General features: G+C 69.4%; 52 protein-coding genes, 1 pseudogene and 1 riboswitch (1 of these 54 running past the window's edge). Of the genes and pseudogenes, 26 read left to right on the plus strand and 27 right to left on the minus strand.

Going from position 1 to position 54850, the window contains the following annotated elements:
- From ACGFML_RS18160 to ACGFML_RS18170, 3 genes are all read right to left on the minus strand, one after another.
- Nucleotides 1-366, minus strand: partial view of a protein kinase family protein gene (locus ACGFML_RS18160; RefSeq protein ID WP_393544795.1) — the 5' portion only. It extends 1356 nt beyond the left edge of the window; 366 of the gene's 1722 nt are visible here — the first part of the coding sequence; the start codon lies at nt 364-366; the stop codon falls past the left edge of the window.
- A 107-nt stretch (nt 367-473) separates the two neighbouring features.
- Nucleotides 474-2702, minus strand: a complete 2229-nt coding sequence (murJ, locus tag ACGFML_RS18165) for a murein biosynthesis integral membrane protein MurJ (RefSeq protein ID WP_393544796.1) — start codon at nt 2700-2702, stop codon at nt 474-476.
- A 45-nt stretch (nt 2703-2747) separates the two neighbouring features.
- Entirely contained in the window at nt 2748-5036 is a 2289-nt protein-coding gene (locus ACGFML_RS18170) for a DUF6049 family protein (protein WP_393544798.1), read from the minus strand.
- 243 nt (nt 5037-5279) lie between these two features.
- Between ACGFML_RS18170 and ACGFML_RS18175 the strand changes: the two genes are divergently transcribed.
- The gene (locus tag ACGFML_RS18175) at nt 5280-6755 is read left to right on the plus strand and encodes a CCA tRNA nucleotidyltransferase (protein WP_393544799.1); all 1476 of its coding nucleotides are present in this window, start codon (nt 5280-5282) and stop codon (nt 6753-6755) included.
- Nucleotides 6756-6969: 214 nt separating this feature from the next.
- Here ACGFML_RS18175 and ACGFML_RS18180 read toward each other — a convergent pair whose 3' ends face one another.
- From ACGFML_RS18180 to ACGFML_RS18190, 3 genes are all read right to left on the minus strand, one after another.
- Nucleotides 6970-8250 carry an MFS transporter gene (locus ACGFML_RS18180; RefSeq protein WP_393544801.1) on the minus strand — a complete coding sequence of 427 codons (1281 nt, stop codon included), beginning with the start codon at nt 8248-8250 and terminating at the stop codon, nt 6970-6972.
- 78 nt (nt 8251-8328) lie between these two features.
- Entirely contained in the window at nt 8329-9411 is a 1083-nt protein-coding gene (locus ACGFML_RS18185) for an inositol-3-phosphate synthase (RefSeq protein ID WP_393544802.1), read from the minus strand.
- 46 nt (nt 9412-9457) lie between these two features.
- Nucleotides 9458-10132 (minus strand): PadR family transcriptional regulator, encoded by a 675-nt coding sequence (locus ACGFML_RS18190; RefSeq protein WP_393544804.1) that lies wholly within the window; start codon nt 10130-10132, stop codon nt 9458-9460.
- A 361-nt stretch (nt 10133-10493) separates the two neighbouring features.
- Here ACGFML_RS18190 and ACGFML_RS18195 point away from each other — a divergent pair, with 361 nt between their 5' ends.
- Nucleotides 10494-13163 (plus strand): transglycosylase domain-containing protein, encoded by a 2670-nt coding sequence (locus ACGFML_RS18195; protein ID WP_393544806.1) that lies wholly within the window; start codon nt 10494-10496, stop codon nt 13161-13163.
- Between the two features lie 131 nt (nt 13164-13294).
- Entirely contained in the window at nt 13295-14785 is a 1491-nt protein-coding gene (locus tag ACGFML_RS18200; protein WP_393544808.1) for a glycosyltransferase family 87 protein, read from the plus strand.
- Between the two features lie 120 nt (nt 14786-14905).
- Here ACGFML_RS18200 and ACGFML_RS18205 read toward each other — a convergent pair whose 3' ends face one another.
- The 3 genes from ACGFML_RS18205 to ACGFML_RS18215 all read right to left on the minus strand — a co-directional run bounded on the left by ACGFML_RS18205 (nt 14906) and on the right by ACGFML_RS18215 (nt 17584).
- A complete protein-coding gene (locus tag ACGFML_RS18205; protein ID WP_393544809.1) occupies nt 14906-15937 on the minus strand; it encodes an alanine racemase in 1032 nt (343 codons plus the stop codon).
- A gap of 78 nt (nt 15938-16015) precedes the next feature.
- Nucleotides 16016-17137 (minus strand): lipid II:glycine glycyltransferase FemX, encoded by a 1122-nt coding sequence (locus ACGFML_RS18210; protein ID WP_393544811.1) that lies wholly within the window; start codon nt 17135-17137, stop codon nt 16016-16018.
- Between the two features lie 129 nt (nt 17138-17266).
- The gene (locus tag ACGFML_RS18215; RefSeq protein WP_393544813.1) at nt 17267-17584 is read right to left on the minus strand and encodes a hypothetical protein; all 318 of its coding nucleotides are present in this window, start codon (nt 17582-17584) and stop codon (nt 17267-17269) included.
- Nucleotides 17585-17814: 230 nt separating this feature from the next.
- On the opposite strand from ACGFML_RS18215, the gene rpsF reads away from it, so the two are divergent.
- From rpsF to rplI, 4 genes are all read left to right on the plus strand, one after another.
- A complete protein-coding gene (gene rpsF / locus ACGFML_RS18220; RefSeq protein ID WP_003978891.1) occupies nt 17815-18105 on the plus strand; it encodes a 30S ribosomal protein S6 in 291 nt (96 codons plus the stop codon).
- 82 nt (nt 18106-18187) lie between these two features.
- Entirely contained in the window at nt 18188-18787 is a 600-nt protein-coding gene (locus ACGFML_RS18225; protein ID WP_393544815.1) for a single-stranded DNA-binding protein, read from the plus strand.
- Between the two features lie 109 nt (nt 18788-18896).
- Nucleotides 18897-19133 (plus strand): 30S ribosomal protein S18, encoded by a 237-nt coding sequence (rpsR, locus tag ACGFML_RS18230; RefSeq protein WP_003978893.1) that lies wholly within the window; start codon nt 18897-18899, stop codon nt 19131-19133.
- Between the two features lie 18 nt (nt 19134-19151).
- On the plus strand, nt 19152-19598 hold the full coding sequence (gene rplI / locus ACGFML_RS18235; RefSeq protein WP_393544817.1) for a 50S ribosomal protein L9: 447 nt from the start codon (nt 19152-19154) through the stop codon (nt 19596-19598).
- A gap of 89 nt (nt 19599-19687) precedes the next feature.
- Here rplI and ACGFML_RS18240 read toward each other — a convergent pair whose 3' ends face one another.
- The gene (locus ACGFML_RS18240) at nt 19688-20554 is read right to left on the minus strand and encodes a trypsin-like serine peptidase (RefSeq protein WP_393544819.1); all 867 of its coding nucleotides are present in this window, start codon (nt 20552-20554) and stop codon (nt 19688-19690) included.
- A 38-nt stretch (nt 20555-20592) separates the two neighbouring features.
- Nucleotides 20593-21930: an MATE family efflux transporter gene (locus ACGFML_RS18245; RefSeq protein ID WP_393544820.1), complete on the minus strand. Its 1338-nt coding sequence runs from the start codon at nt 21928-21930 to the stop codon at nt 20593-20595.
- A 464-nt stretch (nt 21931-22394) separates the two neighbouring features.
- On the opposite strand from ACGFML_RS18245, the gene dnaB reads away from it, so the two are divergent.
- Nucleotides 22395-23867: a replicative DNA helicase gene (gene dnaB, locus ACGFML_RS18250; protein ID WP_393545568.1), complete on the plus strand. Its 1473-nt coding sequence runs from the start codon at nt 22395-22397 to the stop codon at nt 23865-23867.
- A gap of 21 nt (nt 23868-23888) precedes the next feature.
- Here dnaB and ACGFML_RS18255 read toward each other — a convergent pair whose 3' ends face one another.
- On the minus strand, nt 23889-23999 hold the full coding sequence (locus ACGFML_RS18255) for an oxidoreductase (protein WP_393544822.1): 111 nt from the start codon (nt 23997-23999) through the stop codon (nt 23889-23891).
- Between the two features lie 33 nt (nt 24000-24032).
- Between ACGFML_RS18255 and ACGFML_RS18260 the strand changes: the two genes are divergently transcribed.
- On the plus strand, nt 24033-24320 hold the full coding sequence (locus ACGFML_RS18260; protein WP_393544824.1) for a hypothetical protein: 288 nt from the start codon (nt 24033-24035) through the stop codon (nt 24318-24320).
- 289 nt (nt 24321-24609) lie between these two features.
- Here ACGFML_RS18260 and ACGFML_RS18265 read toward each other — a convergent pair whose 3' ends face one another.
- Entirely contained in the window at nt 24610-25335 is a 726-nt protein-coding gene (locus ACGFML_RS18265) for a dienelactone hydrolase family protein (RefSeq protein ID WP_393544825.1), read from the minus strand.
- 204 nt (nt 25336-25539) lie between these two features.
- On the opposite strand from ACGFML_RS18265, the gene ACGFML_RS18270 reads away from it, so the two are divergent.
- Together ACGFML_RS18270 and ACGFML_RS18275 are read left to right on the plus strand one after the other, a co-directional pair.
- On the plus strand, nt 25540-26118 hold the full coding sequence (locus tag ACGFML_RS18270) for a TetR/AcrR family transcriptional regulator (RefSeq protein WP_393544827.1): 579 nt from the start codon (nt 25540-25542) through the stop codon (nt 26116-26118).
- A gap of 78 nt (nt 26119-26196) precedes the next feature.
- Nucleotides 26197-26979: an oxidoreductase gene (locus ACGFML_RS18275; RefSeq protein WP_393544829.1), complete on the plus strand. Its 783-nt coding sequence runs from the start codon at nt 26197-26199 to the stop codon at nt 26977-26979.
- A gap of 106 nt (nt 26980-27085) precedes the next feature.
- On the opposite strand, the gene ACGFML_RS18280 is transcribed toward ACGFML_RS18275, so the two are convergent.
- Complete coding sequence (locus tag ACGFML_RS18280) at nt 27086-28078, minus strand: SDR family NAD(P)-dependent oxidoreductase (protein ID WP_393544831.1); 993 nt, start codon at nt 28076-28078, stop codon at nt 27086-27088.
- Between the two features lie 52 nt (nt 28079-28130).
- On the opposite strand from ACGFML_RS18280, the gene ACGFML_RS18285 reads away from it, so the two are divergent.
- On the plus strand, nt 28131-28574 hold the full coding sequence (locus ACGFML_RS18285) for a MerR family transcriptional regulator (RefSeq protein WP_393544832.1): 444 nt from the start codon (nt 28131-28133) through the stop codon (nt 28572-28574).
- A 20-nt stretch (nt 28575-28594) separates the two neighbouring features.
- On the opposite strand, the pseudogene ACGFML_RS18290 reads toward ACGFML_RS18285, so the two are convergent.
- The 3 genes and pseudogenes from ACGFML_RS18290 to ACGFML_RS18300 form a co-directional block, all read right to left on the minus strand.
- A pseudogene (locus ACGFML_RS18290) lies at nt 28595-29394 on the minus strand (transposase).
- An 89-nt stretch (nt 29395-29483) separates the two neighbouring features.
- Complete coding sequence (locus ACGFML_RS18295) at nt 29484-30302, minus strand: ABC transporter permease (RefSeq protein WP_393544834.1); 819 nt, start codon at nt 30300-30302, stop codon at nt 29484-29486.
- Nucleotides 30299-31306 carry an ATP-binding cassette domain-containing protein gene (locus tag ACGFML_RS18300; RefSeq protein WP_393544836.1) on the minus strand — a complete coding sequence of 336 codons (1008 nt, stop codon included), beginning with the start codon at nt 31304-31306 and terminating at the stop codon, nt 30299-30301. Before ACGFML_RS18300 ends, ACGFML_RS18295 begins: the two co-directional genes overlap by 4 nt.
- Nucleotides 31307-31949: 643 nt before the next feature.
- Here ACGFML_RS18300 and ACGFML_RS18305 point away from each other — a divergent pair.
- The 4 genes from ACGFML_RS18305 to ACGFML_RS18320 all read left to right on the plus strand — a co-directional run bounded on the left by ACGFML_RS18305 (nt 31950) and on the right by ACGFML_RS18320 (nt 36862).
- The gene (locus ACGFML_RS18305) at nt 31950-32678 is read left to right on the plus strand and encodes a response regulator (protein WP_393544837.1); all 729 of its coding nucleotides are present in this window, start codon (nt 31950-31952) and stop codon (nt 32676-32678) included.
- Nucleotides 32679-33156: 478 nt separating this feature from the next.
- Complete coding sequence (locus ACGFML_RS18310) at nt 33157-34539, plus strand: serine hydrolase domain-containing protein (RefSeq protein WP_393545570.1); 1383 nt, start codon at nt 33157-33159, stop codon at nt 34537-34539.
- Nucleotides 34540-34666: 127 nt separating this feature from the next.
- Nucleotides 34667-35818 (plus strand): pyridoxal-phosphate-dependent aminotransferase family protein, encoded by a 1152-nt coding sequence (locus tag ACGFML_RS18315; RefSeq protein ID WP_393544838.1) that lies wholly within the window; start codon nt 34667-34669, stop codon nt 35816-35818.
- Between the two features lie 291 nt (nt 35819-36109).
- Nucleotides 36110-36862 (plus strand): TetR/AcrR family transcriptional regulator, encoded by a 753-nt coding sequence (locus ACGFML_RS18320; RefSeq protein ID WP_393544839.1) that lies wholly within the window; start codon nt 36110-36112, stop codon nt 36860-36862.
- Nucleotides 36863-36880: 18 nt separating this feature from the next.
- On the opposite strand, the gene ACGFML_RS18325 is transcribed toward ACGFML_RS18320, so the two are convergent.
- Both ACGFML_RS18325 and ACGFML_RS18330 read right to left on the minus strand, forming a co-directional pair.
- Nucleotides 36881-37333, minus strand: coding sequence for a GNAT family N-acetyltransferase (locus ACGFML_RS18325; protein WP_393544840.1), 453 nt, complete (start codon nt 37331-37333; stop codon nt 36881-36883).
- Between the two features lie 49 nt (nt 37334-37382).
- Nucleotides 37383-37871 carry a MarR family winged helix-turn-helix transcriptional regulator gene (locus ACGFML_RS18330; RefSeq protein WP_393544842.1) on the minus strand — a complete coding sequence of 163 codons (489 nt, stop codon included), beginning with the start codon at nt 37869-37871 and terminating at the stop codon, nt 37383-37385.
- 133 nt (nt 37872-38004) lie between these two features.
- Here ACGFML_RS18330 and ACGFML_RS18335 point away from each other — a divergent pair, with 133 nt between their 5' ends.
- Nucleotides 38005-39225, plus strand: coding sequence for an MFS transporter (locus ACGFML_RS18335; protein ID WP_393544844.1), 1221 nt, complete (start codon nt 38005-38007; stop codon nt 39223-39225).
- Nucleotides 39226-39274: 49 nt separating this feature from the next.
- A complete protein-coding gene (locus tag ACGFML_RS18340) occupies nt 39275-39706 on the plus strand; it encodes a heme-binding protein (RefSeq protein WP_393544846.1) in 432 nt (143 codons plus the stop codon).
- On the opposite strand, the gene ACGFML_RS18345 is transcribed toward ACGFML_RS18340, so the two are convergent.
- Complete coding sequence (locus ACGFML_RS18345; protein ID WP_393544847.1) at nt 39699-40253, minus strand: DUF2269 domain-containing protein; 555 nt, start codon at nt 40251-40253, stop codon at nt 39699-39701. The two genes, ACGFML_RS18340 and ACGFML_RS18345, sit on opposite strands and share 8 nt — an antisense overlap.
- Nucleotides 40254-40414: 161 nt before the next feature.
- On the opposite strand from ACGFML_RS18345, the gene ACGFML_RS18350 reads away from it, so the two are divergent.
- The 3 genes from ACGFML_RS18350 (at nt 40415) to ACGFML_RS18360 (ending at nt 43996) form a co-directional block, all read left to right on the plus strand.
- Complete coding sequence (locus ACGFML_RS18350) at nt 40415-41050, plus strand: HAD family hydrolase (protein ID WP_393544849.1); 636 nt, start codon at nt 40415-40417, stop codon at nt 41048-41050.
- A gap of 440 nt (nt 41051-41490) precedes the next feature.
- Nucleotides 41491-43116 carry a globin domain-containing protein gene (locus ACGFML_RS18355; RefSeq protein WP_393544851.1) on the plus strand — a complete coding sequence of 542 codons (1626 nt, stop codon included), beginning with the start codon at nt 41491-41493 and terminating at the stop codon, nt 43114-43116.
- Nucleotides 43117-43165: 49 nt separating this feature from the next.
- The gene (locus ACGFML_RS18360; protein WP_393545572.1) at nt 43166-43996 is read left to right on the plus strand and encodes a pyridoxamine 5'-phosphate oxidase family protein; all 831 of its coding nucleotides are present in this window, start codon (nt 43166-43168) and stop codon (nt 43994-43996) included.
- 37 nt (nt 43997-44033) lie between these two features.
- On the opposite strand, the gene ACGFML_RS18365 is transcribed toward ACGFML_RS18360, so the two are convergent.
- From ACGFML_RS18365 to ACGFML_RS18385, 5 genes are all read right to left on the minus strand, one after another.
- The gene (locus ACGFML_RS18365; protein ID WP_393544853.1) at nt 44034-44513 is read right to left on the minus strand and encodes an NUDIX domain-containing protein; all 480 of its coding nucleotides are present in this window, start codon (nt 44511-44513) and stop codon (nt 44034-44036) included.
- An 85-nt stretch (nt 44514-44598) separates the two neighbouring features.
- Nucleotides 44599-45495, minus strand: a complete 897-nt coding sequence (locus ACGFML_RS18370) for a LysR family transcriptional regulator (protein WP_393544855.1) — start codon at nt 45493-45495, stop codon at nt 44599-44601.
- A gap of 191 nt (nt 45496-45686) precedes the next feature.
- A complete protein-coding gene (locus ACGFML_RS18375; RefSeq protein WP_393544857.1) occupies nt 45687-46817 on the minus strand; it encodes a cystathionine gamma-lyase in 1131 nt (376 codons plus the stop codon).
- Complete coding sequence (locus tag ACGFML_RS18380; protein WP_393545574.1) at nt 46814-47350, minus strand: low molecular weight protein-tyrosine-phosphatase; 537 nt, start codon at nt 47348-47350, stop codon at nt 46814-46816. The genes ACGFML_RS18375 and ACGFML_RS18380 overlap by 4 nt, the downstream gene beginning before the upstream one ends.
- A 145-nt stretch (nt 47351-47495) precedes the next feature.
- Nucleotides 47496-47873, minus strand: a complete 378-nt coding sequence (locus ACGFML_RS18385; protein ID WP_393544859.1) for a phage holin family protein — start codon at nt 47871-47873, stop codon at nt 47496-47498.
- Between the two features lie 46 nt (nt 47874-47919).
- On the opposite strand from ACGFML_RS18385, the gene ACGFML_RS18390 reads away from it, so the two are divergent.
- The 4 genes from ACGFML_RS18390 to ACGFML_RS18405 all read left to right on the plus strand — a co-directional run bounded on the left by ACGFML_RS18390 (nt 47920) and on the right by ACGFML_RS18405 (nt 50252).
- Complete coding sequence (locus tag ACGFML_RS18390) at nt 47920-48237, plus strand: cupin domain-containing protein (protein ID WP_393544861.1); 318 nt, start codon at nt 47920-47922, stop codon at nt 48235-48237.
- Between the two features lie 195 nt (nt 48238-48432).
- Complete coding sequence (locus ACGFML_RS18395) at nt 48433-48657, plus strand: DUF5326 family protein (RefSeq protein ID WP_393544863.1); 225 nt, start codon at nt 48433-48435, stop codon at nt 48655-48657.
- A 255-nt stretch (nt 48658-48912) separates the two neighbouring features.
- Nucleotides 48913-49725 carry an IclR family transcriptional regulator gene (locus ACGFML_RS18400; protein ID WP_393545576.1) on the plus strand — a complete coding sequence of 271 codons (813 nt, stop codon included), beginning with the start codon at nt 48913-48915 and terminating at the stop codon, nt 49723-49725.
- Between the two features lie 104 nt (nt 49726-49829).
- Complete coding sequence (locus ACGFML_RS18405; protein WP_393544864.1) at nt 49830-50252, plus strand: SsgA family sporulation/cell division regulator; 423 nt, start codon at nt 49830-49832, stop codon at nt 50250-50252.
- An 84-nt stretch (nt 50253-50336) separates the two neighbouring features.
- Here ACGFML_RS18405 and ACGFML_RS18410 read toward each other — a convergent pair whose 3' ends face one another.
- Nucleotides 50337-51689 (minus strand): YibE/F family protein, encoded by a 1353-nt coding sequence (locus ACGFML_RS18410; RefSeq protein WP_393544866.1) that lies wholly within the window; start codon nt 51687-51689, stop codon nt 50337-50339.
- Nucleotides 51690-51759: 70 nt separating this feature from the next.
- Nucleotides 51760-51916: riboswitch (TPP riboswitch) on the plus strand.
- Here ACGFML_RS18410 and thiC point away from each other — a divergent pair.
- A complete protein-coding gene (gene thiC, locus ACGFML_RS18415; RefSeq protein WP_393544868.1) occupies nt 51911-53713 on the plus strand; it encodes a phosphomethylpyrimidine synthase ThiC in 1803 nt (600 codons plus the stop codon). Its footprint overlaps the riboswitch before it by 6 nt.
- A 162-nt stretch (nt 53714-53875) precedes the next feature.
- Here thiC and ACGFML_RS18420 read toward each other — a convergent pair whose 3' ends face one another.
- Nucleotides 53876-54784, minus strand: a complete 909-nt coding sequence (locus ACGFML_RS18420) for a hypothetical protein (RefSeq protein ID WP_393544870.1) — start codon at nt 54782-54784, stop codon at nt 53876-53878.
- Nucleotides 54785-54850: the final 66 nt, after the last annotated feature.

The following is a 54850-nucleotide window of genomic DNA, read 5'->3' on the forward strand; positions in this document are numbered from 1 at the left end:
GAGCGCGGAGGAGCGGGCGGCGGACAGCACCGGGCGGGCCCGCGGGTGGTCGGAGGGCAGGATGTGCACGCCGACGGCTCTGCGCAGCTTTTCGTCGACCGCTCGCCAGCTGCTGAATCCGTCCAGACGGGTGACGCACTCCTCAAGGCGGTAGCGTCTGGCGAGCTTGTGGCCACTGTGCAGTTCCGGTGGCTGGGAATCGGCTGCTGCTGCACCGACCTCGCCGGTGTGTGCAGTGTCCTCTGCCCCGCCGGATACCTTCTCGGCCTCCGCTCCGTCGTCCGTGGCCTGACCCGCCTTGGCGGTCAGCGGTTCCTCACCGCTCGTGTCGGCCACGTCGACGGCCGCCATGCTCCGTTCCGCCACCGTCGTTCCTGCCTCCCCATCCGTTGCAGGCTCAATGAGCCAAGACAATTGTGCCCACAGTCCGCCACTATGCACGACACACGGTGGCGGTCGATGGTTGTGCTCGGTCAGCGCCCCAGCTTGGTGCGGACCATCCCGACCAGGGCATTCAGCTCTTGGATCCGCATCTTGCGGGCGGCTACGTAGAAGACCGCCAGAAGTGCGGCGCCGCCGCCGATGAGGGCGGCGAGCGAGCCGAGGAACCCGCTGCCGAGTGCGTGCATGATGCCGTACACGACGGCCCCGGACACGATCGTGGCCGGGACGCTGGCGCCGGCCAGCCGTGCGTAGGTGCGCACGACGTGTGCGGTATCGAGGTCACCGCCCATGCGCTTGCCCAATCGGCGCCAGGCCACGCCCACGCCGATGATGTAGGCCAGGCCGTACGAGGCCGCCATGCCGATCACGGCCCAGCGCGCGGGAAGAACCAGGAAGCAGAGGGCGGACGCGACGGCGTTGACCGCGGCGACGATCACCGTGTTGTAGAAGGGGGTGCGGGTGTCCTCGTACGCGTAGAAGGCGCGCAGGACGACGTACTGCACCGAGAACGGGATCAGTCCGACGCCGAAGCCCATCAGCATGTAGCCCATCGGGATACCTGCGCCGGAAGAGCCGTAGACCAGTGTGCACAGCGGGATGCCGAGTGACAGGAAGCCGAACGAGATCGGCACGATCGCGACGGCGGAGGTCCGAAGGCCCTGGGACATGTCGTCGCGGACGGCCGCGGTGTCACCGTCGTGCGCCGAGCGGGCCAGGCGCGGCAGCAGGGCCGCCATCACGGAAACCGTGATGATCGCCTGCGGCATGTTCCAGATCAGCTGCGCGCTGGCGTAGGAGATGAAGCCGGTGCCGGGATGCCCCTGCTGGTCGGCGGTGTTGCCCGCCCAGGTGGAGAGCTGGGTGACGACGAGGACGCCCGCCTGGTTGGCGAGTACGAACAGGACCGTCCACTTGGCCAGCTTGGCGGCCTTGCCCAGGCCGTGACCACGCCAGTCGAAGCGCAGCCGGAGTGTGAAGTCGGCGTCGCGCAGATACGGGATCATCGCCAGCGCCTGGACCACGAGGCCGAGGAGAGTGCCGATGCCCAGCAGACGGATGCCGTCGGAGGGGATGGTCGTGACGCCGATGTGGGAGGTCTTTGCCGAGCCGTAGACCCAGATGAACAGGCCGAAGGTGGCGATCATGACGATGTTGTTGAGGACCGGGGTCCACATCATCGCGCCGAAGCGGCCGCGGGCGTTGAGGATCTGGCCCATCACGACGTGCAGGCCCATGAAGAAGATCGTGGGTACGCAGTAGCGGGTGAACGCGACGGCGACCTCGTTGGCTGCCGGATCACGGGAGATGTCGAAGGAGACGAGCTTCACCAGGAGTGGTGCGGCGACCACGGCCAGGACCGTCAGCGCTCCGAGAATCACGATGACGAGGGTGAGCAGGCGGTTGGCGTAGGCCTCGCCGCCGTCGTCGTCCTCCTTCATCGCGCGCACGAGCTGCGGGACGAAGACCGAGTTCAGACCACCGCCGATGGTCAGGATGAAGATCATCGTCGGTAGCTGGTAGGCCACCTGCCAGGAGTCACCGAGCACCGCGCCGCCGAGCGCGGCGACGATCAGCGCCGAGCGGACGAAGCCGGTGAGCCGAGACACCATCGTGCCGGCAGCCATCACAGCGCTGGACTTGAGCAGGCTGGAGGCGCGGCCGCCGGACGCCTTGGCTGTCGCGGCCGGGGCGGGCTCCGGCGTTGCTGCCGACTGGGGGGGTACGGCCTCCGCCCCGGGCACCGCCACTCCCCCGTCCGCGGCGGGCGCCACCGGTGCAGGTGCTGGACGTCGGCTCTCGTACGGCTGCTGGTCCCGGTACAGATGCGCGAAGGCGTCGGGCTCCGAGCGCTCTTCCGACGCCTGGGTGATCAGGTCGTCGACGCCCACGAACTGAGTGGTCGGGGCGTCGTCGCCGTACGGGACATCGCGCGCCGTGCCGTTCGGCTCGGGCGGTGTGGGCGTGGCCCGGAACTGCGGGCCGGGCGTGTGCTGCGCCGCGGGCGGCTGCTGGTGGAGCGGCTGCGTGGGTCGGCCGGGCAGCGGGGCATGGTCGGCGCGGTGGTACAGCGCCGCGGTGGGGGGATCCTGGTCCGCTGGGCTCTGCGGATGGTGCGGGTCGTTGCGGTAGCCGTCCTGGACATACGGGTCCTGGACGTAGGGGCCGGGAGCTGCGGGCACCTGGGGCGTCGCAGGGACCGGCCCAGCGGGGTCGCCATGGGCGTCCCTGCTGCGGTCACCGTCGTACGGCGCGTTCATCGCTGCCCCATCTCTCCGTTGCGGGCCGTCCGGCCCCGCCATATATCAACGGTCCACTTTCTCACCTGAGCCGGACGGGTCGGTGCTTTCCGAACCGGTGTCCGGCTTGGGGTCACTCGGCTGCTCGGGCTTGTCGCCGTCCGTGCCGCCGTCGTCGCCGTTCGTGCCTTCCCCGCCGTCCGGGCCGTCGCCGGCGCCGTCGGGGTCTTCCCCATCGTCCGGGTCGTCGCCGTCGGAGCCGTCCTCCGAGGACGCGGCGGCCATCCGCTTGCGCTGGAGATAGATCCGCACGCCCGCGAGGACCAGCAGCAGCACGCCGCCGGCGATGACGAGCATCACCGTCGCGGTGATCTCGGTGACGTTCACCTGGAACGTCATCGGCTCACCGTAGGGCTTGCCGTCCTCCGTGTAGAGCTGGGCGGTCACCCAGGCCCGACCATTGGCGTTCGCCGTGGTGTCGAACTTGAACGACTGGCTGTGCCCGCCGTCCACCTTGATCTGCTGCGACTTCCCCACGTCCAGGCGGTTGGGCTGGGACGAGGTCAGCCTCAGCGTCATGTGCTCGACGCCCTGGACGAGGTTGTTCTGCACCGTGACCGGAATCGTCGCGCTGCGTCCGGAGAGTGTCGCATCCGACTTCTGGATCAGGTGGACCTTCTTGGCCAGGCCGTTGAGGTAGCCGCGCACGGAGTGGCGGAACGAGCCGGCCCCCGTCGGGTTGCCCCGCCACTCGGTCGACATCTCCCGCATTATGGCGGTGCCGAACGGGGTTACGACGCGCTCCGGCTGGGCCAGGATCACCCGGTAGTCGTCCAGCGCGGCCTGGGTGCTCTGGACCTGGCGGAAGGCACTGGTGGGGAGCTCTTCCCTGTGCAGCGAGCGGGGGTAGGCGGCGCCGCTCGGGATCTGGCGGGTGGCGGCGGGGTCGGGCTTCGCCTTGGCCGCGTCGGTGAGGTTCAGCGGCTCCGTCCAGCCGCCCGAGTCCTGCAGTTCCCGCAGGGCGGTGGCCATCGCGTGGGCCTGCGAGGCGGACGGCATGCGCTGCGGTGCCACCACGATGCTGCGCTGGCGGCCCGGGGCCTGGAGATTGATCATCTGGGTCTGCGCCAGGAACGCCTGGACCGCCCGGGAGGCGTTGTCCGCCTTCGAAAGATCGCCTTCGAAGGTCCGGGAGAGCCGTGCGTCCGTGACGATGGCGTTGTTTCCGCCGCCGATGGGGCGCGCCGCCGTCGGGGTGTAGGGAAGGCCACCGGTGTCACGCAGGCTGTCGCTGCGGGTGATCACGTTGTGGGCGCCGGCCGAGGTGGCGACATCAACGATCGATGAGTCGATCGCTCCGTCGACGGGCCAGGCGAAGTCTGTGCGCGGTGTGACGCCCAGGACGGTGTCCACCGTGCCGGCTGCGAGCTCGGTGGCCGGGCCGAGGTGGCTGAGGGCGCTGGGCACGCTCTTGCCGCGGTGGGCGATCGAGGCGAGGTCGGGGTCGGCGAACGGCAGCGCGATGACCTCGTGCGTCTTCACCGCCTTTTCGAGGTCGTTCAGCCACTGCTTGGCGACGGCCTGGTTCTTGCCCACGGGCCCGTCCGGACCGCCGATCTTGTACGTCCTGGTCATGGCGTCGACGGTCGCCAGCAGGTCGGGATCGATGACGAAAGTCACCGGCAGGTTTTTGGCGAGCGCCACCATCTGCTGCAGCCGGCCGCCGGGCGCGAGCTCCGCGGCGAGGTCGTCGTTGCGGAAGACCGGGGTCTGAGCGGCGTCGGTCTCGGCGGTGAGATGGGTGGTGGAGATCAGCGGCCAGAGGTACGTGAGCTGTGTCTTCTTGCCTGCCGCTCCGTTCTGCCAGGGCAGGAAGGTGCGGTTGATGCCGAGTACCCGCTCGAAAGGCGCGGCCTGGGTACGTCCCGACAGTGAGACACCGAGCCGGTACACACCGCTGTCACCGAGGTGAAGGTCCTTGACCGGAACGCTGAGGGAGAAGGACCGGCTGCCGCCGGGCGCCAGGTTGTCGACCTTCTCCTTGTGGCCCTTTACCTCAGGCCCGTCGACGCCCGGTACGTAGCCGGTGGACGGAGAGGCGTTGTCGAGGGAGCTGCGGCCGCTGAGAGATGAGCCACGGTGCATGCCGACATGGGCATGGGTGATCGTGCTGCTGCCCTCGTTGGTCAGCGTTCCGGAGACGGTGACCGAGTCCGACTTCGTGGGGGCGGCCGGTGTCATCGACTCGATGGAGACCTCCACCGTGCCGGAGCCTGTCGCGGCGGCCTGTGCGGCGGGCGCGTGTGGGACCAGCAGCAGCCCTGCGAGCAGGGGTGTTCCGGTGAACAGTGCCACGGTTCTGCGCAGCCATCGGCCGCGCGGCCGTTCAGTCCCCTGGAACCCTGCCGCCTCGGCCACGCGCTCGCCCGTCCCTCGTCGTCGTCAGTGGTCGTCGGAATGTGCGTCCACGAATGGTAACGAGGCCTGCTGCGTCGTAGTGCCGGGGACTGCTCCGCAAGATCGCCGAGGCCTCGACGAGCGCCGCGCCCCTTGTTAACGTGGCGCTTCCTCCGGCGCGGACACGTACTCTTTTCTGTTGTGCCGAACGCCAACAATGACCTCCCCGCCGTGCCGACCGAGCGGACGCCGCAGTCGACGAACGCGCTGAACCACGTCCAGCGCCGCGCCGTGAGCGAACTGCTGCGGGTGTCGCCCGTGGCGGACGACCTGGCCCGCCGATTTCAGGAGGCCGGGTTCACGCTTGCCCTGGTCGGCGGCTCGGTCCGGGATGCGCTGCTCGGCCGGCTCGGCAATGACCTGGACTTCACCACCGACGCCCGCCCCGAGGACGTCCTGAAGATCGTCCGGCCGTGGGCGGATGCCGTCTGGGAGGTCGGCATCGCCTTCGGCACCGTGGGCTGCAAGAAGAGCTCGTTCGACATCGAGGTCACGACCTACCGTTCCGAGGCCTACGACCGGACCTCGCGCAAGCCCGAGGTGTCCTACGGCGACTCCATCGAGGAGGACCTGATCCGTCGGGACTTCACGGTGAACGCCATGGCGGTGCTGCTGCCGGAGAAGGAGTTCGTCGACCCGCACGGCGGGCTGGAGGACCTGGCGGGGCGTGTGCTGCGGACCCCGGGGACACCGGAGGAGTCGTTCTCCGATGACCCGCTCCGGATGATGCGGGCGGCCCGCTTCGCGGCGCAGCTGGACTTCGAGGTCGCTCCCGAGGTCGTGGCCGCGATGAAGGCGATGTCCGAGCGGATCGAGATCGTCTCCGCGGAGCGCGTACGGGACGAGCTGAACAAGCTGATCCTCGGGGCGTACCCACGCAAGGGCCTGCGCCTGCTCGTCGATTCAGGTCTGGCGGAGCGGGTGCTGCCGGAGCTCCCGGCGCTGCAGCTGGAAAGTGACGAGCATCACCGTCACAAGGACGTCTACGAGCACTCGCTGACCGTTCTGGAGCAGGCCATCGACCTCGAGAAGGACGGGCCGGACCTGGTGCTGCGGCTGGCGGCCTTGCTCCACGACATCGGCAAGCCCCGGACGCGGCGGTTCGAGTCCGACGGGCGGGTCTCCTTCCACCATCACGAGGTGGTGGGGGCGAAGATGACCAAGAAGCGGATGACCGCGCTGAAGTACTCCAACGACATGGTCAAGGACGTCTCACGCCTGGTGGAGCTGCACCTGCGCTTCCACGGGTATGGGGCGGGCGAGTGGACGGATTCGGCGGTCCGTCGCTACGTACGGGATGCCGGGCCGCAGCTGGAGCGGCTGCACAAGCTGACGCGCTCGGACTGCACCACTCGCAACAAGCGCAAGGCCAATGCTCTCTCGCGCGCATACGACGGTCTTGAGGAGCGCGTCGCGCGGCTCCAGGAGCAGGAAGAGCTGGATGCGATCCGTCCGGACCTGGACGGTAACGACATCATGCAGATTCTGGAGATCGGTCCGGGCCCTGAGGTCGGCAAGGCCTACCAGCAGATGCTGGAATTGCGACTGGAGCATGGCCCCATGGACCGTGAGGCGGCGATCGCCGCTCTCAAGGAGTGGTGGGCCGCGCAGGGCTGATGTTTCACGTGAAACGCGCAGCCGATGCCCCATGTTTCACGTGAAACATGGGGCGGTGTTTCACGTGAAACACCGCCCAGGGCTCACCGCGCGAGGGCCGCGGCGAGGAGCAGGGCTCGCCCCGTCTGCGTCTGTTACCCGGTTGTGGGATCCCTGGCCGTCGTGAGATCGGCCGTAGCAGGCTTCGGAGTTGGCGCAGGGGTTCCGGGGAGCGTCAACGGCCGTGCTGCCTGGCCGATCGCCATGCCGGAGGAGTCATGGCCGAGGCGACGGCGGCGTAGAGAACGGTCACCACGATCAGCAGCACCGCGGACTCTCCGCTCGGCGGCAGTATGAGTGCCGCGACCGCAGCCGCACCGACGAAGGCCACGTTGAACAGCACGTCGTAGACGGCGAAGATCCGGCCGCGGAAGGCGTCGTCTACGGACGACTGGACCACCGTATCCGTAGAGATCTTGGTGCCCTGGGTGCTGAGGCCCAGCACAAACGCGGCGGCCAGCATCGGGCCGGGAGCGAAAAGCAGGCCCAGGGCCGGCACCAGTACGGCACCTATGGCGGCGCAGCAGGCGATCCAGCCGAACGGGCCGAGCCGCTCGACTGCCCAAGGGGTGAGGAGAGCCGCCGCGAAGAAGCCCACTCCGGACACCACGACGGTGACGCCGAGCAGCGCCAGACCGTCGGATTCGGTGTGGGACCAGGAGTAGCGGCACAGCATCAGCACCATGACCAGCAGCGCCCCGTAGCAGAAGCGGATCACGGTCATTGCCGCCAGTGCATGGGTCGGCGTGCGCCGCTCCCTGAGGTGGCGCAGCCCGTCCAGCAGGCCCCGCACAGTGCTCAACAGGGCTTCACCGAAGTGTGGTTGGAGGCGGGAGGCATCGGGACCGAGAAGCCCGGGTGCCATGCGCAGAGCGGTGAGGGACGAACAGAAATAGAAGGCCGAGGCGAGCAGCACCACGAACGCATCCACATGCGAGCCGGCGAGCCGGACGGCGAAGGCGAGCCCACCGCCCGCCGTCGCGGCGAGCGTACCGGCCGTGGGGGCAAGGGAGTTGGCGATCACCAGCTGCTGTTCACCGTCGACCACGCGAGGCAGCGCGGCCGAAATGCCGGCCAGTACAAAGCGGTTCACGGCCATCACGCAGAGAGCCGCGGCATAGAAGAGCCAGTCGGGCACCTGGGTCACGATCAAGGCGGCGGTCGCGGCGGCCAGCAGGGCTCGCAGCAGATTTCCGTAGAGCAGGACCTGACGGCGAGGCCAGCGGTCGAGCAGAACGCCGGTGAACGGCCCGAGCAGGGAGTACGGCAGTAGCAGGATGGCCATGGCGGAGGCGATGGCCGCGGGCGAGGTCTGTTTCTCGGGCGAGAAGACGACGTGTGTGGCGAGCGCGACCTGGAAGACGCCGTCGGCTGCCTGGGACAGGAGCCGCACGGCCAGGAGCGAACGGAAGTCGCGTAGCCGGAGGACTACGCGGAGGTCGCGCACTGCATGCATGGCGCCCAGCCTCACACAGCCCGCAGGCCCCCGGGTGGAATTCCCGAGGGCCTGCGAAGGGGTGTGTGACGAACGTCTTTAGCGCTCGACCTCGCCCTGGATGAACTTCTCGACGTTCTCCCGCGCCTCGTCGTCGAAGTACTGCACCGGCGGCGACTTCATGAAGTAGGAGGAGGCCGAGAGGATCGGGCCACCGATGCCGCGGTCCTTCGCGATCTTCGCGGCGCGCAGGGCGTCGATGATGACACCTGCGGAGTTCGGGGAGTCCCAGACCTCGAGCTTGTACTCGAGGTTCAGCGGGACGTCGCCGAACGCGCGGCCCTCGAGGCGGACGTAGGCCCACTTGCGGTCGTCGAGCCAGGCCACGTAGTCCGACGGGCCGATGTGGACGTTGTCCTCGCCCAGCTCGCGGTCCCGGATCTGCGAGGTGACGGCCTGCGTCTTGGAGATCTTCTTGGACTCCAGGCGGTCGCGCTCGAGCATGTTCTTGAAGTCCATGTTGCCGCCGACGTTCAGCTGCATCGTGCGGTCCAGGATGACGCCCCGGTCCTCGAACAGCTTGGCCATCACGCGGTGCGTGATGGTGGCGCCGACCTGCGACTTGATGTCGTCACCGACGATCGGGACACCGGCCTCGGTGAACTTGTCCGCCCACTCCTTGGTGCCGGCGATGAAGACCGGGAGGGCGTTGACGAAGCCGACCTTGGCGTCGATGGCGCACTGCGCGTAGTACTTCGCGGCGTCCTCGGAGCCCACAGGGAGGTAGCAGACCAGGACGTCGACCTGCCTGTCCTTGAGGACCTGGACGATGTCGGCCGGGGTCTCCTCGGACTCCTCGATCGTCATCCGGTAGTACTTGCCCAGACCGTCGAGGGTGTGGCCGCGCTGGACCGTCACGCCGGCGTTCGGCACGTCGCAGATCTTGATGGTGTTGTTCTCGCTGGCGCCGATGGCGTCCGAGAGGTCGAGGCCCACCTTCTTGGCGTCGACGTCGAAAGCCGCCACGAACTCGATGTCACGCACGTGGTAGTCGCCGAACTGCACGTGCATGAGGCCGGGCACGCGGCTCTTCGGGTCGGCGTCCTTGTAGAACTCGACGCCCTGTACCAGCGAGGCGGCGCAGTTGCCCACGCCGACGATGGCTACGCGAACCGAACCCATTCCGGTTGCTCCCTGTGTTCTCGATGAGGTCCTGCACAGCAGAGCCTCATGTGGTGGTGTCATCGGACGGATCCGGCCGGGTACCACCCCGGTGCCGGGGCAGGCCGCCCTGATCTGCTGACTTCTTGTCCTGCTCTGCGGGATCCGGTGCGCGCTGATCGCGCCCGGTGCGCTCACTCTCGATGAGCTCGTTCAACCAACGGACCTCACGCTCCACGGATTCCATGCCGTGTCGCTGCAGTTCGAGGGTGTAGTCGTCCAGCCGCTCACGGGTCCTGGCCAGGGAGGTGCGCATCTTCTCGAGGCGCTCCTCCAGGCGGGTGCGGCGGCCTTCCAGCACGCGCATACGAACGTCCCGCGATGTCTGACCGAAGAAGGCGAAGCGGACGCCGAAGTGCTCGTCCTCCCACGCATCCGGTCCGGAGTGGGCGAGCAGTTCCTCGAAGTGCTCTTTGCCCGCTCCGGTCAATCGGTAGACGATCTTCGCCCGGCGTCCCGTCAGTGCCGTGGCCGGCGCATCCTCGGTGGCGTTGCCCGTCTCCTCGACGAGCCAGCCACTCGTGACCAGCGCCTTGAGGCAGGGGTAGAGGGTGCCGTAGCTGAACGCGCGGAAGACCCCGAGCGAGGTGTTGAGCCGTTTTCGCAGCTCATAGCCGTGCATCGGAGACTCACGGAGCAGGCCCAGGACGGCGAACTCGAGGATGCCGGAACGTCTGCTCATCCTCCGCCTCCCTGGCCTGGTGCGTTCTTTATCTCGTGCTGATGTATCGACTCGATACATCCAGACGATAGAACGGTGACCGGGGTGGAACAAGCGGGGGGACGGTGAACGGCGTCACATCACCAATTCGCTCTACCCAACCTGACTGATTTGGAGTGAATTTCAACGCTGGGCAGGTTTTGGCGGTGCGTAGTCTGTGCGGCATGCAGACTGCCGGGAACCGTGGGCCGATATCTGGCGTCCCCATCCTCGGTGTAGTGCGGCCCGCACCCCTTGGGTGGGTCGTGCATCGGGGGGACCTGAAGACAACTGCCGCCTTCAGGCGACGAGAAAGCGCGCCTGCCCGAGGAGTAACCGTTCCATGAGCGAGCACCGTCGCAAACCGCCACCGTCGCAGGATGGCGGACGCGCCGCGGCCCGACGTGCCGCGCAGCAGTCGACAGGGCGTCGTGCCGCGCCCTCACGTGGCTCCGCTGCCGGTCCTCCGCCGCCTTCCGACCCGCATGGTCAGGAGCGGCCCTACGGCGGACGCGCCGAGGCCCGTCGTGCCGCACAGCGTGGCGGCCGTCGGCGGGCTGCCGATCACGATGCGACGGCCTCCGGTGGTGGCTCCGGCAGCCGTGGTGGTGGAGGCCGCCGCGGTGGCGGGGGCGGAAGCGGCCCGGAAGGAGGACGCGGCCGCGGCAGTGGTAAGCCTGCCAAGAAGCGCTTCATCGACTACCCGCGCGCCAACCGCAGCGGGTGGCGCCGCTTTGTGCCCTCCTGGAAGCTGGTCGCCAGCCTGTGTGTCGGCTTCTTGGGGCTGATCGTGGGTGTGGCCGGCGTCGGACTGGCCGTGGTGACCGTTCCCAATGACGAGAACGCTGCCGCCAGGGCACAGAACAACGTCTACCTCTGGTCCGACGAGTCCGTCATGGCCCGCGACGGTGAGACGAACCGCCAGAACCTGAAGATCGGCGAGATTCCGGAGTCGATGCAGAACGCGGCGGTCGCCGCGGAGAACGCGTCGTTCTGGCACGACTCCGGTGTGGACCCCATGGGTATCGCCCGTGCTCTGTTCAACATGGCCAAGGGTGGGGCAACTCAGGGTGGCTCCACCATCACCCAGCAGTACGTCAAGAACGCGATGCTGACCCAGAACCAGACCCTTGACCGCAAGTTCAAGGAACTGTTCATCTCCATAAAGGTCGGGGCGACCAAGGACAAGCGCGAGATCCTGCAGGGCTATCTCAACACCAGCTACTACGGGCGCGGTGCCTATGGCATCCAGGCGGCATCCCAGGCGTACTTCGGGAAGGACGCCGTGAAACTGAGGCCGGACCAGAGTGCCCTGCTGGCGACCGTGCTCAAGGGGGCCGACCTCTACGACCCGGCCGGCGGTACGGGTCCGAATTCCAAGCCGGCGCAGAACCTCAAGCGGGCGAAGGCGCGGTGGTCCTGGATTCTCGACCGCGAGCTTGCGAACCACATGATGACGCCGCATGAGCGGGCCAAGTACCCCAAATCCAAATTCCCCAAGTTCCAGCAGCCGAAGCCGGTGGCCAGCAAGGCGGGCCAGATCGGCTACCTGATGGACACCGCCAAGAAGTACGTCCTGAAGCACTCGCATCTCACCGAGAGGCAGTTCGACCAGGGCGGCTACACGATCCAGACCACCTTCGACAAGTCGAAGGTCAGCAAGCTCACGGCGGCCGTGAAGAAGGTCGACAAGCGCTACATCGATCCCAAGAAGCACGTGAAGGACAAATACGTTCAGTTCGGCGCGGCCTCTGTGGTGCCGGGAGACGGAAAGATCGTCGCCCTGTACGGCGGCGAGGGGTACGACAAGGGGCATTTCAGTAATAACGCCGACACCTATGGCGTGCCCGTCGGATCGACCTGGAAGCCTTTCGTTCTCGCTGCGGCCTTGAAGAACGGAACTGCCGCGAGCGCCGGGGTCAAGGTCAATCAGAACAGTAAGTACAACGGCAACGATCACCTCAAGGTGAAGAACGCACAGGGCGGGTACGTCCTGAAGGGGGACGGCTCTCCCTTCTACCAAGAGAACGAAAGCAACCACCCCTGGGGCTACATCCCTCTGTGGAAGGCGATGGAGCAGTCCGTCAACACGCCCTTCGTTCAGCTCGGCATGGACGTCGGCATGGCCAAGGTGCGGGACATGGCGGAGAACGCGGGTATCTCCAAGGAGAGCTTCGACAAGAACCTCAACCCGTCCTTTGCGCTGGGTACCTCCACGCCGAGTGCGATCCGGATGGCCAATGCCTACGGGACTTTCGCCGCTGCGGGCGAGAGGGCCGAGCCGTACTCGGTGACCGAGGTGAAGTTCGAGGGCGAGCCGGTCGATGGCTTCGAAAAGCCCAAGCCCGCAGAGACGGGCATGGATGCGAACATCGCCAACAACGTGACCAAGGTGCTGCAGAACGTCATTCAGAACGGCACGGCGAAGGAAGCAAGGCGACTCAATATTCCGGCTGCGGGCAAGACCGGCACCACCGACGAGAACAAGTCGGCCTGGTTCGTCGGCTACACCCCAAAGCTCTCGACGTCGGTGACGATGTTCCGTGAGGACCCGCAGAATCCCCGGCAGCTGTCCATGAACGGTGTCGGCGGCTTCGACTCGATCCACGGTGGTGCCCTGCCGACAGAGGTGTGGACCGAATACATGTTGAGTGCCCACGTCCCCAGGGCGGAGTTCGGTTCTGCTATCCCCATGGGGCAGGCCGTGAACGAGCCGGGCATGCCGACGCCCAAGCCGACCCCCACGCCGTCGCAGACGCCGTCGGGCTCCCCGTCCGGGACACCGTCCGATTCGGCCTCGCCCAGCGGCACGCCGAGTCCCAGCCCGAGCGATACCTGCTCCAAGTGGGATATCGGATGCAGCGACAGTGGCGGTAACGGAAACGGTGGGGCCGATGGCGGCGGGCCTGGCGGTGGTCCCGGCGGCGGCCCGGGAGGCGACACCTCGCCGACGCCCGATCCCACCGACAACGGCGGCATTTTCGGCGGGCCCACCGGCACACGCCCTCAATGACGGTGAGGCGTTTCACGTGAAACAGCCAGCTCGTTTCACGTGAAACATCGCATGGTGAAGCCCCCGCCCCCGGATCGACCGGGCGGGGGCTTCACCATGTTCCGCCAAGAGCCGTACGGCAGGATGGGGCCATGAAGAGCGTGCGACAGGACGAGCCTGTACGGCCGACAACGCGGGATGAGGTGGCGGCGGCCGGGAGCGAGTTGATCGGCGGGCCGATCGGCCGGCGCGCGCTGCTCGGAACGAACTGGCTGACGCCGGTGCGGGTCATTGCGCTGGTGGCCATCGGCATGTTCGCGCTCGGCATGGTGCAGAAGCTGCCCTGCTACAACGGCGGCTGGTTCTTCGGTGCCACGACCCAGTACACGCATGCCTGCTACTCCGACATTCCCCACCTCTACACGGGACGCGGGTTCGCCGATGGGCTGATCCCGTACTTCCAGCGACTGCCCGGCGACATGGAGTATCTCGAGTACCCCGTCCTGACCGGTCTCTTCATGGAGGTCGCCTCGTGGATGACCCCGCATCCGGGGTCGATCCAGGAGCGCGTACCGAGCGAGCAGGTCTACTGGCTGGTCAACGCCGGGATGCTGATGGCGTGCGCCGCGATCATGGCGGTGTGTGTGGCCCGTACCCATCGTCGTCGCCCTTGGGACGGCCTGCTTGTCGCCCTGGCACCGGCTTTCGCCCTCACTGCCACCATCAACTGGGACCTCCTGGCGGTCGCCCTGACGGCCGCGGGGATGCTGATGTGGTCCCGCAGTCGTCCCCTTACGGCCGGTGTCCTGATCGGCCTGGCGACCGCGGCGAAGCTGTATCCGGTGCTGCTGCTGGGGCCGCTGCTGGTGCTGTGCTGGCGCGCGGGTACGTGGCGGGCGTACGGGCGGGCCGTGACCGGTGCCGTGGTGGCCTGGCTCGTGGTGAATCTGCCGGTGATGATCGCGCACGATGGGAGCGGATTCCACATCCGTGAGGGCTGGGCGAAGTTCTACACCTTCAGCCAGGAGCGCCCCATCGACTTCGGTTCGCTCTGGCTGCTGATCTCGCAGCGCACCGGCAACCCCTTGGAGAACGCCAACACCTACGCCACGCTGCTGATGATCGTCGGCTGCGGCGCCATCGGGCTGCTGACCCTCTACGCCCCGCGCCGGCCGCGCTTCGCACAGCTCGCCTTCCTCGTCGTGGCGTTGTTCATCCTCACCAACAAGGTCTACTCCCCGCAGTACGTCCTGTGGCTGATCCCGCTCGCTGCTCTGGCCCGCCCGCGCTGGCGGGACTTCCTTATCTGGCAGGGCTGCGAGGTCATGTACTACCTGGGGATCTGGATGTACCTCGCCTACACCAGCAATGGCGACAAGCACCAGGGGCTGCCGCCCGAGGGCTATCAGCTCGCCATCGTGCTGCACCTCGCGGGCACGCTGTACCTGTGTGCCGTGGCCGTGCGGGACATCCTGTTGCCGGAGCGCGATGTGGTGCGCAGGGACGGGGACGACGACCCGTCGGGTGGTGTGCTGGACCAGGCGCCGGATGTCTTCGTGCTCGGACGGGTCCCGCACCCGCCACGGCACGCGATGCACTTCGCAGAGGCTCCGAAGGTGCGCTGGGGCGCCCTACGCAAGTAGGGCCTCTCGTTTGGATCGGGCCGGTCGTTTGGATCGGGCCGGACGCGTATCGGGCCCGGTGCCGCAGAGGTGTCTGCGGCACCGGGCCCTCGCTTGTGCGGAGCGCCGGTTCAGTCCGGGTCAGCGGTCCACGATGCGGTCGAACTGGGTGGTGGTGTGCCGGAGATGGGCCACCAGCTCCTCGCCGACCTGCGGTTCGGGGGCGTCCCCCGGGACGAACAGAATCGACACCTGCATGTGCGGCGGTTCGGCGAACCAGCGCTGCTTGCCGGCCCACACATACGGCGCCAGGTTGCGGTTGACGGTCGCCAGCCCGGCTCGCGCCACGCCCTTGGCGCGGGGCATCACACCGTGCAGCGCCTTGGGGGACTCCAGGCCGACGCCGTGCGAGGTGCCGCCGGCGACCACCACCAAGTAGCCGTCGGATGCCGCCTTTTGCTGGCGATAGCCGAAGCGCTCCCCCTTCGCGATCCGGGTGACGTCGAGGACCGAGCCGCGGTACTCGGTGGCGTCGTGGTCACCGAGCCACAGCAGTGTTCCGATCCGCGCGCGGAAGTGGGTCTGCGGGAACTGCTGCTGGAGACGGGCGAGTTCCGGAGCCTTGAGATGGCTCACGAACATGGTGTGGAGCGGGAGCCGGGCGGCGCGCAGCCGGTCCATCCACCCGATGACCTCTTCGACCGCGTCGGACCCGTCGGCGCGGTCCAGCGGCAGGTGAATCGCGAAGCCTTCGAGCCGCACGTCCTCGATGGCCGTGGCGAGCTTCGACAGGTCCTCCGGCTTGACGCCGTGCCGCTTCATCGAGCTCATGACCTCGATGACGACCCGGGCACCGACCAGGCCGCCGACACCTTCGACCGAGGAGACCGAGCGGATCGCCCGGTCCGGCAGCGGTACGGGCTCCTCGCCGTGCCGGAACGGGGTCAGGACGAGCAGGTCACCACTGAAGAAGTCCTTGATGCGGGCGGCTTCGTAGGTCGTACCGACAGCGAGGATGTCGGACCCGAGGCGGGTCGCCTCCTCGGCCAGGCGCTCGTGGCCGAAGCCGTAGCCGTTGCCTTTGCAGACCGGGACCAGCCCGGGGAACTGCTGGAGCACGCTCTGCTGGTGTGCCCGCCAGCGCGCGGTGTCGACGTAGAGAGTGAGCGCCATGGCCGGGCCCGGAACCTTTCTCGTAGCTGGGTGTCTCAGGGTACGAACGGTGCGGTGGAGCTGTCGGCGGTGCTCAGGCTATCCGCGGTGGGTCATGTAGAAGTCGAACGCCTTCTGCATCAGCTTGTTGAGCGGGAAGTCCCACTCGCCGAGGTACTCGGCCGCCTGCCCACCCGTGCCGACCTTGAACTGGATCAAGCCGAAGAGGTGGTCGTTCTCGTCCAGGGAGTCGCTGATGCCACGCAGGTCGTAGACCGAGGCGCCGAGCTTGTAGGAGTCCTGCAGCATCCGCCACTGCATCGCGTTGGAGGGGCGGACCTCTCGGCCGATGTTGTCGGAGGCGCCGTAGGAGTACCAGACGTGGCCGCCGACGACCAGCATGGTCGCGGCGGAGAGGTTCACACCGTCGTGCCGGGCGAAGTACAGGCGCATGCGGTTGGGGTCCTCGGTGTTGAGGGCCGTCCACATCCGCTGGAAGTAGCTGAGCGGCCGCGGCCGGAAGTGGTCGCGCTCCGCGGTGATCTCGTACAACCGCTGCCACTCGGCCAGGTCGTCGTAGCCGCCCTGGACGACCTCGACGCCGGCCTTCTCGGCCTTCTTGATGTTGCGGCGCCACAGCTGGTTGAAGCCCTTGTGGACCTCCTCCAGCGAACGGTCGGCGAGCGGCACCTGGAAGACATAGCGGGGCTGGACGTCGGCGAAGCCGGCACCCCCGTCCTCGCCCTGCTGCCAGCCCATGCGGCGCAGCTTGTCGGCCACCTCGAAGGCGCGCGGCTCGATGTGGGTCGCCTCGACATCGCGCAGACGCTTGACGTCCTGGTTCTGGATGCCGGCCTTGATCGCCGTGGCGTCCCAGCGGCGGATGACGACCGGCGGGCCCATCTTCACCGTGAACGCGCCTTGCTGCTTGAGGTGCGCGAGCATCGGCCGCAGCCATTCCTCAAGGTTTGGCGTGAACCAGTTGATGACCGGACCTTCGGGCAGATACGCGAGGTACCGCTTGACCCGGGGCACCTGGCGGTAGAGGACGAGGCCGGCGCCGACCAGCTCGCCGCTCGCGTCGAACCAGCCCAGGCTCTCCGACCGCCACTCGGACTTGACGTCCGCCCACGCAGGGACCTGCATGTGGCTTGCCGCGGGCAGGCTCTGGATGTACGCCAGATGCTGCTCTCGGCTAATGGTCCTCAGGGTCAGGCTCATGCGGGGCGCTCCTCGGCAGGTGTGTCCCCATTGTCGGGGCTCCGGCTCTCGCGCCGAAGCCTACTGTGACCAAGGAGCGCCCTGACCGGGCCGTGCGGCCACATGCCGCACGGCCGCCGAGCCGGTGTGTCAGCCGACGAGGCCGCCGAAGAGGCCGCCGTGCGCCAGACCGAGGTAGAAGCCGAAGGCGGATGCCCCGAGCCCGATGATCAACAGGAAGCGTTCACCCGTCGTCGACGAGATGAACTGGCCCCAGAGTCCGGTACCGATTCCGACCAGGCCCACCCAGGAGCTGAGGAGGTGGAGCCCGGGGGAAAACGTGCTGAAGACGGCGATCGCGCCGAGGACGACGGTCACGATGGCGAGAGTGTTCTCGACGGGATGAGCCTGGCCGTCGCTGTTGAGCAGCGAGATCAGGCTGCGCTGGGTCCTTACTGCCTGTGCCATGCGGCACCTCCGATGACAGGGCGGCGCACTGTAACGCCGCTCACACCCGTTGTGTTCCAGATTGAGGGGTGTGGTGCTCGGATTTCAACCGGAAGGCCTGAGGCAGGTACTCTGTACGGTCTGCGCTCATGTCTGTCCGGATTCTCCGGCCGGGCCGGCGCGGAAACGCATCAAGACCCTCCTGCCACGGAACGACCGTGGCCGCTGAGTCCAAAGGAGGTGGGTTCTACATGCGTCACTACGAGGTGATGGTCATCCTCGACCCCGATCTCGAGGAGCGCGCTGTCTCCCCGCTGATCGAGAACTTCCTCTCCGTCGTCCGTGAGGGCAACGGAAAGGTCGAGAAGGTCGACACCTGGGGCCGTCGTCGTCTCTCGTACGAGATCAACAAGAAGCCTGAGGGCATCTACTCGGTCATCGACCTGCAGGCCGAGCCCGCGGTCGTCAAGGAGCTCGACCGTCAGATGAACCTGAACGAGTCGGTCCTCCGGACCAAGGTCCTCCGTCCCGAGACCCACTGAGCGCGCAAGCGTCCAGCGGTAACCGGGTTCGAGTAGCAGCAACACCAGCAGCCAGCAGCACACCCGCCGAGAGGTTCCCCTAATGGCAGGCGAGACCGTCATCACGGTTGTCGGCAATCTTGTCGACGACCCCGAGCTGCGCTTCACCCCGTCCGGTGCGGCGGTCGCGAAGTTCCGCGTCGCGTCCACTCCCCGCACCTTCGACCGTCAGACCAATGAGTGGAAGGACGGCGAAAGCCTGTTCCTGACCTGCTCGGTGTGGCGTCAGGCGGCGGAGAACGTCGCCGAGTCCCTTACGCGGGGTACTCGCGTCGTCGTGCAGGGCCGCCTCAAGCAGCGGTCGTACGAGGACCGCGAGGGCGTGAAGCGCACGGTCTACGAGCTCGACGTCGACGAAGTGGGCGCGAGCCTGAAGAACGCCACGGCCAAGATCACCAAGACCAGTGGTCGCGGTGGTCAGGGCGGCGGCGGGTTCGGTGGCGGTCAGCAGGGTGGCGGTCAGCAGGGTGGCGGCGGCTGGGGCGGCGGCTCCGGTGGCGGTCAGCCGCAGGGCGGCGGCGGGGCTCCCGCCGACGACCCGTGGGCGACCGGTGCTCCGGCTGGCGGCGGCCAGCAGGGTGGCGGCGGCGGTGGCTGGGGCGGCGGCTCCGGCGGCGGCTACTCGGACGAGCCGCCCTTCTAGGTCCGTACAGACGGTCCGACCCGCGTTGTTTCACGTGAAACGGCGTCGTGGAACGGCCGGGGCCTTGAGGGCGTCAGCACAAACTTCTTGAACTCACTGGAGAGAGACAATGGCGAAGCCGCCTGCTCGCAAGCCTAAGAAGAAGGTTTGCGTGTTCTGCAAGGAGAAGATCTCCTACGTTGACTACAAGGACACGAACCTGCTGCGGAAGTTCATTTCCGACCGCGGCAAGATCCGTGCCCGCCGAGTCACCGGCAACTGCACTCAGCACCAGCGTGATGTCGCCACGGCTGTGAAGAACAGCCGTGAGATGGCGCTGCTGCCCTACACGTCCACCGCGCGATAAGGGAAGGGTGACCGAAACATGAAGATCATCCTCACCCACGAGGTCTCCGGCCTCGGCACCGCCGGCGACGTCGTTGACGTCAAGGACGGTTACGCTCGTAACTACCTGGTCCCGCGTGGTTTCGCGATCCGCTGGACCAAGGGTGGCGAGCAGGACGTCGCGCAGATCCGACGCGGTCGCAAGATCCGCGAGATCGCCACGATCGAGCAGGCCAACGAGATCAAGGGCAAGCTCGAGGGCGTCAACGTGAAGCTGGCCGTTCGCGCCGGCGACGCGGGCCGCCTGTTCGGCTCCGTCACCCCGGCCGACGTCGCCTCGGCGATCAAGGCTGCCGGTGGTCCGGACGTCGACAAGCGTCGCGTCGAGCTCGGTTCGCCGATCAAGACCCTGGGCGCGCACCAGATCTCCGTGCGTCTGCACGCCGAGGTCGTTGCGAAGCTCGGCGTCGAGGTCGTCGCCGCGTAACCGCAGCAGCACAGCACAACGCTGAAGGGCCGTACCCCGTCGCCGGGGTACGGCCCTTCGTGGTCTCCGGGGCGCTTGCGACGAGGGGCTCAGCCCGCGTTCTGGGCGCGTTGGTAGAGCTCGGCCACATCGTCGTCGAAGTACGCGGCGTACGAGACATCGTCCTCGTCGCCGCCGCCTTCGTGGCCGCCCAGGACACCGATGACCGTGCCGGTGTGGCTCTTGGGGTCGTAGTCGGCCAGCCAGGGGCTGCCGCTGGTGCCGCCTTCGAAGTCGGTGCACTGGACGCGCAGCTGGGTGTCGCTGTACTTCGTGGTGCGGTTCTGGCAGGAGATCGGGGTGTCGCGGCTGGTGGGATAGCCGGTGATCTTGACTTCGTTGTCGAAGCCCCGGTCGATGCCGAGGGTGTTGCCGCCGAGGACGTCCTGGATCTGCTTGCCGTCCTTCTTGTCGAGCACCAGGAAGGCCACGTCGAGATCCTCGTCCTGGGACTTGACCCAGCGGTCGTCGAGGACCACCTTTTTGACCTTCCACAGGCCGAGGGGTTCTTCGCGGTCGCGGTAGTCGGGGGCGAAGAGGAGATCGTCCACCGTGCTCCCGGCGTCCGCGTCGAAGGCGCAGTGAGCCGCGGTGATGAGCATGTTGCGTTGAGGGCTCTGCACGACGCTCGCGGTGCAGAAGTGGTCGCCCGAGTCGTTCTTCTCGAAGACCACACCGACCCGGGAGTTCTGCTCCGTTCGGCGTGGGGTGTAGGCGTTGCCGTCGTCTGCCGGGGCGGTCGCGGAGGGTTCCTGGTCCTGAGGGTCCTGGCCCGGCTCGCCGGACTTGCCGAAGCTGCTGCGGCCGGCGGTGTCGTCGACCGTATCGGCGTCCTCCCTGGCGTAGCCGACCACAGCGGCTGCCACGATGACGACGAAGGTCAGTGGCAGGACGGATTTCCTGGCGAGGGCGCGCACACGCTCATTATCGACAGCCACTCGCGGTTACGGGAAGTTCAGCGGGAGGCCCCGGTCACAATCCACCGGCCCGAGCGGGTGCGCAGCCAGAGTGTGAGCATGCGGACGGTCATCATCAGGGCCATCGCCCACCACAGGGCGGCCAGTCCCCCACCGAGGGCGGGTACGGCCAGTGCCACCGGCGTGAACAGGGCCAGGGTGAGGACCATTGCCCCGGCGAGATAGGGGCCGTCGCCGGCGCCCATCAGAACGCCGTCGAGTATGAAGACGATGCCGGAGACGGGCTGCGTGAGGGCCACGACAAGGAGTGTGGTCATCAGGGGGCCGCGGACGGCGGGGTCGGCGGTGAACAGGGGGATGAACAGTGGCCGGGCGAGCGCGACCAGCACTCCCAGGACCAGGCCGGAGGCGATGCCCCACTGGACCATGCGGCGGCAGGCGGCCTCGGCACCCTCGCGGTCGCCCGCACCGAGGTAGCGTCCGATGATGGCCTGGCCCGCGATGGCTATGGCGTCGAGGGCGAAGGCCAGCAGCGACCAGAAGGTGAGCACGATCTGGTGGGCGGCGATCTCCGCATCGCCGAGCCGGGCGGCGACGGCGGTGGCGATCATGAGCACCGCGCGCAGCGAGAGGGTCCGGATCAGGAGCGGTGTGCCGGCCCGTGCGCAGGCGCGTATTCCCGCCGTGTCGGGGCGGAGCGAAGCGCCGTTGCGCCGTGCGCCGCGAATCACGACCGTGAGGTAGGCGGCGGCCATGGCGCACTGGGCGATGACCGTTCCCCAGGCGGAGCCGGCGATGCCGAGGCCGGCGCCGTAGACCAGGCCGATGTTGAGGACGACGTTGGCGGAGAAGCCGCCGATGGCGACGTACAGCGGGGTCTTGGTGTCCTGGAGGCCGCGGAGCACGCCGGTGGCGGCCAGCACGACGAGCATCGCCGGTATGCCGAGGGAGCTGATGCGAAGGTAGGTCGTGGCGTACGGTGCGGCGGTGCCGGATGCGCCGAAGGCTTCCACGAGCCAGGGGGCGGTGGGCAGCACGGCCGCGATGACCGCGGCGCCGAGGAGGAGGGCGAGCCAGATGCCGTCCATGCCCTGGCGGATGGCGGCCGCGAGGTCGCCGGCGCCGACCCTGCGGGCGACGGCCGCGGTGGTGGCGTAGGCGAGAAAGACGAAGACGGAGACGGCGGTGGTCAGCAGGGGGGCGGCGACGCCGAGGCCGGCCAGCTGAGGGGTGCCCAGGTGGCCGATGACGGCGCTGTCGACCATGACGAAGAGCGGTTCCGCGACGAGTGAGCCGAAGGCCGGCAGAGCGAGGGCGATGATCTCGCGGTCATGGCGGCGATGGGCGCGCCGTGGTGTCGCGGGAGCCTGTGTCATGCCGGCAATCTAATCTTCCACAGGTAAGAGATGCAAGCGCCTATTGATCCTTACTTTCCGCTGTGCGGAGTCGTCGTCTCCGTGACGTTTGTTGTGATCTTGAACAGGTCGGCGAATTTTTTCTCCCCCACAGCCTATGGATGAGGAAGTCGCAGGTCAGAGGAGTGTCGGCGGCCCGATTGTGTGCTTGTCCACAGTAGTTTCCCCCGACCCGTACACAGGATCCGGGCACTTCTCCACAGCTAGCGGCCCGTCATCCACATGGCCTGTGGATAACCAGATTGGCGGACGGTGCCCACGGGCCTACCGTGGTCCGGCACCCGCCGCCTGTTCCGGCTTGAGACATCGTCCGAACTCGACGCGCCGTAACCGGAGTCGGGCGACTCGATTGTCAGAGCTGTGCCGTAAGAAAGAGGAGCACAGCAAGGTCCGCGTCGCGGACGGGAGGAGGTGCCGGGGTGAGCATGCCCGAGCCCATGGAGGACCCCTGGGCGGACTCCGGTCCGAGCGACCGGCTGCCGGCCCCCCGCTCCCGTCGAGGTGAGGGCAAGGGCCGTGGGCGCGGCGACCGCCAGGACCGCGACGACGACAGCGGCGGCTCCTGGAACGGCGGCTTCGAGCGGGTCCCCCCGCAGGATCTGGACGCGGAACAGTCCGTGCTCGGCGGCATGCTGCTGTCCAAGGACGCCATCGCCGACGTCGTCGAGGTCCTCAAGGGCGAAGACTTCTACCGCCCCGCACACGAGCTGGTCTTCCAGGCCATTCTCGATCTGTACGCCAAGGGGGAGCCCGCCGACCCGATCACCATCGCGGCGGAGCTGACCAAACGCGGGGAGATCGGGCGGGTCGGCGGGGCGTCGTATCTGCACACCCTCGTCCAGTCGGTGCCCACGGCGGCCAACGCCGAGTACTACGCGGAGATCGTCCACGAGCGGGCCGTGCTGCGCCGGCTGGTCGAGGCCGGCACCCGGATCACGCAGATGGGATACGCCGCGGACGGCGATGTCGACGAGATCGTCAACAGCGCCCAGGCGGAGATCTACGCCGTCACCGAGCAGCGGACCAGCGAGGACTATCTGCCGCTCGGCGACATCATGGAGGGCGCTCTCGACGAGATCGAGGCGATCGGCTCGCGCCAGGGCCAGATGACGGGTGTGCCCACGGGCTTCACCGACCTCGACTCCCTGACGAACGGCCTGCACCCGGGCCAGATGATCGTGATCGCGGCCCGTCCCGCCATGGGTAAGTCGACCCTCGCGCTGGACTTCGCGCGGGCCTGTTCGATCAAGAGCAATCTGCCGAGCGTGATCTTCTCGCTGGAAATGGGGCGCAACGAGATCGCGATGCGTCTGCTCTCCGCCGAGGCCCGGGTGGCGCTGCACCACATGCGCTCCGGCAGCATGACGGACGAGGACTGGACCCGGCTGGCCCGCCGGATGCCGGATGTGTCGGCCGCGCCGCTGTACATCGACGATTCGCCCAACCTGTCGATGATGGAGATCCGTGCCAAGTGCCGTCGGCTCAAGCAGCGCAACGACCTGAAGCTGGTGGTCATCGACTATCTCCAGCTGATGCAGTCCGGCGGCTCGAAGCGTGCCGAGAGCCGTCAGCAGGAGGTCTCGGACATGTCCCGAAACCTCAAGCTGCTGGCGAAGGAGCTGGAGCTTCCGGTCATCGCGCTCTCGCAGCTCAACCGTGGGCCCGAGCAGCGCACGGACAAGAAGCCGATGGTCTCCGACCTGCGTGAATCCGGTTCGATCGAGCAGGACGCGGACATGGTGATCCTGCTCCACCGCGAGGACGCCTACGAGAAGGAGTCGCCGCGCGCGGGCGAGGCCGACCTGATCGTGGCGAAGCACCGTAACGGTCCTACGGCCACGATCACGGTCGCGTTCCAGGGGCACTACTCGCGGTTTGTGGACATGGCGCAGACCTGACCCGAGGCGCTGGAGGGTCGCTCACCGACTTCCGCCGAAGAACGCGAGCAATTTCTGGGCGGCGTCCGGCGACGTCAGCAATTCCTGCATGTCCGCGGACATCCGGGCGGCAGCGCTGGTGCGTTCGAACATCTCGCGCTCGTATTCCTTGACGGCGGCGGGAGAGTGGTGATCGACCGCGGCACGACCGTGTCAGGCAGGCCGATCGAGGTCCGCGGGTCGCGGAAGGTGGCAAAGGAGATCGTCGTCTTCGGGTGGAACGCGCAGTTCGCCGAAACGGCTCTGATCAACGGCAGTCCTGGAATCGTTGTGGCGCCGCATGGACGACTCCACCTCGCCCTGGCCTTCTCCGTCGAGGGCGACCGAATCGACGGTGACGAACTCATTGGCGATGCGAAGCGGCTTGAGGCCCTTCAGATCACGGTCCTGCCCGATACCCCCACGGAGGAGTAGGCCCACCTCGCCCGGCACAGGTCGGGTGGGCGGGCCCGGATCAGGATGCGAGGGGGCGGCTGTTGCCCGATTCCGGTGCGTCAGCTCCTGGTGCCGCCCACCTCATCGGAAATGGCACCGACTTGAGACAGCACGCGGAGGAAATGGCGTGAGATACCGCGAGAAGATCCAGGTCACAACTTCGATGGGTGACACGGAAGTTGAGGACCTACAGGTGCCGGAGGTTCTCGGGCTCCGTGGCGTTTTCTCCGCTGCCGTGTCATGACGATGGCAGCCCTGACGCTCGGGCTCACTCCGTTACGGGCAGGCACTCGGCGAGCAGGCCGACGATGTCGCGCCAGGCTCGCTGTGCGTGCCGCGGGTGGTAGCCGACGCCGGGGGGCGCGGTGTGGTCGACCGGTGGGTGGTGGAAGGCGTGCAGGGCTCCGCCGTAGACCACGAGGCGCCAGTCGACGCCCGCAGCCTGCATCTCGGCGGCGAAGGCGTTCCGTTGCTCAGCGGGCATGATCGGGTCCTCCGATCCGACCCCGGCCCAGACGGGGCAACGGATGCGCGCCGCCTCGCCCGGTCGGCCCGTCGTCAGTGCGTTGACCGTCCCGATCGCGCGCAGGTCGACGCCGTGGCGCCCGAGTTCCAGCGCAATTGCGCCCCCGGTGCCGTAGCCGATAGCGGCGATCCGGTCGGGGGCGGTCCGCGGTTCGGCGCGCAACACGTCGAGTGCCGCGTGGCCGATGCCCCGCATCCGGTCGGGGTCGGCGAGCAGCGGCATGCAACGGGCCAGCATCTCCTCGGGGTGGCCCAAATAGCGCCCGCCGTGGAGGTCAAAGGCCAGCGCCACGTATCCCAGCTCAGCCAGGGCATCGGCTCGGCGGCGCTCGACGTCGCTGAGCCCCATCCCCTCGGGCCCGATCAGGACTGCGGGCCGGCGGTCGACACCGGCGGGGAGCGCGAGGTGCCCGATCATCGTCAGGTCGTCGGCCGGGTAGGCGACCGTGCGCGTGGTGACTGTCGTCATGGGATCGACGGTAGTGAGGGTCGAGCCCGGTCGGGCCGGTCTTCACCGTCGGCGGAACGGCGCGGATGTGGGCACATGGGCGCGTGCTGCGGATGGCCTTGCCGCCGGCGGAGCACATCGACACCGGTGCGCATGAGGCCGCCCTCGTGTCGGCAGGGCATTTTTCTTGACCTTCAAGTCAAGAAAAGTGGTACTGTTCCGATCATGGGAAGGCCGAAGCAGTTCGATCCGGACGCCGCCGTCGAGCAGGCCATGGAGGTGTTCTGGCGCAAGGGGTATGCCGCCACCACCCCGCAGGACCTCGTCGATGCGCTCGGTATCGGCAAGGGCAGCCTCTACCACGCCTTCGGCAGCAAGCACGCCCTGTTCGAGAAGGCCCTGCGCCGCTATCAGGACGGTCAGGCGCTGGCTCTCATCGCGATGCTCGAAGAATCGGGGCCCGTGAAGGAGCGGCTCCGCGCGACGCTGCGGTTCCTCGCCGAGACGGATCTCGCCGACCCCGACCGGCGTGGCTGTATGGCGGTGAACGCCGCCGCCGAGGTCGCGGGAACGGACGAGGCGGCGGTCGTGCTCGTCCGGCGCATGTTCGAGCGCACGGAAGGTGCGTTCCGCGCCTTGATCGAGGAAGGGCAGCGCACGGGGGAGATCGCTCCCGATCGCGACGCCCGCGCCGTCGGAAGCCTGCTGCTGAACACGATTGTGGGTCTGCGGCTCCTGGCTCGTGTCGAGGGTGGGCCGGACCGGCTCGCCAGGGTGATCGACGCGACGGTCGACATTCTCTGACCCGTTCCTGTGCGGTATCTCCGACCGGGGCGACTGCTGCCCAGATTTTGTACCTATAGTTCAAGAAAATGGAGCGTCATGCAGCTCAATCTTCACTCCAAGACGGCCGTCGTCACCGGGGCCAGCCGAGGTATCGGTCTGGCCACCGTGAGGACGCTGATCGATGAGGGCGTCCGCGTGGTCGGAGCGGCCCGCACCATCACTCCCGAACTGAAGGAGACCGGGGCGTGCGCCGTCTCCGCCGATCTCAGCACGGCTGACGGGGTGGCCACGCTGATGGACCGCGCGTTCGCGGAACTGGGCGCGCTCGACCTGCTGGTGAACAACGTCGGGGCCGGGGACGCCGTGGAGCCGGTCGGGTTCCTCGACACCGACGACGCGAGGTGGGCGAGCATCTTCGACCTCAACCTGCTCAGCGCGGTCCGTACCAGCCGGGCCGCCCTCCCCAGCCTGGTCGAGCGCCGTGGCGCGATCGTCAACGTCTCGTCCATCAACTCCCGTCTGCCCGCCGCCGGTCCGGTCGCCTACAGCGCGGCCAAGGCCGCTCTCAACGCACTGGGCAAGTCGCTGGCCGAGGAATTCGGACCGCAGGGCGTGCGCGTCAACACCGTCTCGCCCGGCGTGGTGCGCACCGCGATCTGGCAGGACCCCGACGGCTTCGGCAGCAAGGTCGCGGCCGGTGCAGGGGCCGAGCACGCGGCGTTCCTGGAGCACCTTCCGGAGGCGTTCAGCATCACCACCGGCCGGATCACCGAGCCGCAGGAAGTGGCCTCGTTGATCACGTTCTTGCTCTCCGACGTGTCCGGCAACATCACCGGTGCGGACTACGTCATCGACGGCGGTACGGTCAAGACGCTCTGATCGAGGGGACGCCGGGGCCGCCGGGGACGGCCGGGGACGCCGGGGCCGCCGGGGACGGCCGGGGACGCCGGGCGCGTGACGCGAGGGCCACGGGGCGGGGGTGTCCTCAGAACGCGTTCAGTCCGGTGAGTTCGCACGACAGCTCCCACAGGCGGGATGCCGCGGCGGTGTCGGTGGCCCACGGCTTGACCCCGCCGATGAGCATGTCGTCGGTGCCGGCCGGAACGGCGATGGCGCAGTCCTGGCAGTAGGCGCCGCCGTGGCCGTCGAGGAGGGGAGAAGTCGCCGCCCACACCGCCGTCGCCGCGCCCTGCTGCGGAGTCTTGAATCCGTCGGCCGGTTTGCCGTCCTCGGTGACCCAGCCCCGCGCGGCCCACTCCTCGCGCGGGACGTGGCGCTGCAGCGGGGTGAGGATGCTGCCGGGGTGCACGGCGAAGGCGTGCAGGCCGCTTTCGGCGCCGAGGGTGTCGAGGTGCCGGGCGAACAGGGCGTTGGCGGTCTTGGACTGGGCGTACGCGAGCCAGCGGTCGTAGCCGCTGCGGAAGTGGAGGTCGCCCCAGCGCATGCCGGACAGGAAGTGACCGGACGAGGACACGGCCACCACGCGGGTGCCGGCGGTGAACGACGGGCGGAGGCGATGGACGAGGGCGAAGTGGCCGAGGTGGTTGATCGCGAAGTGTGCCTCCCAGCCGGGGCCGACCCGGGTCTCTGGGCAGGCCATCACGCCCGCGCCGTTGATGACGAGGCCGAGAGTGCGTCCGGTCTCCAGGAACCGGTCGGCGAAGGTCCGGACGCTCTCCAGGTCGGCCAGGTCCAGCTGGTGGATTTCCGTCCTGGGGACGCCCCGTAGCGCTTCCTCGGCGGTGGTGGGACGGCGGGCCGGAACGATGACATGCGCTCCGGCGCGGGCCAGGGCGCGCGTGGCTTCCAGGCCGAGGCCGGAGTATCCCCCGGTGACCAGGGCGGTGGTGCCGCTCAGGCGGATGCCGTCGAGTACGTCGTCGGCGGTGCTGTGCGCACCGAATCCGGTGCTGTGCGCCCGGAGTCCGGTGCTCTGCGCACCGAATCCGGTGCCGGTCTGCTGCTGCTTCGCGATCATGTGGTGGACGCTAAAACCTAGAGTGCAGGCTAGGTCAAGGTACGGTTCCGTCATGCGTGACGACCCCGCTTCCCTGCCCATCGGCCGGGTTGCCGAGACGACCGGGATGAGCGTGCATGCGCTGCGCTTCTTCGAGCGCGAGGGGCTGTTCCTCCGGGAGATCCCGCGTTCCGGTGGCGGGCAGCGGCTCTATGAACAGGCGGATGTGGACTGGCTGGTGCTGTGCAACCGGCTGCGCGCTTCGGGCATGCCGATCGCCACGATCAGGCAGTTCGCCGCGCTCGTCCGCTCCGGTCCGGGCAACGAGGCCGATCGCCTTGAACTGCTGCGGGAACACGAGCGGAGTGTGCAGGCCAGGATCGACGAGCTGAACGCCGGCCTCGAAGTCATCCACGGCAAGGTCGCCGTCTACGAGCAGCACCTGCAGGAGGGGACGGCGGCCGGGCTGTGGTCCCCGATGCCGTCGGGTCCGACGCCGCCGGCAGAGCGCGCCTAGAGGATTGCTTCCAAGGCGGGTCAGTGATCGTAAGTGGTCAGGGCGCGCTTCACGGCCTGGCCGGTGTGGTCGTTGCGCCAGATTGCTGCGGTCAGCGCCAGGACGCGTTGCAGAACCCTGGCGATCACGCCTGCCTGGGTGCGGCCGCGGTGTCGTTCCAGGTCGAGCCGGCCCTTGAAGGTCTCATCGATCGACTCGATCACCTGCCGGAGCGGCTTGAACAGTGCCGCGCCGGCCCGCTCGGCCTCGCCATTGCGGGCCGGGCGCAACAGATGTAGGCCCAGCTCGCCCAGGCATTGCTCGAGGCCTCGCCCGAAGTAGTTCCTGTCTCCGATCAGCGTCTGCCCCGCCCGGTCGGCGAGCAGGCCGGGCTCGACCTCGAACATGGCCGGCAAAGTCTCGCGCTCGTCGGCCTTGGCCCCGGTCAGCGCGAACGCCACCGGCAGACCGTGCAGGGTGCACACCAGGTGGAGCCGCAGGCCCCAGAAGAAGCGGGAATGGGAGGCGCAGTATCCGTACTCGGCCCAGCCGGCCAGCTCGGAGCGCCGGCCGCTTTGCGCAGCCGCTTGTTGTAGCCCGGCGCCTTGGGCAGATACGGGAACAGGTGCCGCAGGCGGGCGTGGGCATGACGGATGAAGCGCCGCTCGGAGGTGAACCCGAGCAGCGCCTGCATCACGGACAGCGTGACCAGTTCGGCGTCGGACAGCTTGGGCGTGATCCCTACCGCTGGGCGCCACGGCGCAAGGTCTGGGGACTCCAGCAGCAGGTCGGCGGTCCGCACGTAGAGCGCGGTCGCGAGGGTGTCGAGATCAGCATCCAGATCCTGCCCCGCCACGACTCAACATCACGCAGCACTGATCCGGACACCTCGCATGCCCGCCGGGCCCCCACTGGGCCCGACCGGTTGCTTCACGCCTGCTTCCGGTAGGCGCGGAAGGCACGCGTGGACAGCAGGCCCATCACGAGGGCTACCGCTGCGAGCAGCCCCAGGTGCACCCAGACCGTGCCCCAGTCGGTGTGGGCGCCCATCGCCTCTCGGGCTGCGACGACCGCCCATTCCATGGGGTTGTAGTCGGCAACAACACCGACCCAGCCCGGGGCGAGGCCGAGGTCCATCACGGCCGAGCTGAGGAACATCAGTGGCAGCGTGGTGAATTGGGAGATCGCGATGAGGGTCGCCTGCTGGCGAGTCAGCAGCGCCACGGCGTCGGACAGCGCCGAGAAGATCAGAGTCAGCAGCACCGCGGCAAGCAGAGTGACGCCGACCCCGGCGACGCCCCCGGGGAACCGGGCGCCGGCGGCCAGGGCGATGGCGACGATGATCAGGCTTTGGATGAGCGTCTGGATCGCCTGGTAGGCCATGGTCGCGATCACCATGGCGCCCCGGCTGGCGGGAGAGGTGAGCATCCGGTCCATCACGCCGCGGTCGATGTCCTGCAGGTAGGCCGTTCCTGCCCACGCGCTCGCGAACAGCGCGGTCATCATCACCACGCCCGGCGTGAGGAACTGCAGGAAGCCGCCGCCCGTGTGCGTGAACCCGGGCAGGTCCACCACCGAGCGGAACAGTTGTCCGAACAACAGCAGCCAGATCACCGGCTGCACCAAGCCGATGACGAGGAAGGTCGGCATCCGCCGGAGGGCGCGCAACAGCCGACCGGTCAGGAGCGCGGCGTGCCTGAACACGGTCAGTGGACGCTCACCGGTGAAGTGCTGGGGTGCGGTGGTCACTTCGTCACCTCCAGGGCCTTCGGGCCTGCGTCGGCATCGAAGCTGTGTCCGGTGTGCCGCAGGTAGACGTCATCGAGCGAGGGCCGAGCGAGAGTCGCGGACCTCACGGCCATGCCTGCTTCCTCGAGTGCGGCCAACACGGGTGGCAACGCCCGGGCACCGTCATCGGTTCGGCCACGGACGGCGCTCCCGTCCATGGTGACGTCCCGCAGCTGGGGCACCGTCTGTAGGACCGCGAGCGCCCTGTTGTCGGCCTGGGCCAACTCGACGTGCACCGCGTCGCCTCGCAGGCCGCTCTTGAGTTCGTTCGGGGTGCCGGCGGCGACCACCGTGCCCTTGTCGACGATCGCGAGCCGGTCGGCGAGGTGATCGGCTTCCTCCAGATAGTGCGTCGTCAACAGCACCGTCATCTGCTCGTCCCCGGCCAACCGCGCGACCTCTGCCCACATTTCGCTGCGGGCGTGGGGATCGAGCCCGGTCGTCGGTTCGTCGAGGAAGAGCACCTGGGGCCGGTGCATCAAGCACAGCGCGACGTCGAGCTTGCGCGCCATACCGCCGGAGTAGGTCTGCACCAGCCGGTTAGCGGCATCGGCCAGGCCGAACGTGTCCAGGAGCTCGCGGGCGCGCGCCATGGCATCCCGACGGGACATCCCATGCAGGCGTCCGGCGAGCAGCAGGTTCTCGGTCGCGGTGCCCATCGGGTCCGTGCCGGATTTCTGCGACAGGAAGCCGATCACCCGGCGCACCTGCTCGGGCCGCGTCCCCACCTCTATCCCGGCCACGCGAGCCGATCCCGAATCGGCAGCCGAGAGCGTCGAGAGGACCTTCACCGTGGTCGACTTGCCGGCCCCGTTCGGACCGAGCAGCCCGAATACGGTCCCCTTCGCCGCTGCGAAGCTCAGCCCCCGCAGTGCCGTGATGGGCGGCTTGTTCTTGCCGGCCGGATAACTCTTGACCAGATCGACGGCTTCCACAGCCGGATCTGCTACGTGGGCAGCACCCATCGTCACACCCCTTGTCAGGACTTGGTGTGACTCCCACCTTCCTGGTGTCACCGGACACGAGGAGGCTTGATGGCGAGGGCTGGACCCTACGGTGAGTAGTCGCCGGAGAGGCTAGCACGCGAGTGCACCGGCCAGGTCCCGGCGTCGACCGCGGTGGTCCGCATTCTGAACACCTACGACCAGCGCCCCCTTGGAAGCAATCGTCTAGCGGGCAGATGCGCCGGGCCACGTGCATGAGGTGGGGTCGGAACTCCTCCGCGAACAGCCCGTTCTGGCTCCGTGAACAGCCCGTTCTGGCTCCTTCGGGGGAGGAACACGGCGCGGTCGGATGCCACGATCGCACCGTGCGCAGAATGAATCGCCCGCCGCTCGGCAGGGCTGCGGGACGACGGGGGCGCGAGTGCGGCCGCGGCCACGCGTTCTTCGGCTCCGGTCGTTTTCGGCCCGGTAAGCGGCCCGGTAAGCGGCCCGGTAAGCGGCCCCGCAGGCGGCCGGGGAACGGGCTGCCCGGGATCGGGGCGCGGGTGCGGCTGCTGCGCGGCGAGATGTCGGCAGGCGGCACGGCGGCCGGAGGCGGCGCGGGAAGCGAGCGGGGCGACGAACACCGGCGCCCGGTGGCACGGCTTCCGCTACGGTCGGCGCCATGAGCACCGCGAACGCCGCCCGGGCCACGTCGGATCCGGCCGCGGCCACGTCGGATCCGGCCGCGGGTACGCCGGTGCGCGTGCTCCTCGCCGACGACGAGGAGCTCATCCGTACGGGGCTGCGGGCCCTGCTGTCGGCCGGGCCCGGAGTGGACGTGGTCGGTGAGGCCGCCGACGGCGATGAGGTGCTGCCCCAGGTCAGGCGGCTGCGCCCGGACGTGGTGCTGATGGACGTACGGATGCCCCGGCTGGACGGGATCGAGGCCACCCGGCGGGTGCGGTCCGAACTCTCCGATCCGCCCAAGGTGGTGGTGATCACGACGTTCGAGAACGACGAGTACGTCTACGACGCCCTCCAGGCGGGAGCCAGCGGCTTTGTGCTCAAGCGCACGCCGGCCCAGCAGATCGCGCACGCCGTCCGGCTGGTCGCCATGAGCGACTGCGTGCTGTTTCCCGAGGCCGTTCGCCGGCTGGCCACCAGCCGGCCGGTGCGCCGCGACGCCGCCCGCCGACTGGCCGCGCTCACCCACCGCGAGACCGACATCCTGCGGCGGATGGCCAAGGGCCTGACGAACCAGGAGATCTCCGCCGAGCTGGTCGTGAGTCCGGAGACGGTGAAGACCCACGTCGGCAACGTACTGGCCAAGCTTGCCGCCCAGAACCGTACCCAGGCCGTCATCCTGGCGTACGAAACGGGGCTGGTGGGGCCGGGGGCGACCGGTCTGTGAGCCGGCCGGAGCAATCCGGGGACCGCTGCTGCGGTGGTGCGGTGGTGCGGTGGTGCGCACGGGCCGGCCTCATGATGCCGGCGCCGGCCGACGCCGCCGGCCACCTCGGACGCCTGGTGGGCGCGACGCGCTGACGACGCGGTCGACGGAGCGGGGCAACGCTCGCGTGCCGGGCGGTCGGCGGGAGAGGGTGACCGGTGGCGGGCAGGAGCCCGTCGTCGCACCGCATCGGCCGTTGAGGAGCGCCATGACCACCGCCGCGTCCGCCGGGTCCCAGCAGACCGGGGCCGAGCAGTCCGGGCCCGAGAGGTCCGGATCCCAGGAACCCGGGCCCGCCGAGCCAGGGTCCCCCGATGCCCGCACACAGCCGCCGGGAGGGCAGGAGGCCGAAGCACTGCCCGAGCCGCGGGCGGGGGAGCCGGGACCTTCGGCCGTCCGGGTGGCGCCGGTCGAGACCGGTGCGGAGTACGCCGAGTTGATGCCCGGGACACGGCGGGCCCTACTGCGCAGGCTGGCGGTCGGGCAGTCCGAAGGGCGGGCACCGTCGATGACGGGCGCGGTCGTACGCGCGGGCCGGGCCGTGTGGACGGGAGCGCGGACCGCCGGGCCGGGGGAGATGCCGCATGGCGATGTGCAGTACCGGATCGGTTCGCTCACCAAGACCTTCGTCGCGGTGATGGTGCTGCGGCTGCGGGACGAAGGACTGCTGGGGCTGGAGGATCCGGTCGGCAGGCATCTGGCGGGGACGCCGGTGCCGGATGTCACGGTCGCCCAACTGCTGGCCCACAGTTCGGGGCTGGCGGCCGAGGCGCGCGGGCCGTGGTGGGAGCGGACCGGGGGCGAGCTGCGGCCGAACCCCGGCGATCTCTTCGGCGAGCGGCCGCGCCGCCTCCCGGCCGGCCGGCGGCACCACTACTCCAACCCGGGATACGCCCTGCTCGGCGCGCTCGTCGAACGGCTGCGGGACGGTGAGCCATGGGGCGAGGTACTGCGGCGCGAGGTGCTGGAGCCGCTGGGGATGGCACGTACGACACTGCGGCCGGAGGCGCCGCACGCGGACGGCTGGGCGGTGCACCCCTGGGCCGATGCGCTGCTTCCCGAACCGGCCCAGGACACCGGGCTGATGGGCCCGGCGGGTCAGCTGTGGTCGACGCTGGATGACCTGTGCCGGTGGGCGGCGTTCCTGCTGCGGGGCCACGAGCGGGTGCTGAGCGCGGCGAGCCTCGCCGAGATGCGTACGCCGGCGGTACCGCCCGAGGGGGACGGCGGGGAGGCGGGCTACGGCCTGGGTCTGCAACTCGTACGGCGGGATCCGCGGCCGGCGTCCGGTGCGGCGACGGGGCGGACGCTGGCCGGGCACACCGGCTCCATGCCGGGGTTTCTGGCGGCCCTGTGGATCGATTCCGAGGAGGACGTGGCCGGGGTCGCCCTGGCCAACTGCACCTCGGGACCGGCGGTCGCCGCGATCGCGGCGGACCTTCTGGAGATCGTGGCCGACCGTGAGCCGCGGATTCCGGAGCCCTGGCGCCCGTTGGCCGGGCCGCTCGACGGTGAGCTGCTGGCGTTGACCGGGCCCTGGTACTGGGGCGCGCGTCCGTTTGTGCTGCGGCTGACGGCGGACCGCGGGCTGGAGCTGGCGCCGTTGTCCGGCGCCGGGCGCGGTTCGCGGTTTCGGCCGGAGGCGGACGGCAGCTGGACCGGCCTGGACGGCTACTACGCGGGTGAGACGCTGCGGTCGGTGCGCGCGGCGGACGGTTCGGTCAGCCATCTGGACCTGGGGACCTTTGTGTTCACCCGTGGTCCGTACGAGCCGGCGGGGCCGGTGCCGGGCGGCGTCGACGAGGCGGGCTGGCGGGTCTGAACGGCGGGGCGGGGGCGGGCTGCGGGGCCGGGGCCCGTACGGCGGGGGTGCGGCGGGCGGACGTACAGTCGAGCGAGATATCAGGAGCCGCACCGGATCGCGCGGCTCGCCACCGCTGGAAGGCCCTGTGACTGCCGTGTCTGACCCGACCACGAACCCCGCCGCCCCGGACCTGCTCGACCTGCCCCCGCTCACCGCCGCCCATTTCGCGCGGATCGAGGACAAGGTAGCGGCGCTGATGGGCACCCGTTGTGACGTCGTGGCGATGCAGGGCGAGGCACTGCTGCCGCTGGAGGCGTGCATCCGCTCGGCCGTAGGACCCGGCAGCACCGCGCTCAACATCATCACCGGGCCGTACGGCGAGACCTTCGGTGGCTGGCTGCGCTCGTGCGGCGCCGAAGTCGTCACCATCACGGCGCCGTTCACGGGCGCGGTCGGCCCCGAGCAGGTGGCGGAGGCGCTGCGGGAGCACCCCGAGATCGACTTTGTGAGCCTGGTGCACGCCGAGGCGGCGACCGGGAACACCAATCCGGTCGCCGAGATCGGTGCCGTGGTGCGTGCGCACGGAGCACTGCTGATGCTCGACGCGGTCGCCTCGGTGGGCGCCGAGCCGCTGCTCACCGACGAGTGGGGCGTCGACCTGTGTGTGATCGGCGGGCAGAAGGCGCTGGCCGGGCCGGCCGGGGTGTCCGTGGCGTCGGTCAGCGCTCGCGCCTGGGAGCGCATCGTGGCCAATGAGCAGGCCCCGCGGCGCTCGTACCTCTCGCTGCGGGACTGGAAGGAGCGCTGGATCGACGGTGGCCGCGCCGCCCTGCCGCACGCCCCGGCACAGCTGGAGATGCTTGCCCTGGAGCAGGCGGTGGACCGTATCGGAGCCGAGGGACTGGATGCGGCCATCACACGGCACCGTGCGGCGGCCGCCGCGGTCCGGGCGGGCGTACAGGCGCTGGGCGGCCTGGTGCCCTATGTGATCAGGGACGAGGACGCGGCGCCCGCGGCGACCACGCTGCGTGCGTCGTCGAGCCTCGACGCCCGCGAGGTGGTGTCCGCCGCGCTCGCCGCCGATGCTTCGGTGCCGGTGCAGGCCGCCGCGGGCGCGCTGGCCAAGGAGATGATCCGGGTGAACCACTACGGCCGCGCCGCGGACCGTGGCGTGGTCCTGGCCTCGCTCGCCGCGCTGGGCGTCGGCCTGCGGGCCCTGGGCGCGAAGGTCGACGAGGCGGCGGCTGCCGGAGCGGCGGGCGCGGCGTGGGACAAGGCCGTTGCCGTGCACCGATGAGAGTGGGGCACCGCTGACGCCGGCCTGAAGCCGGCGGAGGCGGCGGGTGGGGCCCTGTTTCACGTGAAACCGAGCGTTTCACGTGAAACAGGGCCCTTTTCGCGTGGCCGGTGTCGCGCACCCGACGGGCCAGGCCGGCTGGTGCCGCGCACCCGACGGCCAGGCCGGGAAGGGTCCGGCGTGGCCCCTCCGACCCCCTTTTCCTGCCCTCTCCTAGAATCGGAATGCTCGGCCCGGTTGTGTTCCGGGCTGTACGGGCGGTGGTACCGGGCGGATTCGAAAGGCGTGCGGATGGCGGACAGTGGGGTCGCTCCCTCCCGTGCGGATGCGCGGCGCAATCGGGCCCTGGTGCTGCAGGCGGCCCGATCCGCCTTCGAGGAACAGGGGTTGGGCGTACCGCTCGGCGAGATCGCGCGGCGCGCCGGAGTGGGCGCGGGGACCGTGTACCGCCATTTCCCGTCCAAGGAGGCCCTGTTCAGGGCATCGGTCGTGGACCGGATCCAGCTTTTCACCGATACGGCACGGGACTTGGCGGATGTCGAGGACCCGGGCGGGGTGTTCTTCCGCTTCCTGGCGTCGGTGGTGCGGCTCGCCGCGCAGAACCAAGCGCTGTGCGATGCGCTGGAGGCGGCCAGGGCGCCCGGCGCGGAGATGCCGCCGGGGCCCGAGGAGGAGTTCGCCGAGGCCCTGGGCGTCCTTCTGGAGCGTGCTCAACTGGCGGGCGCGGTCCGGCGCGACGTCGCGTTGGGTGACGTCCGCTCGGTGCTGGTCGGATGCATGTCGATGGAGCGGCGGCATTCCGGCGCCGAGGGTACGGCCGGGGCGCCGGGCCGGATGACCGCGCTGATGTGCGACGGGCTGCGGGCGAGTGGCACCGTAACGAAACTGCCGGCCGAAGGGCCCGATCGTCACGAAACCCGGTGTGAGGTGTGTGCCGAGCCGGTCGAGGCGGCCCGTACCGGCCGGCCGGCGCGCTACTGCGGTGCCGCCTGCCGTCAGAAGGCGCACCGGGCGCGGGCCCGGGAGCGCGCCGACCGTGGCTGAGGGGCGCCGCGGTGCCCGTCAGAGCTGCAGCTTGAAGCCCAGGTGGGAGGCCTCGAAGCCGAGGCGCTCGTAGAAGCGGTGCGCGTCGACACGGGTCGCGTCGGAGGTGAGCTGCACCAGCGCGCAGCCGCGGCTGCGGGACTCGGTGACCGCCCACTCGATGAGCTGGGTGCCCAGACCGCCGCCCCGTTCGTCGGCGTGGATCCGTACGCCTTCGATGATCGAGCGGCTGGCGCCGCGGCGGGAGAGGCCGGGGATGACGGTCAGCTGGAGGGTGCCGACCGTCCGGCCCGCGCGGACCGCGACGACGAGGTGCTGCTGCGGATCGGCGGCCAGCGCGTCGTAGGCGGCGCGGTAGGGAGTCAGGTCGTCCGGCGACTCCCGGGTGGCGCCCAGTGGATCGTCGGCCAACATCGCGACGATGGCGGGCAGGTCGGCCTCGGTGGCGCGGCGTATCTCGATATCGCTCATGGGCGGGACCCTATGTCGTGCCGTCCGGAGCGGGCCGTACGCCTCCGTCCTACGCCGACGGCGCGAGCGTCTCGACGGCCGTGACCAGCGGCGCCAGCTCGGGTCGCTTCGCGGCGTCCTGGAGGGCCTCGCGCAGCGCGGTGTCGTGTGTCGGCCGCGCCCTTTCCAGGAGGGCGAGGCCGTCCGGCGTGACGTTGGTGTAGATGCCGCGTCGGTCGTCCTGGCACAGATAGCGCTCCAGCAGCCCGCGCTCCTCGAGCCGGGTGACCAGGCGGGTGGTGGCGCTCTGGCTGAGGACCACGGCGTCCGCGACCTGGTGCATCCGCAGGTGGCCGCCGGGTCCGTTGTGCTGCTCGCTGAGCACGTTGATGACGGAGAACTCGCGGACGCTGAGCTCGTGATCGGCCTGGAGCGCGCGCTCGATGTGCGACTCGATACGGCCGTGCAGTGCGGAGAGTGCGCACCAGCCCTGGGCGAGCCCGCTGCCGGGTGTCCCTCCGGGGGCTGCCTGTGCCACCGCCTGCGTCTGCTGCGTCATCGGAGACCTCCTCGTGGGGCGTACGAACCAGGATAGGACACCTGCGCAATAGCCCGCGCTTGCAAGTAGCCCGCGTATGCAATTATTGTGGACGCTCGTTAAGGACGTACGCAATCATTCGAAGGGATCCGTCGTGCCTCTCGCACTCCTGGCGCTCGCCATCGGCGCCTTCGGGATCGGAACGACCGAGTTCGCGGTCATGGGCCTGTTGCCCGACATGGCGGCCGGCTTCGGGGTCTCCGTTCCGCTCGCCGGCTACGCGACCACCGTCTACGCCATGGGTGTGGTGGTCGGAGCGCCGCTGATGACCGCGCTCGGCACGCGGTTCACCCGCAAGCAGATGCTGACGCTGCTGATGGGCCTGTTCATCGTGGGCAACCTGCTCACGGGCCTCGCGCCGAACTTCGGGCTCATGCTCGTCGGGCGGGTCGTCGCCGCCTTCACCCACGGCGCGTTCTTCGGCATCGGCGCCCTGGTGGCCGCCGACCTCGTCGCGCCGCACAAGCGCGCCACCGCCATCTCGATGATGTTCAGCGGTCTCACCATCGCCAACGTCGTGGGCGTACCGGCGGGCACCATGCTCAGCCAGCAGTTCGACTGGCGGACGACGTTCTACGCCATCGCCGCGCTCGGTGTGCTCGCCCTGCTGGGAGTCGTCAAGCTCGTCCCCGCACAGCGGGCGAAGGCCGCCTCGCGCATCGGCAGCGAACTGGCGGTCTTCCGCAACCCGCAGGTCGGTCTCGCGATGTTGATGACGGTCCTCGGCTTCGGCGGCGTCTTCGCGGCCGTCACCTACCTCGCCTCGATGATGACCGAGGTCACCGGCTTCGCGCCGTCCTCCGTCATCTGGCTGACGGCGATCTTCGGTCTCGGCATGGTCGGCGGAAACCTGGTCTCCGGCCGCTTCACCGACCGCGCCATGATGCCGATGCTGTACGTGTCGATGTCCGGCCTGGCCCTCGCGCTGGCCGCGTTCAACTTCACCGCGCACAACAAGATCGCCGCGACCGTCACCATCGCGCTGATCGGCATCTTCGGCTTCGCCACGGTGCCGCCGCTGCAGAAGAGGGTGATGGACCAGGCCGCCGCGGCGCCCACCCTCGCCTCGGCCGGCAACATCGCGGCCTTCAACTTCGGCAACGCACTGGCCGCCTGGCTCGGCGGGGTCGTCATCTCGGCCGGCCTCGGCTACACGGCACCCAACTGGGTCGGCGCCCTGATGACCGCCGCGGCGCTCGGTGTGGCGCTCCTCGCGTCCGCCCTGGAGCGGCGCACGAAGAACCGCGGCCCGGTGGCGGCCGACGACGGCCCCACCCCGGTCGCCGACCGGCCGGTGTCCCACCAGGCCGCGTAAGCCACGCCCCCTCCGCATCACCGCACACCCCTCAAGGAGCACAACCCCCATGAGCACCACCACCCCCACCGTCCGTCCCCTCACCACCCGCGACGCCGACGCCCTCGTCGAGGCCGCGGTACGCGCCGCCGACCGCCTCGGGGTCACGGGCAGCGTCACCGTGCTGGACGCGGGCGGCCACCTCCTCGGCTTCCGGCGGGACGATGCCGCCGTGCTGATCTCGGGAGAGACCAGCACCCGCAAGGCCCACACCGCGCTGCTGCTGGACTCGCCCACCGCGGACCTCGTCGAGCTCGTCCGCCCCGACGGGCTGTTCCACACCCTGCCCACCGCCCTGGACCGGCCGCTGCTCTTCCTCGCCGGCGGAGTGCCCCTGCACCGGGACGGCCGGCTGGTCGGCGCGATCGGCTACGGCGGCGGCGCCCCCGAGCAGGACCACCGGATCGCCGTCGCCGCGCGGGACGAGGCGGAACTCATCTGAGGGCGGCTCCCGCTGCCCGGCCCTTCCGGCCCGCCCCCTCGTGGTCCGGCCGCGCCCCACGGCGCGGCCGGCTGCCGCGTGCGGTCGGCCCCCACGGCTTGAGCATGGAGATCGCGGTGAGGAAGAAGTAGGTGGCGGTGGCGACCGCCGGAGCGACGACCAGGCTGATGTCCGGCGTCACGGTGCCCGCCGTGGCCTGCGCCGCCGCCTGATCGATGCCTGGCCGCAGTGCGAAGGCGGACAGCAGCACCGTGACCACCGTCAGCCAGAACTTGGTGTAGACCCAGCGGTGGCGGGCCAGCCCCCACCGCGTGCCGAGGGACAGCACCAGGCCGGTGACCAGGGCGGTCAGTGCCACCGGGAGGAGCAGCCAGTCGCCGAAGATCTTCATGGCGCGGTAGGCGGCCGCCGCCGTCGCAGGGGAGGCGGTGGTGTACCCGGCCACGCCCAGGGCGAGCAGCCCGAGCGTGAGCCCGAGCCAGCCGACGGAGACGGCGACATGGACGACGAGGACGGCCCGGCGTGCGGGGCGGCTGAGCTGTGGCATGTGTTCCACGGTGCCGGGCGAGACCACGCGGCACATCTGGCGCCGGGAGTATCCCCGGGTACGCGGCGTTGAGTACGCGGAGTTCGCGGGGTGTGCGGACGCGGACCGGTGCTCCGGCCCGCCCGGAGCCCGCCCGGAGCGCGGTGGGTACCCTCCGGGCCATGACCACCCTGCATCTGTTCGACATGGACGGCACCCTGTTGTACGGGTCCGCGGCCGCCGTCGAGATCTCCCGGCAGCTCGGGCTGGAGCGGGAGATCGCCGAGCTGGAACGCGGGTTCCTGGCGCGCGAGCTGACGCCGGCGCGGTTCGCGCAGCTGGCGGCCGAACTGTGGGCCGCCGAGCTGACCGAAGCCCATCTCGCGGCGGCGTTCGACAACGCGCCCTGGCTGAGCGGGATCCGGGAGGTCTGGGCGGACATCCGCGCGCGGGGCGAACGGTGCGCGGTGATCTCGCTGTCGCCGGACTTCTTCGTCGAACGGCTGCTGCCCTGGGGCGCCGACGCGGCACACGGTTCGCGCTGGCCGGCGGTACCGATCCGGCAGCCGGTGGAGCCGGCCGGCATCCTCACCTCGGCCGCGAAGGTACGGATCGCCGATGAACTCTGTGCGCGCTATGGGCTGACGCGTGCCGACTGCGTGGCGTACGGCGACTCGATGTCGGACACCGACCTCTTCGCGGCGGTTCCTGCATCGGTGGCCGTGAATGCGGACCACCATGTCGGTGACGTCGCCTCATATGCGTATGCAGGACGCGATCTGCGCGAGGCATACGAACTGGTGCGTACCGGCCGGTAATCAGGGGCTTTCCGCCTCGGCATTCGTCCATGGTATGTGCGGAAAAGGCACTCTGTGGGGAGTGTCACTGTTATCGCAGGGGGCGCGCTGAGTGTTCGCAGATCGGGGCTTGTGGTTTCAACCGGTGCCGGTATGGTCGAGTCCGGCTTGGCGGGGGTGAAGGCTTCCGTGGGCGCACCCCGCCCGCCAGCCTACCGGCGAAGTGGCGCGTGGCGCCGGAACTTCCGGCTATTTGTCCGATGTGGCACACCGGGGTGGCATGCTGCTGAGACGGTATCCGCACCGATTGCCACAGGGAAGTGAGGTTTGTCCGCTTCGGAGGATGTTGCCGGAATAGCTTGAGTCGATTAAGAATTCCGGGGCAGGGCGGGGGAATTCCGGGCAGTTCCGGTCAACGGAACTGCGAAGACAACCGAAAGACGTTCGAGGCGAGGCAGACCATGGACGCTCCGACCACCACATCGGCCGATAGCGGCTCTTCTGGCGGCAGCAGTGGCGATTGGGGTTGGTTCACTCCGCCGTCGAAGAAGTCCTCCGCAGAACAGCACGACGAGTACTCCGGCCGGGACGGCCGAGATGATCAAGAAGAGACGCGCGGCCGGACGGAACAGAACGACCGGATACCGAGTCGGCCGGTCAATCCGATCAGACCGGTAGGCACCGCTGCCGAGCGTGAGCACATACCGGAGCCGCAGGCGTCCCAGCAGCTTCAGGAGTCCCCCGCACACCAGGAGCCCGAGCCCGTCCACGAGTCGGCCCACGCCCCGCGGGCCACCCCGGCACCGGCGCCGGCTCCCGAGCCCGCCCCTCGCCCGTTCTTCACTCCCCCGGAGGGCCAGGCCGAACGGCAGGACACCGCATACCGCCCGGCCGCGGAGCCCACGCTGGAGGCCGTGGAAGCGGCCGCCGCCTCCCAGGCCTCTCCCGCCTCACCGGACGCGATTCTCATCCGGCGCACCATGGCGGAGATCGAGCCGGTCGCCGACAAGGTGACCTCGTACTTCTACGCGCTGCTCTTCGTCCGGCACCCGGACCTGCGGGCGCTGTTCCCCGCCTCGATGGACACCCAGCGCGACCGGCTGTTCAAGGCGCTGCTCACCGCCGCCAAGCACGTCGACGACGCCGATGTGCTCACCGCGTACCTCTCCCATCTCGGCCGCGGGCACCGCAAGTACGGCACCATGCCCGACCACTACCCCGCGGTCGGCGAGTGCCTGCTGAGCGCGCTCTCGCGGTATGCGACGTCGAGCTGGGACCAGGAGGCCGAAGCGGCGTGGGTGCGCGCGTACACCGCGATCTCGCAGATCATGATCGACGCGGCCGCCGAGAACGAGGCGGTCGCCCCCGCCTGGTGGCAGGCCGAGGTCGTCTCGCACGAGCTGCGGACGCCGGACGTCGCGGTGGTCACGGTCCGCCCCGACCAGCCGTACCCGTTCCTCGCCGGGCAGTACACCAGCCTGGAAACTCCCTGGTGGCCGCGGATTTGGCGGCACTACTCCTTTGCCTCGGCGCCCCGTTCCGACGGTCTGCTCTCGTTCCATGTGAAGGCGGTGCCGGCGGGCTGGGTCTCCAACGCCATGGTGCACCGGGCCCGTCCCGGGGACGTCATCCGTCTCGGTGCCCCGGCCGGCTCGATGACCGTCGACCACGCCACCGGCAACGGTCTGCTGTGCGTCGGCGGCGGCACGGGTATCGCGCCCATCAAGGCGCTGATCGAGGACGTCGCCCAACACGGCAGCCGCCGCCCGGTCGAGGTCTTCTACGGAGCCCGCACCGACCACGGCCTCTATGACATCGACACCATGCTGCGTCTGGAACAGACCCATCCCTGGCTCTCGGTCCGCCCGGTGGTCGCCTCCGGCCCGGTGCGCGGCGCGCCGGGCGGGGTCACCGGCCAGCTCCCGGACGCGGTCCGCCAGTACGGCCCGTTCCGGGAGTACGACGCCTATCTTTCCGGGCCGCCCGGACTGATCCGCAGCGGCGTGGACGCGTTGGTGGGGGTCGGCATCCCGTCCGACCGGATACGGCATGACTCCATAGAAGAGCTGGTCTCGGCAGGAGATTGAGGTCTTGGCAGCACAGGGTGAATACGGTCGGACAGGGGACGAGCGGGGCATGTACGGGCAGCGCCCCGGCAGCGACGGCGAGCACTTGGTGCAGCAGAGGCTGGGCACGACCGAACGTGCCGACCGCTTCTACGCGGATCAGGTCCTGGACCATCTCAACGCTCGGATGTGGGAGTTCGTGGCCCGGCAGGAGATGTTCTTCCTGTCCACGGCCGACCGGCACGGCGAATGCGACGCCACCTTCCGCGCCGGGCCACCCGGCTTCGTCCAGGTGCTGGGCGAGCGGATGGTGGCCTATCCGGAATACCGCGGCAACGGTGTCATGGCGTCCATCGGCAACATCTCGGAGAACCCGCGGCTCGGCATCCTCATGATCGACTTCACCCGGGACCGCATCGGGCTGCACATCAACGGCCGGGCGCGGGTGGTCCTCGACGAGGAGATGCGCGCCGCCCATCCCGGTCTGCCGCTCGACCCGATCCCTGGACGGCGCGCCCAGCTGTGGGTGACCGTCGAGGTGGAAGAGGCGTACATCCACTGCGCCAAGCACATCCCGCATCTGCAGAAGGTCCCGGTGCAGGCCCGTGGGGCGCGGGCCTGGGGCACCGACGACGTCAAGCGCAAGGGCGGCGACTTCTTCGGTGCCGCGGCGGAGGCCGCCGAGCGGCCGCCCTTCCGGCGCGCGGAGCACACCGACGCCCATCTGCGGGGCGGGCTGCACGAGGACACCGGCCACGACCTGCCGGCAGCGGCCTCGCGGTCCACGTTCGCCGAGGAGCTGAACGGTGAGTTCCTCGACCGGGTCGAGCGGGTGCTGGCACGGGCGCAGCCGCGGCGGCCGCTCGACGACGACCCGGAGTTCCGCGGGTGGTTCGGCTGAGACATCCGGCCTCGTGTCCGGCCCGCGGGCGCCGGTCTCAGCCGAGGTCCGGAGCGTGCATCGCCCGTACGCCCTCGATGTTGCCGTCGAGGTAGTGCCGCAGGGACAGCGGAACGACCTCGACGGAGGCGATCCCGACCCGGGTGAAGGGCACCCGCACGATCTCGTACTCCCCGCACGGCTCGTCGATCTCCGGGCCGTGCCGGCGCGAGAGATCCATCGAGTCGAGCCGGCAGACGAAGAAGTGCTGCACCTTCACGCCGTCCACCCCGCCGTCGCTGAAGTGCTCGACGGTGTCGACGAAGACCGGGACCACGTCCGTGATCTTCGCGCCGAGTTCTTCGTCCAGCTCGCGGTGGAGGGCGTCGATGACGGTGGCGTCCTCGGGCTCCACGCCGCCGCCCGGAGTGATCCAGTACGGGGCCCGGCCCGGTTTGGTGCGCTTGATCAGCACGAGGTCCGTGCCGTCGAGCAGAATCGCGCGGGCGGTGCGTTTGACGACTGGCCGTACGGTCATAGGGGACAGATGCCGCAGTCATGGGCCGGTGAAACCCGCGCCCTGCGACGGAGCGTTCGGCGGGCCCCGCAGATCCCCTCCCCGCTCACCAGCCCACGGCCGTCCGCAGCAGCCACTCGTGTGCCCGCGCGATGTGCGGCAGGCCGAGCGTGCCGGTCCGGACGGCCAGGAAGTATGTGCGCAGCGGTGGCACCGGCGGGTCGAGCAGGGCGACGACCTCGCCGCCGTCCAGGGCGTCGGCGCACAGGTAGCGGGGCAGTACGGCGAGCCCCGCGCCCGCCGCGACGCAGCCCAGCACCGCGCGGAGATCGGCGGCGATGACGGCGGCGGAGGCGGCGGGCTTGGCGTCGAAGACCGCCGACCAGTAGCGGGCGATCAGCGGCAGGCTCTCGTGGACCTCGACGAGCGGTACGGGATCCAGCGCGCGGACGCCCCTGGCCTGGACGACCGCCGGTCCGCCCAGCCGAGCCGCCCAACGCGGCGCGGCGACCAGGACGTGTTCCTCGTCGCACAGCGGGGTCGAGGTCAGCAGTCCCCCGCGCGGCCGGAGGGTGGTCACGGTCAGGTCGTGGTGGCCGGCGGCGAGGCCGGTCAGCAGTTCCTCCGCGGAGCCGAAGGCGGCGCGTATCGACAGGCCCTGGGCGATGAGCGGGGTCAGGGCGGGGAGCGTGCGCTCGGCGGTGAACTCCGGGGGGCCCGCCAGGTGCAGGGTGCGGGTGACGGAATCCGTGTCCAGTCCGGACTCGGTGATCTCGGTGAGCGCGTCGAGGTGCGGGGCCACTTTGTGCGCGAGTTCGTCGCCGATGGTGGTGGCGGTGACGCCGCGGGCGTTGCGCAGGAAGAGCGGGCGGCCCAACTGGCGCTCCAGTGCACGGATCTGGCTGGTCACGGCGGGCTGGGAGAGTCCGAGCAGCGCCGCGGCCCGGGTGAGAGAACCGGCGCGGTGCACCGTGACGAAGGTACGCAGCAGAGCCAGATCCATTGCCTACCTCCAGCGCCCTTCAAAGCCCCCGTCGCGGCCCAACTATAAATTTGTCGATAGGGATGTGTCGCTAGCGTGATTGGACACTGACGCTCAGTCAACTAGCCTTGTTGAAGCGGTGAGTTTCACGTGAAACACCGCGGCCGGCAGGGTGACGAGGGGGGATGCCCTGCCGGCCAGTTTTCCGCCGTTCAGCCGCCGTGGCGTGCCGCTTCCAGTGCCCGGACGACATCCGCGACCAGGTCCTCCGGCTCCTCGATGCCGACCGAGAAGCGGATGAAGCCCTCGGCCACGGCATCGCCGCCCCAGCGGGCGCGGCGCTCGGCGGTGGACCGCACGCCGCCGAAGCTCGTCGCATCGTCCACCAGGCTCAGCGCGGCCAGGAACCGCTCCGCGTGCGCCTTGTCGGGCAGCGTGAAGGAGACCACGGAGCCGAAGCGGCCGGGCCGCATCTGCGCCGCGGCAAGCTCATGGGAAGGGTCGGACGGCAGACCGGGGTGGCGCAGGCCGGTGACCTCGGGACGGCCGGCCAGCGCCTCGGCGAGTTCCAGCGCGCCGGCGGCCTGCTGGCGCACGCGCAGCGCCAGCGTGGCGAGCGAGCGATGGGCCAGCCAGCTCTCCATCGGGCCGGGGATCGCGCCGACCGTCTTGCGCCACAGCCGTACGGCGTCGGCGGTGGCGGCGTCGCGGGTGCTGACATATCCGAGCAGGACGTCGCCGTGGCCGGTCAGTGCCTTGGTGCCGCTGGCGACCGAGAGGTCGGCGCCGAGCTCCAGGGGGCGTTGGCCGAGCGGGGTGGCGAGGGTGTTGTCGACCGCGACCAGGGCGCCGCGGGCGTGCGCGGCCTCGACCAGCCGCCGGATGTCGCAGACGTCGAGCCCGGGGTTGGAGGGGGTCTCGAGCCACAGCAGCCGGGCGCCGTCCAGTACGTCCAGCTGTGCGTCGCCGGCGGTCGGCGCGGTGCGGACCTCGATGCCGTAGCTCTCCAGTCGGCTGCGGACGGCCGGCAGCAGCTGGTAGCCGTCGTTGGGCAGCACCACCGCGTCTCCGGTGCTCAGGTGGGAGAAGAGGACGGCGGAGATCGCCGCCATGCCGGAGGCGAAGGCGACGGTGTGGGCGGGTTCGGCGGGCGATTCGAGTTCGCCGATGGCCTGTTCCAGCCGGGTCCAGGTCGGGTTGGCGTCGCGGCCGTAGGTGTACGGGCCGGTGGCATCGCCGGGGAGGTGGTAGTGGGCCGCGAAGACCGGCCCGGGGAGGGACGGTTCGTAGGCTTCGGGCTGCGGAAGCCCGGCTCGTACGACGCGCGTGCCGTCGCCCGTCATGCGTTCTCCTTCGTCCCGGTGGGGGTGCCGGCCGGGAGTGATGTGTCGGGTGTGCCGGTGGTGACGGCGGCGCGAACCGCTGCCAGGAGTCCCACGCTCGCCGCCTCGACCATCTCCAGGCACTCCTCGAAGCCTTCGAATCCGCCGTAGTAGGGATCCGGGACGTCGAGGCCGGCTTCATCGGGGGCGGGCCGACCAGGGCCGGCCTCCTCCTCCTCCTCGCGTACGGCGTCGGCCGCATACGAGCGCAGCAGGCGGACCTTGGCCGCATCCTCCGCGGTGGGGGCGAGCCGGCGCAGCTCGCGCAGATGGCCGGAGTCGAGCGCGATCACGAGGTCCTGGTCGGCGAACCAGGAGACCTGGAACTGCCGGGCACTGTGCGTGGTGTCATAGCCGCCCGCGCGCAGTACGGCGACTGTGCGCGGGTCGGCTCCGTCGCCCTCGTGCCAGCCGCCGGTACCCGCACTGTCGACCGCCACCAGACCGTCGAGCCCTTCCTCCGCGATACGGGAGCGGAAGACGGATTCGGCCATCGGCGAGCGGCATATGTTGCCGGTGCAGACGAAGCAGATACGGAAGGGGACGTTCACGGAGTGCGGTCCTTGTCGGGGCGGTCGGGGCGGTCGGGCGTCGTCGGGTGGTGTGGGGCGGCCCGGTGGCCGATGGGGGGCGTGGCGGTCAGTCGTCCTCGGGAAGAACGATGTGCATCGCCCAGGAGACGATCGAGACGATCACGCCGCCGAGTACGGCGGTCCAGAAGCCGTTGACGTGGAAGGCCAGATCGACTTTGCCGGCCACGAAGGACGTCAGTAGCAGCATGAGAGCGTTGACGACCAGGGTGATCAGGCCGAGCGTGAGGAGGAACAGGGGGAAGGACAGCAGCTTCACCACCGGCTTGACCAGGAAGTTGACCAACCCGAAGATCAGCGCCACGAGGACCAGCGTGAGTATCTGGCGGCCGGTGTTGTCGCCGGTGAGCGTGATGTCCTTGAGCAGCCAGATGGCCACGGCAAGCGCCGCGGCGTTGGCGATCGTCTTGACCAGAAAATGCTTCATGGTGAGATCGTCGCAGACGACTCTGAATCCTTGAGGGGGGCGAACGGTGAAGGCCTTCAGACTGGACGAGCTGGAAGCGGAGCGTGCTGCCAACGACGGCGCGTATCTGCAGTTCCTCCGGGAGCGCAACATGTCGGTCGGGCTGTACGCGCTGGACGCCGGCAGTACCGACCCGCAGCTGCCGCACGCCCAGGACGAGGTGTACCTCGTGGTGAGCGGCCGGGCGGCGATCACCGTGGGGACGGAGACGCAGTCGGTGGCGCGCGGCAGCGTGGTCTATGTGCCCGCCCGGGTGCCCCACAAGTTCCACCACGTCAGCGAGGACCTCCGGGTCATGGTGGTCTTCTCTCCGCCTGAGAGCTGAGGGTCAGGGGCCCGAACCCGTAGGGGTCGGGTCAGGGGACCACCGGGGCTGCGAAGCCCCCACGGCCGGCCCCGGCGTCCTAGCATCGATGGTGACGGGGGACCGGAGGCGCGACGCGGCAGACGCGAAGGGCGCGGACGGTGCCATGGACGCGATGGACCGACGCGACAGATCGACAGAAAGCAGGGCAGAGCAGTGGCTGGTAAGGGGATATTCGCAGGGCTTCCGTGGTGGGTCACCTGGGTCGTCCTGCCCGTCATCGTGATCGTGGTGTTCGGCGGGCTCATTGCCACGGCGGTCGGCATCCTGGTCGGGTTGCTGTTCAAGGTCCTGATCGCGGCTGCCCTGATCGCCGGAGTCATCTACCTCGTGCGCAGGATCAGCGGGTCCTCTTCGTCCTCCTCGAAGAGCGACTGGTAGATCACCGGCCACGGGCCGGCATCGACCGGCCCGGCGGCGTTCCTCCGGTCCTTCCCCCGGCCTCCGCCCAAACCCCGTCCGACGACGCCCCGCTCCCGCTGTGGAGCGGGGCGTCGGCCCTTGACCGGACGGGCACAGGGGTCCGTTCCGGCCACCTCCGGTCACCGCGTGCGCCAGGGGAGTTAACTCGGCGGCTTTTCCCGTAGCGCCCTGATCGACCCGGCTAGAGTGCGGACCGCAGACGCCATCCGGATGATGGTGTTCCGGAACGCTGCGGGTCCTGGGGGGGCGTTGGCAATCGGGAACGGCGAATCCGCCTCCTCTCCCACGCTGATCGGCTCGGTGCAGCGTGCCCTGCGGCTGCTGGAAGCGGTCGGTGCGCATCCCGACGGAGCGCCCGCCAAGCAGCTCGCCAGAGAGACCGGGCTGCCCCTCCCGACGACCTACCACCTGCTGCGGACCCTGACCCACGAGGGCTATCTGTGCCGGGAGAACGGCCTCTTCGTCCTCGGCGAGGTCGCTGAAGCCATCGGACGGGGTGCGGCTCGTCGCCGGCAGCGCACTCATATCTCCGAGGTGCTGGCCATGGCGGGCCGGGAGTTGCGCGCCGCCGTCTACTTCGGCGTTTATCGCGAGGGTGAAGTCGAGCTGGTGGCTGTCACCGACGATCCGGAACGCCCTCCGGTCGAGGAGTGGGTGGACTTCCGCAGCACCGCGCACGCCCACGCGATCGGCCAGTGTCTGCTCGCCCAACTCGACGACGCCGCCAGGAAGGACCACTTGGCGCGCCATCCGGTGCAGTCGATGACGCCCTTCTCGGTGCGGACCGAGGACGATCTGCTGCACCGCCTGGACACGGTGCGTCGCGGTCATGTCGCGTACGACCAGCAGGAATATGCCCTGGGCACCGTGTGCTCGGCCATCCCTGTGCAGGTCGGCTCGGCGGCCGCAGCGCTGGCGGTCTCCCTTCCGGCCGACGAACTGCATCGATTGCGTAACGTCACGGATCAACTACGCAGAATGGCGGAGATGACGCTAACGACACTCGCGTTCTCTATCAGTATCTGAAAACTCACTCCTTGTGATCTGCTTGCACGTGACAGACGATGGCGTCAATACGGCTAGTGGGGATGATTCCCGGCCATCTCCGATCAATAGCGGGGCAGTGGTTGATGACCGACACAGTTCAGGCAGAAGTGATCATGAGCTTTCTCGTGTCCGAGGAGCTCGCGTTCCGGATCCCGGTGCAGCTGGATTTCGACATCGCCGATCCGTTTGCCGTCCGTTTCACCTTCGATCTCCCCGGCGATATGCCTGTGACCTGGGTCTTCAGCCGCGAACTCCTGCTGGACGGGCTCAGCCGGGCGTCCGGCGAGGGGGATGTGCACATCGAGCCGTCGACCGGCGAACACCTCGGGGATGTCTTCATCAATCTCCAAGTGGGCAGCGAGCGGGCCCTGTTCCGGGCCGGCGCGCCACCACTGGTCGCCTTCCTGGACCGTACGGACCGCCTGGTCCCGCTCGGCGAGGAAGAGGTGTGCGACACCTTGGAGGCCGTACTGGACCGGATCCTCACGGAGGCGCCGGCGGGCTGACCGGGAGCGGGCCCGTCCGACGGTCCGCACGCCGAACCGTCCTCCGCACGCACCGCCCACGGCTGCGATCACCGTGGGCGGCCCTCACCGCTTGCGGCGCCTGCCGTGTGAGCCACGCCGCCCGGCCCGGCCCTGCGCAGCGGCCGGCAGCGCACCCGGAGCGATCCCCGGCTCGCCCTGCGCCCGGCGGTCCGCCGAGACCACCAGCGCCGCCAGCAACGTCGTCAGCGGCACCGAGGCGACCAGCCCGATGCTGCCCACCAGCGTGCGCACGACCTCCTGCGCGACAACCTCGCTCGTGGCGACCGTCCCCACGCTGCTCTGTGCGATCGAGAACAGCAACAGCAACGGCAGCGCCGCGCCCGCATAGGCCAGCACGAGGGTGTTGACGACGGACGCGATGTGATCCCGTCCGATCCGCATGGCCGCGCTGTACAGCTTGCGCCAACTCGCCGACGGATCGGCTTCCTTGAGCTCCCACACCGCGGCGGTCTGGGTCACCGTCACGTCGTCGAGCACACCCAGCGACCCGATGATGATCCCGGCCAGCAGCAGACCGCGGATCTCGATGTCCGGGTACAGGCCGTGCACCAGCCCCGTCGTGTCGTCCGTATTGCCGGTCAGCAGCGCCCAGTCGATGAACACCGAACCGAGCACGGCGATCAGCAGCAGCGAGGCGAGCGTGCCGAGCACCGCCACCGAGGTCCGCGCCGTCAGCCCGTGGCACAGGTAGAGGGCGATGAGCATGATCGCGCTGCCGCCGATCACCGCCACCACCAGCGGATTGGAGCCCTGGAGGATGGCCGGGAGGATGAACAACGTCAGGACCACGAAACTGGCGATCAGCGCGATGAGCGCGAGCACCCCGCGCAACCGGCCGACGATCACGACGGCGAAGGCGAAGATGCCGGCCAGCACCCACATCGGCAGCGTCCGGTCTACGTCGGTGACCGAGTACTGCAGTTCCTTCGGTGCCTTGGGGGAGTAGGCCACCACCACACCCTGGCCGGTCGTGTAGTGCCGCAACGCGTCCGGCGTCACCACCGTCCGGAAGGTGCGCCCGGCGTTCTCACCCGTGGTGACCTTGATCGTCGCCTGCTCGCAGTTCTGCGATGTCGCCGCTCCCCCGGGCGGCGCCGAACTCTGCGGCCCTGGCGGCTGAGGCTGCTGCTCGGCATGCACATCCGCGCAGTTCACCTCCTTCACCGTGACCACTCGGGCCTGTTCGGTGGGCTGGTCGAAGCCGACGCCGGACGGCTTGTGGGACGGAGCGCCCCCCGGCCACAACACGACCAGACCGATCACCACTGCTGCCGCGAACGGGATCAGAATCGCCGCGATGACCTTGCGCAGATGAAGAGAGACGGGCGCCGCCGGCCCATGTCCGTGGGCGTGCGAATGTGCCGTGGAGGGCGGATGCGGTTCGGGAGAGGTCACCGCCCGATCATTGCAAGAACTCCCGGGCCCCCTGTTCACTCCGCCGCATCGGCCGCTACCGTGGTGGCACCTTTGCAATCGCGGGAGCTCGGAGCACCGGGCTGAGAGGGCGCTGACCTTCGTCCCAGCGGCGTTTCACGTGAAACGTCGGCGGACGGAAGCCGCTGCGTCGACCGCCGAACCTGTTACCGGGTAATGCCGGCGTAGGGAGTTGGGTCTTCATGACTCTGCAGGATGCACGCACGCCCGAAAACGGTGCCAGCGGCGGCGAGAGCGCCGACGGCGGCCGGCCGTTGATCGGCTGGCACAAGGGCTATGTCTCCGGCTCGCGGCCCGACCTCCGGGTCCCCGTCCGGAAGGTGCACCTCACCAATGGCAAGGACGTGACGCTGTACGACACGTCCGGGCCGTACACCGATCCGAACATCGACACCGACGTCCGCCGCGGACTGGCACCGCTGCGGGAGAACTGGATCATCGCCCGAGGCGACACCGAGGAGTACGCGGGCCGCCCGCTGCGCCCGGAGGACGACGGGCTCAAGCACACCTCGCCGCGCGGTGGCCTCAAGAACCTCGACGCGGTCTTCCCCGGCCGCCCGCGCCAGCCGCGCCGAGGCCGGGGCGGTGCCGCGGTGACCCAGCTCGCCTATGCGAGGAGAGGCGAGATCACCGCGGAGATGGAGTACGTCGCCATCCGCGAGAACGTCGCGCCCGAGTTCGTCCGGGACGAGATCGCGGCGGGCCGCGCCGTACTGCCGTCCAACATCAACCACCCGGAGATCGAGCCGATGATCATCGGTAAGAACTTCCTGGTGAAGGTGAACGCCAACATCGGCAACTCGGCCGTCACCTCCTCCATCGAGGAGGAGGTGGACAAGATGACCTGGGCCACCAAGTGGGGCGCCGACACGGTCATGGACCTCTCCACCGGCCGGAACATCCACACCACCCGCGAGTGGGTGCTCCGCAACTCTCCGGTCCCCATCGGCACCGTCCCCCTCTACCAGGCCCTGGAGAAGGTCGACGGCAAGGCCGAGGAGCTGACCTGGGAGATCTACAAGGACACCGTCATCGAGCAGGCCGAACAGGGCGTCGACTACATGACGGTGCACGCCGGTGTGCTGCTGCGCTATGTGCCGCTCACCGCCCGTCGGAAGACCGGCATCGTCTCCCGTGGCGGCTCGATCATGGCCGCCTGGTGCCTGGCGCACCACCAGGAGTCGTTCCTCTACACGCACTTCGAGGAGCTCTGCGAGATCCTCGCCTCCTATGACGTCACCTACTCGCTCGGTGACGGTCTGCGCCCCGGCTCCATCGCGGACGCCAACGACGAGGCCCAGTTCGCGGAGCTGCGGACGCTCGGTGAGCTCAACACCATCGCCAAGCGGCATGGCGTGCAGACGATGATCGAGGGCCCGGGGCACGTCCCGATGCACAAGATCAAGGAGAACATCGACCTCCAGCAGGAGATCTGCGAGGAGGCCCCGTTCTACACACTCGGCCCGCTGACCACGGACATCGCACCGGCCTACGACCACATCACCTCCGGTATCGGCGCCGCGATGATCGCCTGGTGGGGCACCGCGATGCTCTGCTACGTCACGCCCAAGGAGCACCTGGGCCTGCCGGACCGCGACGACGTGAAGACCGGCGTCATCACGTACAAGATCGCGGCCCACGCGGCAGACCTCGCCAAGGGCCACCTGGGCGCTCAGGACTGGGACGACGCCCTTTCCGACGCGCGCTTCGAGTTCCGCTGGGAGGACCAGTTCAATCTGGCCCTCGACCCGGACACCGCCCGCGAGTTCCACGACCAGACCCTGCCCGCGGAACCGGCGAAGACGGCTCATTTCTGTTCGATGTGCGGCCCGAAGTTCTGCTCCATGAAGATCAGCCGGAGCATCACCGAGCAGTTCGGCGGTGAGGCGGACGCGACTCCCGGCGAGATCGAGGCCGGCATGCTGGAGAAGTCCAAGGAGTTCGCGGCCAGCGGCAACCGCGTGTATCTGCCGATGGCGGACTGACGCCCGCAGGAGGATCTCCGCCCGTGTGGACCGGCGTCGCCGGGGCTGACCGCCTCGGCGGCGCCGGTCTTCGCGTCATGGCGGCGTCGTACGCCCTGCGGCCCTCCTGACCGCTTGCCCGTGGTCGCCCCCTGTGCCGGACCGGCCCTGCGGAGCCAGGAGTCACTCCGTGGATGCCTCGTCGGCGTCCCGCCCTCCGTGTTCCGGGCTGGTGAAGTCCGGACTGGAATAGCGCGGGCGCGAAGCCGACGGGCCGTTGTCCCGGCTGCTGAAGGCGGGGCGGCTGTAGCCCAGGGTGGGGATGCGGGACTGCGGGGCGGGGCCGGGAACGTACCGGGCGGGGTCGGCGGTGGGTGTGGCGTCGGCGAGTGCCTCACGGAGAAACGGCAGGAGGCCGCGTTCGAGGAGGGCGTGGCGCCAGGCGTCGCGGGCGCGGTCGAGGTCCACGGCCAGGAGTTCGTTCGCTCTGGTGGCGTGGGCGGACGCGGAGCCGTTGCGCAGGGCCGTGATGACGAGGCCGCCCATGGCCGCAAGGGAGCCGGCCGCCGTCAGCGCGGCGAATATCCAGCCGACGCTGATCAGCGGCTGGGCCATGGACTTGTCGGGGCTGACGGCGCGCAGGATGTAGCCGATGAGGAGAAAGAGGATGGCCGCGATACCGGCCAGGACCGGCACCAGGACGGCGATCATGGCGGCCAGCCCGGCGCCGGCCGCCTCCGGGGACAGAGATATGGACGTGGTGTCGCCCGGCCCCGCGCCGCTGGCCGAAGCTGTCGCCTCGCCGCTCTCCCCCGTCGGTTCCGATACCCGTTCCGCGCCCTCGGAGGGCGCCGTAGCGGGTGCGCGCAAGGCGCTGCGGAGCTGGACGTAGCGTTGGTATTCGGCCGTCGCGCAGGCGGCGATGGCGGTGGTGGCGCTGAGGGCCATCGTGCGCAACTGCTCGGCGCCGAGGTGTTTTCCGGCGGCGGACGTGGGGCTGTCCGGGCGGTGTCCGGCGGTGCGCAGTGCCTCATCGAGGAGCCGCGCGAACTCCTCGCGGTCCTCGTTCAGCAGGTGCGGAGCGCTGTTCATGTGGATCCCCCGATGCTCCGTAGGGCCGTACGGGCCGGCTGGGCCGGGCTGTGGGCGGAAACGGAG

The sequence above is a fragment of the Streptomyces sp. NPDC048650 genome (genome assembly GCF_043199095.1).
GTDB lineage: Bacteria > Actinomycetota > Actinomycetes > Streptomycetales > Streptomycetaceae > Streptomyces.

Excerpts from the sequence above, each read along its gene's own strand:
- murJ (WP_393544796.1), bottom strand. The coding sequence starts at position 2,702 with ATGAACGCGCCGTACGACGGTGACCGCAGCAGGGACGCCCATGGCGAC.
- ACGFML_RS18180 (WP_393544801.1), bottom strand. The coding sequence starts at position 8,250 with ATGCATGCAGTGCGCGACCTCCGCGTAGTCCTCCGGCTACGCGACTTC.
- ACGFML_RS18185 (WP_393544802.1), bottom strand. The coding sequence starts at position 9,411 with ATGGGTTCGGTTCGCGTAGCCATCGTCGGCGTGGGCAACTGCGCCGCC.
- ACGFML_RS18190 (WP_393544804.1), bottom strand. The coding sequence starts at position 10,132 with ATGAGCAGACGTTCCGGCATCCTCGAGTTCGCCGTCCTGGGCCTGCTC.
- ACGFML_RS18195 (WP_393544806.1), top strand. The coding sequence starts at position 10,494 with ATGAGCGAGCACCGTCGCAAACCGCCACCGTCGCAGGATGGCGGACGC.
- ACGFML_RS18200 (WP_393544808.1), top strand. The coding sequence starts at position 13,295 with ATGAAGAGCGTGCGACAGGACGAGCCTGTACGGCCGACAACGCGGGAT.
- ACGFML_RS18205 (WP_393544809.1), bottom strand. The coding sequence starts at position 15,937 with ATGGCGCTCACTCTCTACGTCGACACCGCGCGCTGGCGGGCACACCAG.
- ACGFML_RS18210 (WP_393544811.1), bottom strand. The coding sequence starts at position 17,137 with ATGAGCCTGACCCTGAGGACCATTAGCCGAGAGCAGCATCTGGCGTAC.
- ACGFML_RS18215 (WP_393544813.1), bottom strand. The coding sequence starts at position 17,584 with ATGGCACAGGCAGTAAGGACCCAGCGCAGCCTGATCTCGCTGCTCAAC.
- rpsF (WP_003978891.1), top strand. The coding sequence starts at position 17,815 with ATGCGTCACTACGAGGTGATGGTCATCCTCGACCCCGATCTCGAGGAG.
- ACGFML_RS18225 (WP_393544815.1), top strand. The coding sequence starts at position 18,188 with ATGGCAGGCGAGACCGTCATCACGGTTGTCGGCAATCTTGTCGACGAC.
- rpsR (WP_003978893.1), top strand. The coding sequence starts at position 18,897 with ATGGCGAAGCCGCCTGCTCGCAAGCCTAAGAAGAAGGTTTGCGTGTTC.
- rplI (WP_393544817.1), top strand. The coding sequence starts at position 19,152 with ATGAAGATCATCCTCACCCACGAGGTCTCCGGCCTCGGCACCGCCGGC.
- ACGFML_RS18245 (WP_393544820.1), bottom strand. The coding sequence starts at position 21,930 with ATGACACAGGCTCCCGCGACACCACGGCGCGCCCATCGCCGCCATGAC.
- dnaB (WP_393545568.1), top strand. The coding sequence starts at position 22,395 with ATGCCCGAGCCCATGGAGGACCCCTGGGCGGACTCCGGTCCGAGCGAC.
- ACGFML_RS18255 (WP_393544822.1), bottom strand. The coding sequence starts at position 23,999 with ATGTTCGAACGCACCAGCGCTGCCGCCCGGATGTCCGCGGACATGCAG.
- ACGFML_RS18265 (WP_393544825.1), bottom strand. The coding sequence starts at position 25,335 with ATGACGACAGTCACCACGCGCACGGTCGCCTACCCGGCCGACGACCTG.
- ACGFML_RS18270 (WP_393544827.1), top strand. The coding sequence starts at position 25,540 with ATGGGAAGGCCGAAGCAGTTCGATCCGGACGCCGCCGTCGAGCAGGCC.
- ACGFML_RS18275 (WP_393544829.1), top strand. The coding sequence starts at position 26,197 with ATGCAGCTCAATCTTCACTCCAAGACGGCCGTCGTCACCGGGGCCAGC.
- ACGFML_RS18280 (WP_393544831.1), bottom strand. The coding sequence starts at position 28,078 with ATGATCGCGAAGCAGCAGCAGACCGGCACCGGATTCGGTGCGCAGAGC.
- ACGFML_RS18285 (WP_393544832.1), top strand. The coding sequence starts at position 28,131 with ATGCGTGACGACCCCGCTTCCCTGCCCATCGGCCGGGTTGCCGAGACG.
- ACGFML_RS18300 (WP_393544836.1), bottom strand. The coding sequence starts at position 31,306 with ATGGGTGCTGCCCACGTAGCAGATCCGGCTGTGGAAGCCGTCGATCTG.
- ACGFML_RS18305 (WP_393544837.1), top strand. The coding sequence starts at position 31,950 with ATGAGCACCGCGAACGCCGCCCGGGCCACGTCGGATCCGGCCGCGGCC.
- ACGFML_RS18310 (WP_393545570.1), top strand. The coding sequence starts at position 33,157 with ATGCCCGGGACACGGCGGGCCCTACTGCGCAGGCTGGCGGTCGGGCAG.
- ACGFML_RS18320 (WP_393544839.1), top strand. The coding sequence starts at position 36,110 with ATGGCGGACAGTGGGGTCGCTCCCTCCCGTGCGGATGCGCGGCGCAAT.
- ACGFML_RS18325 (WP_393544840.1), bottom strand. The coding sequence starts at position 37,333 with ATGAGCGATATCGAGATACGCCGCGCCACCGAGGCCGACCTGCCCGCC.
- ACGFML_RS18330 (WP_393544842.1), bottom strand. The coding sequence starts at position 37,871 with ATGACGCAGCAGACGCAGGCGGTGGCACAGGCAGCCCCCGGAGGGACA.
- ACGFML_RS18340 (WP_393544846.1), top strand. The coding sequence starts at position 39,275 with ATGAGCACCACCACCCCCACCGTCCGTCCCCTCACCACCCGCGACGCC.
- ACGFML_RS18345 (WP_393544847.1), bottom strand. The coding sequence starts at position 40,253 with ATGCCACAGCTCAGCCGCCCCGCACGCCGGGCCGTCCTCGTCGTCCAT.
- ACGFML_RS18350 (WP_393544849.1), top strand. The coding sequence starts at position 40,415 with ATGACCACCCTGCATCTGTTCGACATGGACGGCACCCTGTTGTACGGG.
- ACGFML_RS18355 (WP_393544851.1), top strand. The coding sequence starts at position 41,491 with ATGGACGCTCCGACCACCACATCGGCCGATAGCGGCTCTTCTGGCGGC.
- ACGFML_RS18360 (WP_393545572.1), top strand. The coding sequence starts at position 43,166 with ATGTACGGGCAGCGCCCCGGCAGCGACGGCGAGCACTTGGTGCAGCAG.
- ACGFML_RS18365 (WP_393544853.1), bottom strand. The coding sequence starts at position 44,513 with ATGACCGTACGGCCAGTCGTCAAACGCACCGCCCGCGCGATTCTGCTC.
- ACGFML_RS18370 (WP_393544855.1), bottom strand. The coding sequence starts at position 45,495 with ATGGATCTGGCTCTGCTGCGTACCTTCGTCACGGTGCACCGCGCCGGT.
- ACGFML_RS18375 (WP_393544857.1), bottom strand. The coding sequence starts at position 46,817 with ATGACGGGCGACGGCACGCGCGTCGTACGAGCCGGGCTTCCGCAGCCC.
- ACGFML_RS18380 (WP_393545574.1), bottom strand. The coding sequence starts at position 47,350 with ATGGCCGAATCCGTCTTCCGCTCCCGTATCGCGGAGGAAGGGCTCGAC.
- ACGFML_RS18385 (WP_393544859.1), bottom strand. The coding sequence starts at position 47,873 with ATGAAGCATTTTCTGGTCAAGACGATCGCCAACGCCGCGGCGCTTGCC.
- ACGFML_RS18400 (WP_393545576.1), top strand. The coding sequence starts at position 48,913 with ATGGTGTTCCGGAACGCTGCGGGTCCTGGGGGGGCGTTGGCAATCGGG.
- ACGFML_RS18405 (WP_393544864.1), top strand. The coding sequence starts at position 49,830 with ATGACCGACACAGTTCAGGCAGAAGTGATCATGAGCTTTCTCGTGTCC.
- thiC (WP_393544868.1), top strand. The coding sequence starts at position 51,911 with ATGACTCTGCAGGATGCACGCACGCCCGAAAACGGTGCCAGCGGCGGC.
- ACGFML_RS18420 (WP_393544870.1), bottom strand. The coding sequence starts at position 54,784 with ATGAACAGCGCTCCGCACCTGCTGAACGAGGACCGCGAGGAGTTCGCG.